Origin of the sequence: Paenibacillus sp. AK121 (genome assembly GCF_019042715.1) — a bacterium.
GTDB lineage: Bacteria > Bacillota > Bacilli > Paenibacillales > Paenibacillaceae > Paenibacillus > Paenibacillus polymyxa_C.
The window spans coordinates 1-40,651 of sequence record NZ_JAHPJM010000022.1 but is presented as its reverse complement, the minus strand read 5'-3'; the positions used below and the strand labels follow the sequence as shown (position 1 = coordinate 40,651).

Below are 40,651 nucleotides of genomic sequence, written 5' to 3'. Positions count from 1 at the left end.
TGGAGAGACCCAGGAATACCCGAGGATGGCTGGGATTTCATCGTTTGGAGCAGGAGGCGCCAATGCCCATGTCATCATTGAAGAGTACGTTCCGGAAGAGAAGGCGCCCATCCGTGTGACAGCTCACAACCCCGTTATTATTGTGTTGTCGGCCAAAAATGAGGAACGACTGAAACAGCAGGTCGAGAGATTACTGTCCGTGATCGGGAAAGGAGAGGTCACAGAAAGCAATCTGGCTGATGCAGCCTACACGCTCCAGGTAGGACGTGAAGCGATGGAAGAACGCTTGGCGGTAATTGCTGAATCGATGCCAGCACTGGTGGAAAAGCTGGAAGGATTTCTAGAAGGCCACGATGGGATATCCGAGCTGTACCGAGGACAGGTCAAGCGAAATAAAGAGGCACTGTCCGCACTGCTAGAAGATGAAGATATGGAAAAAATGATCGCTGCTTGGATTGGAAAACGGAAATACGCGAAGATTGTAGATCTTTGGGTAAAGGGACTGGCGATGGATTGGAGCATGCTTTATGGAGATGTCAAGCCGCAGAGAATGAGTCTGCCAGCCTATCCTTTTGCAAAGGAGCGGTATTGGATCACGGATATTAAAACCAAGCAGGCTTCCATTGAATCTACCAAATCTGTACAGCCAACGAATATATTTATCGATCAAAAAGCATCTACGGTAGCGGCAAATATTTCGCAAATGAATGGAAAAGAAAGCGACGATCCAAATTCCGAAGCTATTCCTTCGTATATCCAGAATATTCAGAGCCACATTTCCACCAGTGTCAAAATGAAGAAGATGCCAGATATTTCTTATCTAGCGGCTGAATACGAAAGAATTCCTTCGACTATGGTCGACAACCAAGCTTACTCGGAACAGGATGGGGCGACGCGAGGGACTAATCGGATGAGGAGGCTTACAGATGAAGGAAATGAATGATGTCTTATGCAAATTGCTATGGGGGTATTTGCAGTTGATGGGATTATGCCCTTATGCACATATGAACAAGAAAGCTATGATTGATGATTTTAAAACTAAAACAGCATTGCTGAGTTTGTACGATCGCTGGCTTGAAGAAAGCATAGAGGTATTGGCACGGAATCATTATTTTTATCGTAAAGGAGACTCTTATAGCGTAACGGATACCGCTTCGGTTGATGTGCAGGCTGTATGGAAGGAATGGGAATTGAAGAAAAGTGAATGGCTGAAAAATCCGGATCTCTCGGCCTGGGTTGTACTCGTAGAATCAACATTGCGTAAGTTGCCGGAAATTTTGACCGGAAACATACCTGCCACCGACATTGTTTTTCCTCAGTCCTCCATGAAGCTGGTGGAAGGCATATATAAAAATAGCCCTGCAGCAGATTACTTTAATGAAGTGCTGGGGGATATTGTGGTTTCCTACTTGAATGAACGGCTTAAGCATGACCCGACAGGGGCGATTCGAATCATTGAAATTGGTGCAGGCACCGGAGGAACCAGCGCTATGCTCTTCCATAAGCTTCGACCTTATCAGGAACATATTCATGAATACTGCTATACCGATAAATCCAGAGCATTTTTATTGCATGCACAAAAAGAGTATGGCCCGCAAAATCCTTACCTGACTTATAAAATTTTTAATGTGGAAGAGTCGGCTGTGGGACAAGATATCGAAACGGGCGGTTATGATATTGCGATTGCCACCAATGTCCTGCACGCCACGAGGAACATTCGGCATACGTTAGGCAATGTCAAAGCAGCGCTGCGAAAAAACGGCCTGATTCTTATCAATGAAATTAGTGGAAACTCGCTGTTAAACCACTTAACCTTTGGCTTGTTGGAGGGATGGTGGCTTTATAATGACCCTGAACTGCGTATTCCGGGCTCCCCCGGTTTATACCCTGAACGTTGGCAGGAGGTATTGGAAAACGAGGGATTCCGGTCCGTCTTTTTCCCTGCTCAGGAAGCGCATGAAGTAGGCCAACAAATTATTGTGGCTGAAAGTGATGGTATGCTTCGGCATCAACAGGAGCTTGAACATGACAAGCTTCCATTGAAACAGCGTGACACAGGGATTCAACCAGCTACTGATGTAACCGATGAAATGGCTGAAGAGCATGTCAGGGAGCTTATTGTAGAGAAGTTGGCAGAGGCCTTGAATGTGGACTTTTCAATGATTGATGTCCATGAGTCATTCGCAGATTATGGCTTGGACTCTATTCTTGGCGTCAACTTTGTACAGGATGTCAATCAGGGACTGGGCATTCATTTGCAGACTACAGACATCTTTGATTACAGTTCGGTAAAACAACTGACGGTATACATTTTAAGCCAATTTGGCGATACCGTTTTACAGGCCTTGGGACACAATGCTGATTCAATAGAGGATAGAAAAGATGCAAGCCGTGAAATCCAAGCGATTGAGGATAAGGATAAAGATTATGTGTTTAATCCGGTTCAAACGGCACGTGCATCCATTGAGCCAGAGGGACCTAAACAGGAGAATAAAGGGAAGGATTTAGCGCAAAGAGAGCCGATTGCGATTATTGGAATGAGCGGGCGATTTGCCGGGTCTGACAATGTAGATGAGCTTTGGAATCACCTTAAGAATGGCGACGATTTAGTAAAAGAGGTGACTCGGTGGGATCTTTCGAAATATCAGGAAAAAAATGCGAGCTACTGCAATTATGGAAGCTTTTTGGAGGATATTGATAAGTTCGATCCGCTTTTTTTCAATATTTCCGGACTGGAAGCGACTTACATGGACCCACAACAGCGGTTGTTTCTCGAGGAAGCATGGCATGCTCTAGAGGATGCGGGCTATGCGGGTACAGGGATGGATGGACGTCGGTGCGGAGTTTATGTAGGCTGTGCCGAAGGAGACTACCAGCGATTGCTGGGTGAAGACCTGCCTCCGCAAGCACTATGGGGCCATATGGGTTCCGTGATTCCCGCCAGAATCTCCTACTACTTGAATCTTCACGGACCAGCTATAGCTGTAGATACAGCTTGTTCCAGTTCGTTAGTTGCTGCCCATCTTGCTTGCCAAAGCTTATGGTCTGGGGAAACGGATATGGCTTTAGCTGGCGGGGTGTATATTCATACTACCCCTCGCTGTTATTTATATGGTGACAGGGCAGGCATGTTATCTCACACAGGGCACTGTTATACCTTTGATGACAGGGCAGACGGAATGGTTCCGGGTGAAGCCGTTGGCGCGGTTGTGCTCAAACGGCTTGACGAAGCAGTTGCCGATGGTGACCACATCTATGGGGTGATTTTAGGTTCAGCGATTAATCAGGACGGCACCACGAATGGACTTACTGCACCAAGCCAGAAGTCTCAGGAGCGACTGGAGCAATATGTGTACGATACTTTTCATATTCATCCAGAGCAAATCCAATTGGTGGAAGCGCATGGGACAGGTACCAAATTGGGAGATCCGATTGAATATCAGGCATTGACGCGAACATTTAGAAAGTATACGGACAAGAAGGAATATTGCGCGATCGGGTCCATTAAAACGAATATCGGTCATACGCAAATTGCAGCAGGAATTACAGGAGTAATTAAGCTGTTATTGTCATTAAAACATGAGCAGATTCCGCCTTCACTTCATTTCCAATCAGGCAATTCCAATATTCAGTTTGCGGATAGCCCTTTTTATGTCAATACGCAACTGCAGAATTGGTTGATTGAGCCTGAAGCCAGACGTTGTGCTGCGGTTAGCTCCTTTGGTGCCAGTGGAACTAATGCCCACATGGTCATCGAAGAGGCTCCACATACAAAACGAAGACATTCCGAAAAGCCGGCTTATTTCATTCCGCTGTCCGCCCGGACTTCACAACAATTACGCCGCCAGGTGGAGCAACTGATTGCATATTGCGAACAGGAGCCTGAGGCAGACTGCGGTAACATGAGCTATACATTATTGCTTGGGAGAAAGCACTGCAATCATCGGCTTGCATGTGTTGCCCGCAATCAAGGTGAGCTTGTCATATCCCTTAAAAGGTGGCTGGAAAAAGGCAGTTCTCCTCAAGTTTATTATTCTGAACTACACGAAAAAGACCAACGCATTCAATCGTCCTTGAAAAGATATGGAAATGAATGTATCCAAAACTGTCAAAGTGCAGGTGATGCCCGCGAGTATTTGGAGTTTTTAACTACGATTGCGGATTTATATGTTCAGGGATATCCGTTAGACTTTGAGCGTTTGTTTTCAAATGAACAGTACTCCAGAATTCCGCTACCGACTTATCCTTTTGCAAAAGAGCGGTATTGGGCGCCTGGGAATGAAGCTCAAATGGCTAAGAGCATAGGTATAGAAAGTGAAATCGAATTAACGATTTCTAGAGCAGAGGAAAAGCCAGTGGCTACAGCTAGCCATACCCTGCTGCTGGAGCCAGTTTGGAAGGAGCAGAATGTACCGCCGGAGGTCGAAGCCCCTGCTTATGACCGCCGTATCATCTTGCTGTGCGAGTCGGACGAGACTTTGCCTGAACAGCTTGAAGCGAGAGTGAACGGAGCGGCGCAGGTCTTGGCCTTCTCGTCCGGGAAAAGCCGGGTGGATGAGCGGTTTCAGGCCTATGCAGTTCAGACCTTTGAGAGCATCCAAAGCATTCTCAAAGACAAGCCTTCGGGAAGGGTGCTGGTTCAGCTTGTCGTGACGGCGGCTGGAGAAGGGCAGCTCTTTTCGGGACTTTCGGGTCTGCTGAAGACCGCCCGGCTGGAAAATCCGAAACTCATCGGCCAATTGATCGAAGTGGAACAGGGAGAATCTGAGGAAAGCCTGGGGGCGAAGCTGGAGGAAAACAGCCGCAGTCCGGTGGATGGATGGATTCGCTATGAAGGCGGTCAACGGAAAACCGCTTGCTGGAGCAGGTTCGAGCCATCTCGGCCGGATGAGAAGTTGCCATGGAAAGACGGTGGCGTTTATCTTATTACCGGCGGCTTTGGCGGTCTGGGGCTGCTTGTTGCAGAAGAGCTGGTGCGGCATACCCGAGCAGCGACTGTGATCCTGACAGGCCGGTCGTCGCTGGATGGAAACAAGCAGACGAGGCTAAAGGAGCTGGAGTCCTTAGGGGCCAGAGTGGTGTATAAGCAGGGGGATATCACCGACAGGAACACGGTGACTGGCTTGCTGGAAAGCATCCAGGAGGAATTTGGGCGTGTCCACGGGATTATTCACTGTGCAGGGGTGATTCACGATAACTTCATTCTCAAGAAAAGCAGGGAAGAATTTATCGAGGTGCTTGGACCGAAGGTCCAAGGGCTAATCCATCTGGATGAGGCAAGCAGCGGTCAGGATCTGGACTTCTTCGTGCTCTTTTCCTCCATCTCGGGTAGCCTGGGCAATGCGGGACAGGCCGATTATGCCACCGCCAACGCCTTTATGGACGCGTATGCGGCATACCGAAATACCCTGGTGGAAGCCAAGCAACGACGGGGCCGGACGCTATCCATCCGCTGGCCGCTGTGGAAAGAGGGTGGGATGCGGATCGATGCGGACACGGAAAAGCTCATGAGACAGAACATGGGCGTTACGACCCTACAAACCGAGTCGGGCATTGAGGCGTTGTACCAATGCCTGTCCTCAAGCAAAGAGCAGGTGATGGTCCTAGAAGGAGAGCCTGAAAAAATCGAGACCTATCTGGCGAAATCCATTCCGCATATCAGTATCCGTGCGATACAGGCATCTGCGCCGAAGCTGGATGCGGCCTTACTTTACGATAAAACTTTGCATCATCTCAAGGCGCTGTTGGGAGAGGTGACCCGGCTGAGCGTTGGTAGCATCGAAGCTCATGAACCGCTAGAGCGCTATGGCATTGATTCCATTATGATTACCCAACTGAATGCCAAGCTGGCAGGATCTTTTGGCGAGCTGTCCAAGACGCTGTTTTATGAGTACCAGACCTTGCGTGCCCTGGCAGAACATTTAGTGGCGGAATACGCACCGGAGTGCATGCAGTGGGTCGGAATGAGTCCAGACATGCAGCTGGTGGAGGAAACGACTGCGGCAACCCGGTGTGCCGAAGAAGAAAGCGCGTCAGTTGCGGAACAAACGATTGCGGAAGAGGCGACAGCGAAGCTTACCCGAAGCTACGTGAAGCCGGTTCGAAGCTATGTGCAGTCTGGCGCAGAGGAAACACGTGAGCCGATCGCCATCATTGGTATGGCAGGCAAGTATCCAGGTTCGAAGGACATGAACGAATATTGGGAAAATCTCAAAGCAGGGAAGGATTGTATCGGCGAAATCCCGCAGGAACGCTGGTCGCTGGAAGGATTCTTTCAGCCTGATAAAGAGGAAGCAGCTGCGCATGGCAAAAGTTACAGCAAGTGGGGCGGTTTTATCGAAGGCTTTGCGGAATTCGATCCACTGTTTTTTAATATTGCACCGCGGGAAGCACTCAGTATGGACCCTCAGGAAAGGCTGTTCATTGAAGCCTGCTGGGAAGCGATGGAGGATGCAGGCTACACCAGAGAACAGCTTGCAGTAAGACATAACAGCCGGGTAGGTGTATTTGCGGGAATTACCAAAACAGGATTTGATCTGTACGGTCTTGATCTATGGAGAAAGGGAGCGCAAATATTCCCTCACACTTCCTTTAGCTCGGTAGCCAACCGAATTTCGTACCTGTTCAATTTGCAGGGACCAAGCATGCCGGTGGATACGATGTGTTCGTCTTCGTTGACCGCGATTCATGAAGCGTGTGAGCATCTATACCGCGGAGAATGCGAGCTGGCCATGGCAGGAGGAGTGAACCTGTATTTGCATCCGCTGAGCTATGTCGGACTTTGCGCGAACCAGATGCTGTCCATAGATGGACAGTGCAAGAGCTTCGGAAAGGGAGGCAACGGCTTTGTCCCAGGAGAAGGCGTGGGGGTCGTGCTATTGAAGCCGCTGTCCAAGGCGATAGCAGATGGAGACCCGATCCATGCGCTCATCCGGGGAACGAGCATCAACCATGGGGGCAAGACCAACGGGTATACAGTGCCTAACCCGACTGCTCAAGGGGAGTTGATCCGATCAGCACTGGAACGAGCCGGGGTACATGCCCGGACCATCAGCTATATTGAAGCTCACGGAACCGGTACAGAACTGGGAGATCCTATTGAAGTAACCGGTCTGACCCAGGCTTTCAGGAAGGATACGGCAGACAAAGGATTTTGCGCCATGGGCTCTGTGAAGTCCAACATCGGACATTTGGAGGCGGCAGCGGGCATCGCAGGGATTGGGAAAATTGTCCTGCAGATGAAAAACCGGACGCTGGTTCCCAGCCTGAACGCCCAGGAACTGAATCCGAACATTCCTTTTGAGCAGACGCCGTTTGTTGTCCAGCAGGAGCTAGAGGAATGGAAGCGGCCTGTGGTTGAACTCGATGGAGAGACCCAGGAATACCCGAGGATGGCTGGGATTTCATCGTTTGGAGCAGGAGGCGCCAATGCCCATGTCATCATTGAAGAGTACGTTCCGGAAGAGAAGGCACCCATCCGTGTGACAGCTCACAACCCCGTTATTATTGTGTTGTCGGCCAAAAATGAGGAACGACTGAAACAGCAGGTCGAGAGATTACTGTCCGTGATCGGGAAAGGAGAGGTCACAGAAAGCAATCTGGCTGATGCAGCCTACACGCTCCAGGTAGGACGTGAAGCGATGGAAGAACGCCTGGCGGTAATTGCCGAATCGATGCCAGTACTGGTGGAAAAGCTGGAAGGATTTCTAGAAGGCCACGAGGGGATATCCGAGCTGTACCGAGGACAGGTCAAGCGAAATAAAGAGGCACTGTCCGCACTGATAGAAGATGAAGATATGGAAAAAACGATCACTGCCTGGATCGGGAAACGGAAATATGCGAAGATTGTGGATCTTTGGGTGAAGGGACTGGCGATGGACTGGAGCATGCTTTATGGAGATGCCAAGCCGCAGAGAATAAGCTTGCCAGCCTATCCTTTTGCAAAGGAGCGGTATTGGATCACGGATATTACGATCCCATCTGTAGAAAGAATCCCTAGTGAATCTCAAGAAAAAGCAGTTCATGTTCAATCTCAAGTGATGGAGCCTGCACCTCCTGAAGCTTTAATGCTATCCGGTTTTTCCAGTAGTTCTGAAAAACCAAGCGGGATTTCCTTACGGAATTTGTCGGACAGTCAGCCGCAGCTTAGTAAGTCTGCCAACCAGCAGGGGTCTCCGATTATTTTAACTTCTCCGGAAGGGGTAATGCCTACATCAGAAAAGGACAAAAAGACGGAAGAACAGACGCCTGTGGCTCCTGCCCTATCCATATCGTCAGAAATATTGCAGGAGGAGCTGACAACAAGTCTGGCGCAAGCTTTATATATAGATCGGGATGAGATCGATGAGGATAAAAACTTTGTTGATCTTGGATTGGATTCCATTATAGGCGTAGAGTGGATTCGAAACATTAATAAACACTACCACACATCCATAACAGCGACAAAAGTCTACGATTATCCGACCATACGGGAGTTTAGCAAATTTTTAGAAAAGGAATTGGGCGATCGTGTGGCCGAATTAATCATGCCGTCTTCTGCTGCGTCTATTCCAGATCAGGCACCTGCGAAGCATTTACCGCCGCTCGTATCATTTGAAATGAATAAGCAGGCAGAGACTTCACTTCAGATCCATTTGATGCCGATATCGCCTGAAAAGCAGCCGCAATTCGGCACAACTCCGTCTGGTGTCTCTACAGGGGAATTACAGGAAGAACTGACGGCAAGCCTAGCTGAAGCCTTATACATGGAACAGAGCGAGATTGAGGCAGATAGAAACTTTATAGACATCGGATTGGATTCCATTATAGGCGTAGAATGGATTCGAAATATGAATAAGCGCTACGGCACATCCATTGCAGCTACCAAGGTCTACGATTATCCGACTATTCTGCAATTTACCGAGTTTTTGGCACAAGAAATCAATAAGCATGGGGGTAAGAAAAGCTTCGTTCAGCAGCCCTTGGACACAGTCACAGGCACGGACAAACCTATAGCAGAAGTCCATTTGCCGCGAACAGACCCGATCCAATGCTCTCCAGCGCAGTTGCCTAAAGCGGAAACGGTGCCATTGCGTCGGGTAAAAGCAGAAGAGGAATCAGTGTCAGCAACTTCGGAGAATCAAGATGCAATTGCAATTGTCGGGATTTCGGGAAGATATCCTGGTGCCGAAGATGTACAGCAATATTGGAAAAATCTCGCTCAAGGCCAAAACTCCATTGTTGAAATCCCGAAGAACCGCTGGGACGTAGACTCGTTGTATGATCCGCGTCCGGCACAAGAGGGGAAAGTAAATTGCAAGTGGCTGGGTGCCCTGGAGGATATAGAATATTTTGACCCGTTATTTTTTAATATATCTCCTACCGAGGCGGAAGGGATGGACCCGCAGCAGCGCATCTTTTTGCAAGAAGCCTATAAAGCCTTTGAGGATGCAGGTTATAGCGGCTCGCAGTTGGGAAATAAAAAATGCGGCGTTTATCTTGGCATTTTAAATAATGAGTATAGTATGATGCGCTACAAGAATGAAGCACAGTTCAGCAATACTACCGGGAATAGCAACGCTATTGCAGCGGCTCGTATTTCCTATTTTCTTAATCTGAAAGGACCTGCCATATCTGTGGATACGGCATGCTCCTCATCGCTGGTGGCTACTCACCTTGCTTGCCAGGCTTTATCAAATAAAGAGATTGAAATGGCGCTGGTCGGCGGTGTGTCCTTATACCTGACCCCAGAATCCTATATAGGTATGTCTGCATCGGGAATGTTATCACCAGATGGTCAGTGTAAGACATTTGACAACAGTGCCAACGGCTTTGTTCCAGGCGAAGGAGCAGGGGGGCTGGTTCTGAAGCGGCTAAAGGATGCGGAAGCTGACCGGGATCACATCTATGGGGTTATTATCGGAACTGGGATCAATCAGGATGGAAAAACCAACGGAATTACCGCGCCAAGCGCAAACAGCCAAATAGAGCTTGAGCAGGAGATATACAATAAGTATCAGATTGAACCCGAAAGTATTAGCTATGTTGAAATGCATGGGACAGGCACTAAGCTGGGCGATCCTATTGAATTGGAGGCTTTATCCACAGCTTTCAAAGAAAAAACAGATCAGAAGAAGTTCTGTGCCATAGGCTCGGTAAAGAGTAATATCGGGCATACTTCGGCAGCAGCAGGCGTAGCAAGCATACAAAAAGTGCTATTATGCATGAAGCATAAGAAACTGGTACCGACACTGAATTTCAAGAACCCGAATGAACATTTTGATTTTGATGATTCTCCATTTTATGTAAATACACAATTGAAGGACTGGGAACCTTCTCGCGGGAACAAAAGACGTGCCGCAGTGAGCTCTTTTGGTTTTAGCGGTACCAATGCCCATCTTATTATTGAAGAATATCGTCCTGAGGTTGGAAAATTACCAGCAGACGACGAACCGCATAGTCCCGTTCTTTTCGTATTGTCTGCCAAAAATGAGAAGCAATTAGTAACCTATGCCGAAAACATGAGAAACTTTATTGCATATCAGCCAAATCTTAATTTGGCTGATATGGGGTATACGCTACAGGTGAGCCGTGAGCCGCTGAACCATCGTCTGGCTTTTGTGGCAGATTCAAAAGAGAATCTGCTAAAAACGCTGGATGGATTGATTCATCATCAACTGCCAGCTGGAGTCCTGACGGCTCAGGTGAAAAAGGGCAAAGAAGGGATCGGGCTCTTTGAGGCAGATGAAGATGCCAAATCCTTGCTTGAAACCTGGATCAAGAAGAGAAAATTAGAAAAAATTGCGGAGCTGTGGGTACAGGGTCTAACGATGGATTGGAACAAGCTGTATGGGGACATCAAGCCTCGCCGGATTAGTCTACCCACCTATCCTTTTGCAAAAGAACGGTGCTGGGCGCCCGAGCTAGACAATAAGGCAGGCAAAGGCACGACTTCTGTCATTGCGGCTGCACTTCATCCTTTGCTGCACCAAAACACCTCCGATTTTTCGGAACAGCGGTTCAGCTCGACTTTTACAGGTCAGGAGTTTTTCCTGAAGGATCATGTAGTAAATGGTCGCAAGGTGCTGTCTGGGGCTGCATCCCTTGAAATGGCGCGGGCGGCAGTGGAGCAGTCACTAGGGACGGATGAGGGCCACCTGGTCGGAATGTGCCTTAAAAATGTGGTTTGGGCACGGCCTATTACCCTAGAGGATGGCCCAATACAGTTGCATATCGGGCTTTTCCAGAATGAAGATCAAGAGATTTCATATGAGATTTATGGAAATAACGGAGCCGGTGATACAGAGCTTATGATATATAGCTACGGCAATGCGGTACGGAGATCGGCGGTGGAGGTTCCTGCATTGAATATAAAAGATTTGCAGGATACATGCAGCAGAAGCTTTTATCCGACAGCATTGTATGGCGTTTTCAGAGATTTGGGGATTGATTACGGTCCCGGGCATCAGGGGATTGAGATGGTATATGCGGGAGAAGGTCAGGTGCTGGCGAAGCTATCATTGCCCTCCTCAGTCTCTGACACTCAAAGCCAATTTGTCTTGCATCCAAGCATGATCGATTCCGCTTTGCAGGCATCCATAGGCTTGACGCTGGGCTCTGGCGAGACTAAGCCCGCTCTGCCGTATGCCATTCAGGAAGTTGAAATTATAAAAAATTGCAGCTCCACCATGTGGGCGCTGATTCGATACAGTGCAGACGGTAAAGCGGGAGATAAGGCACAGAAACTAGATATTGACCTGAGCGACGAAACCGGAGAGATCTGCGTGAGAATAAAGGGTTATTCATCAAGAATTTTGGATATAGAGTCTATTTCCATAGACGCGCAGTCCAATTCCGGTACCTTGATGCTTGAACCTGTGTGGAAAGAGCAGGGAGTTACCATAGAGGGTGATTTACCTGTGTATGATCGCCATGTCGTGATCCTTTGCCAGCCGTCCGGGATTTCCTGTGAACAAGTAGAAGCTCAAATAAGCGGCGCACAATGTATATTATTGAAACCTGATCAAAACAGAATCGGGGAACAGTTCCAGCGTTACGCCGTTCAGGTACTTGAGCTGATGCAAAGAATTTTTAGCGAAAAAAACCATGGCAAGGTGTTAATCCAGATTGTCACTAACGACCAGGAGGAGCAGCAGCTTGTATCAGGGCTCTCGGGTCTTTTAAAAACCTCCAGAATAGAACATCCAAAACTGGTGGGACAGTTGATAGAACTTGAACAGGATGAGGCCCCGAGTGCAATCATAGATATTTTAAAAGAAAACAGCTGGAGTCCTGAAGACATCCAGATCCGGTATGGGAAAGGCAAACGGTGGATTTACAGTTGGAACGAGGTTCCGTTTTCTCCGGAAATGGCAGACATCCCGTGGAAGGAGAACGGAGTATACCTCATTACCGGTGGTGTTGGTGGCTTGGGACTTATTTTTGCCAAAGAGATTGTAAATAAAGTTCATAATGTTGCGTTGATTTTAACGGGGCGTTCCGCGCTGGATGAGGGCAAGCGGGCAGAGATAAAGAAATTGGAGTCATTAGGAGCACGAATAGCATATAAGCAGGCCGATGTGTCCCAGGAGCAGGCGGTGGCTGATTTAATTCGGGAAATTGAGGCAGAATTCGGAAGCTTGAATGGCATCATTCACAGTGCAGGGGTAATTCGTGACAACCGTATACTCAAAAAAAATAGCAGGGAAATGCTGGAGGTTCTCGCTCCCAAAGTATTAGGGGTAGTGAACTTGGATCAGGCGAGCAAGAACCTGCCTCTTGACTTCTTCATTCTGTTTTCGTCGGTAGCCGGAGGACTGGGCAATCAGGGACAGGCGGACTATTCTACCGCTAATGCCTTTATGGATGCTTACGCCAGATACCGGAACGCTTTGACAGGATCGCAACAGCGCCAGGGCCAAACGATATCTATCAATTGGCCACTATGGAAAGAAGGCGGGATGCATATTGATGAGGAGACGGAGAAGCTGGTAAAACAGCACACAGGCATGGGCAGTATTTCAACTTCTTCCGGCATTCAGGCCTTGTACCGTGCCATGCTTACGGGTGCTGATCAGGTTATGGTGATGGAAGGCAATCTCGAAAAAATGAAAAGAACAGTAGGTTTAATAGCAATTCCGGAAACCAGACAGCTTGAAAAGGTAGCGGGTGCTTCAGCAACTATTTCAGCAATTTCTACTGAAAGTAATGCCGCACCGGACCTGCTGGACAAGGTGCAGATCGCCATGATGCAGGCGGTATCGAAATTGCTGAAAGTCAAACTTGAAGATATTGATGCCTATGTCGAACTGAGTGAGTATGGCTTTGATTCCATCTTGCTCACGCAATTTGCCAACAACATCAATCACTTGTACCGACTTGAGCTGACACCTGCCGTATTCTTTGAATACACTACACTTCATGACTTCTGCAGGTATTTAGTGGACGAATATGCTACCTTGCTTGGTGAGCAGTTTGTCGTCCAGATCCGGACTGAGCCTGCTGTGCAGAATGAAGAGGAGGATAAGGAAGACTGCATCCGCAGTAGACGCCAGCGTTTTCGATTTGCAAACAATAATGTGCTAGCTATGCCGCAACAGACCCAGGCGGGTTCTGAACCTATTGCAATTGTAGGCATAAGCGGTGTCTTTCCCATGGCCCGGGATGTAGATGAGTTTTGGAAAAATCTTGAGGAAGGCAGGGATTGTATCACTGAAATACCTGAGGATCGCTGGGATTGGAAGGCATATTACGGTGACCCTGCGGATGAGAGCAATAAAACAAACATCAAGTGGGGCGGGTTTATTGACGGGATATATGAGTTTGACCCTTTATTTTTTGGAATTTCACCGAGGGAAGCCGCACTCATGGACCCGCAGCAGCGCCTATTGATGACTTATATTTGGAAGGCGATTGAAGATGCTGGGATTCAGGCAGCAGGGCTATCTGGAACCCGTACAGGCATCTTTACAGGAACCGCAAATAGCGGCTATAGCGGAATGATCTATCAGGGAAATGTGGGTGTCGAGGCATACTCCTCCAGTGGAATGGCGCCGTCGGTGGGACCCAATCGTATGAGCTATTTCCTTAATATTCATGGTCCGAGCGAGCCTGTCGAAACAGCTTGCTCCAGTTCACTGGTGGCCATTCACCGGGCAGTAAAGGCTATAGAAGATGGAAGCTGCGAAATGGCAATTGCAGGTGGTGTCAATGTAATTATCACACCTGAGCTTCATATCAGCTTCAATAAAGCAGGGATGCTGTGTGAGGATGGCCGATGCAAAACCTTCTCTGATCAAGCCAACGGTTACGTGCGCGGTGAAGGGGCGGGCATGCTTTTCCTGAAAAAGCTGAAGGATGCAGAAAAGGCTGGAGACCATATTTACGGCATAATTCGGGGCACAGCCGTTAATCACGGAGGCCGGGCGAATTCTCTGACAGCCCCCAATCCGAGGGCACAGGCGGATTTGCTGGTAAATGCATATACAAAGGCCGGTATCGACCCAAGGACAGTCTCTTACATTGAGGCCCATGGAACAGGCACCGAATTAGGCGATCCAATTGAAATTAACGGATTGAAAGCAGCCTTTAAAGAGCTTTATGAGACTATAAAGGGACCCGGGATCAATGAACCCCATTGTGGCTTAGGTTCAGTGAAGACCAATATCGGACATCTGGAATTGGCTGCTGGGATCGCCGGTGTCATCAAAGTGCTGCTTCAGTTGAAGCATAAAAAACTTGTTAAAAGCCTTTATTGCGATGCAATGAATCCCTATATCAAACTTGAAGACAGTCCATTCTATATCGTTCAGGAGACGAGGGAATGGAAGCAGCAGCAAGATGCTTCTGGGAAAAATATTCCTCGGAGAGCGGGGGTCAGCTCTTTTGGATTCGGCGGTGTCAATGCCCATTTGATCATCGAGGAGTATGTTTCGGAAAATCAGAAGAAAGAGCCGGTTACCTTCGCTACCCAAAAGCCAGCTATTGTTGTGCTGTCAGCCAAGACTGAAGCACAGCTGCAAGATCAGGCACGGCAATTGCGGGCTGCAATCCGGGTGCGCCAGTTCACAGACAGCAGTCTGGGAGATATAGCGTATACCCTGCAGGCGGGACGCGAAGCGATGGAAGAACGTTTGGCCTTCACTGTAGTTTCTCTCTCCGAGCTTGAGGAGAAGCTAAAGGGATTTGTGGAAGGCCGAGAAGGTATCCATAGCTTATATGTTGGGCAGGCAAAACGCTATAGAGAAGAAAATAGAGACCGGGAAACACAAAAGGGTGCGGCCGAGACGATTGAGGCGTTAGTTAGTGAAAGCGACTATGCCCAAATCGCACGCCTTTGGGTAAAAGGCGCGGTTTTTGACTGGGACGTGCTGTACGGAAAGAATAAGCCGAACCGTATTAGCCTGCCTACCTATCCTTTTGCCAGGGAACGTTATTGCATAATCGATACCAATAACCTGAGCGGAGCAAACAATGTTGGGCCGAAGCAGGAGACGTCAGCGATCATTCATCCTTTGCTTCAGCAAAATACGTCCGATATTTATGGACTTCAGTTCAGCTCCACATTTACGGGAAGAGAATTTTTCCTCACTGATCATGTGATCAAGGGACAGAAGCTTTTGCCTGGAGTGGCCTACCTTGAAATGGCGCGAGCGGCAGTAGAGGAAGTCGCTACATCTCCGGAAGAAAGTCGGATTTGTGTTCGTCTAAAAGATGTATTATGGCTCCGGCCTGTGGTAGCTGAGGAGCGGCCGATTGCTATAAATATCGGGCTTTATCCGCAAGATGGCGGAGAAATTGCCTATGAAATCTACAGCAAGTCTGAATCAGTGGACACGGAGCTAGTTGTGCATAGCGAAGGCAGCGTAGCGATTGTTCCGTTGGCCGAGATTCCTGTCATAGATATTGAAGCCTTGCTGGAGCAGTGCAATCTAGGTACCTATTCATCCCAGCAGTGTTATGAGGCGTTTGCAGCGATGCAGGTTTCCTATGGGCCGGGATATCAAGGAATTGAAAAGATATATACCGGCGTGGGTCAGGCACTTGCCAAGTTGTCCTTGCCTTCTTCTGTTTACCAGACCATGGGACAGTTTGTGATGCACCCTAGCTTGATGGATTCCGCTTTGCAGGCGTCCATAGGCCTGATTATGGGCACAGGCGGAGACCTCATGTCTGACGGTAAAGCTTCTATAAAGCCAGCTTTACCATTTGCATTGGAAGAGCTTGAGGTGTTTAGCGGCTCCACATCAGAGATGTGGGCTTGGGTCCGTTATCGTGAAGGCAGCAGACAGGATGGTCCAGTGCAAAAGCTCGATATTGATTTGTGCGATGTGCAGGGGAATGTTTGTGTAAGCATGAAGGGCTTCTCATCACGAATTGCAGAAGGAGGAACTAGGGGATCAGGGGAATCAGATGAATTGACGATACCTGAGACTTTGATGCTTGAGCCTGTATGGGAAGAACAAGCGCCTGCCCCGAGAGGAACAGCACCTAATTATCAGCAGCATCTGGTAATTCTATGTGAACCAGCACCTATTTCCGGGGAAATGATTGAATCACAAATGAACGGGGTGCATTGTCTCATCTTGCAATCCGAAGAGGAAAGCATGGATGCACGGTTTAGAACTTATGCAGCTCAGGTGTTTGAGCAAATTCAACATGTGCTTAAAACCCACTCCAAACACAAAACATTGATTCAGCTTGTCATTCCGGTACAGGATCACAGGCAGGTATACTCGGGACTTTACGGACTCTTACAAACAGCGCGGCTTGAGAATCCCGGACTGGTGGGCCAACTGATCGAAGTGGATGTGGAGGAAGCTGCAGCAGGTATTATAAATATCCTGCAAGAAAATAGCCGCAACTCCATGGATACACATATCCGCTATCAGTGGGGCAGACGATATGCAGCCGCATGGACGGAAATCCAATCCTCGTGGGAAGCGGGCCGTATTCCGTGGAAGGACTCAGGGGTATATTTGATTACCGGAGGAACAGGTAGTCTTGGTTTGATTCTGGCTGAAGAAATGGCACGACAGACCAAAGATGCCCTTTTAATTCTCGTTGGACGATCTGTGCTTCGCGGTCACACCAAAGCAAGGATTGAGGAAATAGAGGCTCTAGGAGCAAGAGTCGTATTTCGACAGGCCGATGTCGCCGATAAAAGAGCGGTTGAGGATTTGATCCGGGATATTCAGGAAGAGTTTGGGAAGCTGGACGGAATTGTTCACGGCGCCGGGGTGACCAGCGATAATTTCATTATAAAAAAAACAGGGGAGGAATTGCAGAAAGTATTGGCGCCAAAAGTTACAGGATTGATGAATTTGGATCAGGCCTGCAAGGATCTTCCGCTGGACTTTTTTGTCCTGTATTCATCTGTTGCCGGCAGCCTTGGGAATATAGGACAGGCTGACTATGCTGCTGCCAATGCCTTTATGGATGCCTATGCCAGATATCGCAATACGCTTGTAGAACAGAAGCAACGTCAGGGGCAGACGCTTTCTATCAACTGGCCGCTGTGGAAAGAAGGCGGAATGCGTATTGATAGAGAAACGGAACAAATCATGGAGGAAATGGGGATGTTTGCTATGGAGACCGATACAGGAATGAGGGCTTTGTACCAAAGTCTGGCTTCCGGAAAAGATCAAGTCATGGTATTGGAAGGGCGTGCCAATCAGCTCAGAGAAACGCTCTTGCAGCAGCCATCCCTGAATCAGGCTGAAGATGCCTCCTCTATGATTATGGAGAGCAGAAAGGAGTCAGGAATCGGACAAGATTTTCTTGCCGAAAAAGCGGCAAATTATTTAAAGCAACTGCTTGCTGCATCGATCAGACTGCCGGCAAGGCAAATTGAAGTCGATGCCCCTATGGAGAAGTATGGAATTGACTCTATTATGATCAGACAGCTGACACGTGAACTGGAGAAAACATTCGGAACACTACCCAAAACGTTGTTTTTTGAATACCAAAGTATCCGGGAGCTGACCCAATATTTTCTTGAAGTTCACCAGAAGCAGCTGATTCAACTGCTTGGAATGGAGGAAGAGGTTAACGCCGTCCAAGCGTTTACGTCTTCTACTGTGAAGGATAGCCCAGGAAGGCCACTTTCCAGTAGCCGAAGAGAAGCTCGTGAAATGCCGGCTCAGACACAATTACTGGATCAGAAAAAATTCCAACCGCAGCCGGAAACAGTAGGCGGTACGGGGGATATTGCCATTATCGGCTTGTCGGGCATGTATCCTGAGGCGGAGAATGTTGGGGAATTCTGGAACAATCTGCGCAATGGAAAGGACTGCATTACGGAAATTCCCAAAGAGCGTTGGGATCACAGCATACACTTTGACGAGGAAGCGGACAAATCCGGGAAAGCTTACAGCAAGTGGGGAGGCTTTATCAAAGGCGTGGATCAATTTGATCCGAAGTTTTTCAACATCTCTCCTAGAGAAGCAGAAATCATCGATCCACAGGAGCGCTTGTTCCTAAAATGCGTCTATGAAACGATCGAGGATGCAGGCTATACACGAGAAGGGCTTGGTTTGGAAAGGAATGTAGGCGTTTTTGTCGGAGTTATGTATGAAGAATACCAGCTTTATGGGGCGCAGGAGCAGGCTAGAGGCAAAATGATTGCCGTACCAGGGAATCCGGCCTCCATTGCAAACCGAGTTTCTTATTTCTGTAATTTCCACGGGCCAAGCATGGCCGTGGATACGATGTGCTCATCCTCATTGACGACCATTCATCTAGCCTGCCAGAGCTTACAGCAAGATGAGTGTGAGCTTGCCATTGCTGGCGGTGTCAATGTCTCCATTCATCCGAACAAATACCTGATGCTTGGGCAGGGAAGATTCGTATCAAGCAAGGGTCGGTGCGAAAGCTTCGGAGAAGGCGGAGATGGGTATGTGCCGGGTGAAGGCGTAGGGGCCGTATTGCTCAAACCGCTGACCAAAGCAATTGCAGACGGCGATCACATATACGGGGTCATCAAGGGAACCGCTGTGAATCACGGCGGGAAGACCAATGGCTTTTCAGTTCCGAACCCCAAGGCGCAGGCCAGTGTGATTGGGAGGGTATTTAAGAAAGCCGGAATAAACCCCAGAACAATCAGTTACATTGAAGCACACGGCACGGGGACATCTTTAGGTGATCCTATTGAAATCGCTGGATTGCAAAAGGTTTTCCGGGAATATACGGAAGACACGCAGTTCTGCGCCATTGGATCGGCAAAATCTAATATAGGGCATTGTGAGAGTGCGGCAGGGATTGCTGGAGTGACTAAGGTGCTCCTTCAGCTCAAATACGGACAAATCGCACCTTCGCTGCATTCAAACATACTCAACCCGAACATCGACTTTCGCAATAGCCCTTTTATAGTTCAGCAGGAGCTTGAAGAGTGGAAAAGACCGATCGTCACTATAAATGGAAAGACCGTTGAATACCCGAGAATTGCAGGTATTTCTTCTTTCGGCGCCGGAGGCTCCAACGCACATGTGCTTATTGAGGAATACATCCCTAAGGTGCAGGAGACTAGACAAGCTGCCGTGATATTGCAAAACCCGGCCATGGTCGTGCTGTCGGCCAAAAATCAAGAGCGTTTGTACGAGCAGGTACAAAGATTGCTTTCTGCACTCAGAGCACCGGAATACGCAGAAGCCAGTTTGGAGGATATAGCATTTACCCTTCAGGTAGGACGGGAAGCTATGGAAGAACGGTTAGCAGTCTTAGCTAAGTCTACGAGGGAGCTTGAAGGAAAGCTGGAGGGCTTCCTGGCGGGGAATGAGGATATCGACGGACTCTATTCGGGTCAGGTAAAGAAAAATAAAGATATTCTGACTGTTCTTGAAGCAGACGAGGACATGGAACAGTTGGTGGATATCTGGATAAGCAAGGGCAAGTATACAAAGCTGGCAGAGCTTTGGGTTCAGGGCTTGTTATTCGATTGGAACAGGCTTTATGGAAAGGCCAGACCTCGTCGGATAAGTCTGCCAACCTATCCATTTGCTCAGGAGAGCTATTGGATCTCTACGTTCGGAAGCCAGTCCAAGGAGACCAAGATGGAACCTCTTGAAGTTGATATCCCGGCACAAAAGCCTGTTTTCAGTCCTCCTGCTGTCGATGATAATGTGCAGGTACAGACATTGGCAAAAGTACCTGAAAAACCGCAGGGTATTTTGCTGCGCTCAGTTTCTGACATCGAGAAGGTAGCCGATACACCGAAAAAGGCAGCCAAGCCCGCAGAAGTGAAGCCGGCTCCGCCGCAACCTAAACCTATCATTTCCTCACCGCAACTGGCTGTCAAGGATGAGGTCAAGCGATCTGCTAATGGGCCTGCGGCTATACGGGTTGATGCCTTGGAGAAGGAACTAATTGAAAGTCTTGCAAAATCCTTGAGTATGGACGAAAAGGACATCGGCCGGGACGATAAATTTATCGACATGGGACTGGATTCTATTATAGGCGTAGAGTGGGTACAGGACGTGAACAAACGGTTTGGAACTTCTATTTCAGCAACCAGAGTGTATGACTATCCTAACATTAAAGAATTTTCCAGATATTTAGCAAAGGAATTAAGCAAATCGGCGGAAGCCTCAAATCAAGTGCCAGTAGAGTCAACTTCTACGCAGCCCATGCAAGCGTTGATCCAGAAGGTGCTGCAAGGTGAATTAAATGTTGAGCAGGCCGATCAGTTGTTCAAGCAGTTACACTCGTAAATTGCCGACACGATATTAGTCCTATTTCATACAGCTAGGAGGGCATTTTTATGGATCCAAAAGATATTTTTCGTGCGGTACAAACAGGGGAAATAAATTCTGAAGATGCCGAAAAACAATTGCTCCAATTTATGAGCGGGCTCTCGGATGAATCTTTGGAAGAATCATTGGCAGCTCGATCAGAGGAATCATCATTAGAGGAATTGTCTCTTTCGCTACAGCCATTGGACAGTTTTCACGGACCGGAAAAGGAGAGCAATGGCGAAACGGAAGTGCCGCCTGTGGTTCAACTGCAGGAATTTGAGCATGGCATTGTCCTGTTAACAATGAAGGATACAGTGCACAAAAATACATTTTCCAATGAACTGATTATAGGCCTGAATCAGGCGTTCGAAACGGTGCAGGCTAACGAAAATTATAAAGTTGTGATTCTGACGGGGTACGACACCTACTTTGCCACAGGAGGTACACAGGAGGGACTGCTGGCAATTCATGAGGGAAAGGCGAAATATAGCGATACCAATGTTTACAAGATTGCACTGGATTGCAAGCTACCGGTCATTGCCGCTATGCAGGGACATGGGATTGGTGCAGGCTGGTGCATGGGGATGTTTTGCGATTTTATCGTGATGAGTAGAGAAAGCATCTACACCACTAATTTTATGAAATACGGCTTCACTCCTGGTGCGGGCTCAACTCTCATTTTTCCTGAAAAATTCGGAGTTAGCATGGCGCAGGAAATTTTATTCACAGGTACTAGATATAGCGGTTCAGAACTGGAGTCCAAAGGGACTCCTTTTCCTGTTCTGCCGAGAAACGAAGTGGTACCGTACGCTATGCAGCTGGCAAGAAAATTGTCCGAATCGCCAAGAGAATCATTGATTGAGCTGAAAAACCATATGGCTCAGCCGATAAGAGAAAAGCTGGCGGCGACGATTGAAAAAGAAATAAAAATGCAGGACAAAACGTTTGTGAATCAGCAAGAGGTCAAGGAACGGATTCAAACGGCCTACGGACAGCAGTCGAATAGCGATGATACGCACAAACCGCTCAAGCAGGCTGATCTGAAAAAAAACGTGTCCCGTATACCGCATGGTCAGGAGAAGGATTCGATCGCAATTATTGGCATGGCGGGGCAGTTCCCCAAATCCAAAACATTGACTGAATTCTGGGATAACCTGGCTCAAGGCAGGGATTGTATATCGGAAATTCCTTCAACACGCTGGTCCATTGATGATTATTATGATACTGATCCCAAGGTTGAGGGGAAAACCTATAGCAAGTGGATGGGTGTGCTAGAGGATATAGATCGATTTGACCCGTTGTTCTTTAATATATCTCCTGCGGAAGCAGAGATGATGGACCCTCAACAGCGTCTATTTCTGGAAAGTAGCTGGAAATGCATTGAAGATGCAGGTTTAAATCCTGCCTCACTGTCGGGGAGCCGTTGCGGTGTTTTTGTAGGTTGTGCAGCTAGTGATTATGGAAGGTCCATGAGCGGACAGGGGTTGAACGCGCAGGTTCTTATGGGAGGAGCGCCTTCCATTTTATCGGCCCGGATTTCGTATTTACTGAATTTGAAGGGCCCTTCTCTGGCGATTGATACCGCATGCTCTTCCTCTCTGGTAGCTATTGCTGAAGCTTGCAACAGCCTTGTTTTAGAAACAAGCGATCTTGCTTTGGCGGGCGGAGTAATGATTATGGCAGGACCGGGGATGCATGTTATGACCAGCAAAGCAGGAATGTTGTCCAAGGATGGACGATGCTTTACTTTTGATGCCCGTGCAAACGGTTTTGTCCCCGGAGAAGGGGTTGGCGTTGTTTTATTAAAACGGCTCTCTGATGCAATCAGGGACAAGGACTCCATCCATGGGGTTATCCGAGGCTGGGGAATGAATCAGGATGGGAAAACCAACGGCATCACCGCTCCAAGTGTAAATTCACAGATTTCGCTCGAAAGAGAGGTTTACCAACGGTTTAATATTAATCCTGAAACCATCTCTCTGGTAGAGGCCCATGGGACAGGCACCAAGCTGGGCGATCCTATCGAAGTGGAAGGACTTACCGAATCTTTCCGATCCTATACGAGCAAAAAGGGCTATTGCGCGCTGGGATCGCTGAAAAGCAATATGGGACATATGCTGACTGCGGCCGGAGTGGCCGGGGTAATGAAAGTACTCCTGGCTATGAAACACCAGCAATTGCCGCCAACGATCAATTTTGAAGCCTTAAATGAACATATTTCTTTGGAGGAAAGCCCGTTTTACATTAACACCGGGCTACAAAAGTGGGAGTCCAAACCGGGGACACCCCGGCGTGCAAGCGTAAGTGCTTTTGGGTTTAGCGGCACTAACGCACATATGGTTATTGAAGAATATGTGCCTGTAGCCTCTGAGATGAAGCTGGACCCAGTCGATCAAGACAACCCAGTGCTATTTGTACTGTCTGCCAAAAGCGAACAAGCCTTGAAAGCCTATGCAGCTGACATGATGGACTTTGTTAAATTGCACGAAAATGCTAATTTGTCGGACCTGACTTATACCCTTCAAGTGGGCAGAGATGCCATGAACTGGCGCCTCGCGTTTTTGACAGATTCAAGAGGAAATCTGATCGATGAGCTGGAGCATTTTGTGAATGGAAACTCATCGGATAAGGTGTTAACCGGACAGGTAGACGATGCTAGAGACGGAATTGAACTTTTTGATTCTGACGAAGACACCGGGACCCTCGTTCGGACCTGGCTTCAGAATAGAAGACTTGATAAGGTGGCCAAATTATGGGCCAATGGCGCAAGTATTGAATGGGATGCACTTTATGGAGAAATTAGGCCTCAGCGAATCAGTCTACCGACCTATCCTTTCGAGAGGGAACGCTATTGGTTGTCTGAGACAGACATGGGGCAGGAGAATATAAACCCGGCTATGGCCGCCCAAATCCACCCTTTGCTGCATCAAAATACTTCCGATCTCTCTGGGCAGCGCTACGACTCCACCTTTACAGGCCGGGAATTTTTCCTAGCGGATCACCGAATCCTAGGCCAACCGACATTACCCGGGGTGGCTTACCTTGAAATGGTGCGAGCGGCCGTAGAAGAAGCAGCGGGGGATGTTATGGAGGGTGAGACTCATATACAGCTGAAAAATGTAGTATGGGCTCAGCCCATCGTTGTAGCTAACAAACCAGTCAGGGTGCACACCAGCCTATATCCTCAGGAAGATGGAGCGATTGCGTTTGAAATATATAGCAGAGTGGGAGAAGACGCCGAAGGTATTATACACAGCCAGGGGATAGCTGTGTTGGAGAGAAGCGGTGAGTCGCAGTATCTGGACCTGAATGTCTTACAGGCAGAATGTATTCGCAGTTCACTATCTTCAAGCCAATGCTATGAAGCTTTCAGAACCATGGGAATAGACTATGGCCCGGGACATCGGGGAATAGAGACCATCTTTCAGGGAAAGGATTACGTGCTGGCAAAGCTGTCCCTTCCATCCAATGTATCTCATACCCAAAGTGAATTTGTATTGCATCCGGCTTTGATGGATTCAGCCTTGCAGGCCACAATCGGCTTGGTGATGGATCGGGAAGAACATGTGCCTGAGGGCAAGCTCTCAGTACCCTTTGCCTTGCACGAACTGAAAATATTCGAAAAATGCACTTCTGTGATGTGGGCCCGGATTTCCAGACAAGCGAATGAGGAGACACTAAATGGATTGAGCATGGTACATATCGATCTCTGTGACGAGACCGGAAAGATTTGTGTGCAGCTCAAAGGGCTCTCATCCAGAGAGCTGGAAGAAGGAGTAGGGCAAGCAGACTTCGTTGAGCATGTGGGCACACTCATGCTGGAGCCGGTCTGGGAGGAGAAGGCAGTCCCCGCAGGAGAGAACGCGTTCGACGATATACGGCACATTGTGATCCTGTGCGAATTTGAAGGTATCGCCGGGGAGGATATTGCAGCTCGCATGGACGGTACTCGCTGCATTGTTTTACAGTCCTCAAGTACTGACTTGGATGCGCGGTTTGAAGACTACACTATTCAGATATTTGAAGAATTGCAAACTATGATGCTGGACATACACAAACCAAAAACTTTGCTGCAAATTGCAGTCCCTGCCCGAAATGATCAACAGGTCTATTCCGGGTTCTTTGCCATGCTGCAAACCGCCCAAAAAGAAAACCCGAGTATCATGGGTCAACTGCTAGAGCTTGATGCCAAAGATGGCCCTGAGGGGATTATTGCAAAATTACAAGAGAACCGATACAGCCAGTACAGCGAACGGATACGATATCATGGCGACAAGAGACAGGCTTTAAAGTGGCAAGAAATTGAAACCTTGTGTGAAGATCCAGTCCGGCCATGGAAAGATGGAGGGACCTATCTCATCACTGGCGGTCTAGGCGGTCTGGGACTGATTTTTGCCAGAGACATCGTGTGCAATGTGAAAAACTCCACCGTCGTACTGGCAGGACGATCACCTCTGTCAGCGGATAAACAGTCCTTGTTAAGTGAATTGGAAGCGCGGGAAGGTCATATAGAGTACAGACAGGTGGACGTGGGTCAAAAGGAAGCGGTCACCGAGTTAATTAATGGCATCGTCGAGCAATTTGGCGGTCTTAACGGTATTTTGCACACAGCAGGAGTGATACGGGACAACTTCATCATCAAAAAGACGATAGAAGAAGTTAGAGAAGTGCTGACTCCCAAAGTCTCAGGGTTGATCCATCTGGATCAGGCCAGCAGAGCCCTGCCTCTCGATTTCTTTATCCTGTTTTCTTCCGGCGCCGGAAGTCTTGGTAATGTAGGACAGATTGATTACTCTGCTGCCAATGGTTTTATGGATGCTTATGCTTCTTATCGAAATGCCTTGGTGGCAGGCAAGCAGCGCCATGGGCACACGCTGTCGATCAACTGGCCGTTGTGGAAAGACGGGGGCATGCATGTCGATGGGGAAACGGAAAAGACGATGCAAGGTCTGGGCATGATTGCCATGGAAACAGAGAATGGAATAAAGGCTTTGTATCAAGGCTTATCTTCCGGTAAAAGCCAGGTCATGGTTATCGAAGGGTATCCTCAAACGATTAAGGCGGCCCTGCTCGGACAGCCTTCAGGAACAGAAATTTCAGACCGTTCCGGATTGGAAGACGGGGAAGCCGCGGTTATCGGCGAGGAATGGCTAAGAGGAAAAGCTGAAGACTATTTGAAAACATTGCTTTCGGCTGTAATCAAGCTGCCAGCTAAAAGTATAAATGTAAACGCGCCTATGGACAGGTATGGGATTGATTCCATATTGGTCATGCAGCTCACGAATGAATTGGAAAAAACGTTTGGCTCACTGCCGAAGACATTATTTTTTGAATACCATAATCTCCGCTCATTAACTGGCTATTTCTTGGAATCGCATCGCGGCCGGCTGGTAGACGTTTTAAAAGCGCAGGAGAAGAATATGGCTCCTCACAAAGTAGCGAACGAACCTGCAAAAGCAGCAATAGAGCCTTTGGTTTCGTTAGCTGCGGGTCGCAAACGTACATGGCCTCTCCCGACAGGTACGCAGCCCCGTCAGGAAAAGAAGGGCTTGGACATTGCCATTATCGGGGTATCGGGAAGATATCCGGGAGCAGCAGGTATCGACGAGTTCTGGAAAAATCTAAGGGATGGGAAGGATTCCATCACTGAGATTCCCAAGGAGCGTTGGGACCACAGCCTGTACTTTAATGAAACTAAAGGTAAGCCCGGGAAAACCTACAGCAAGTGGGGAGGGTTTATCGACGGAGTGGACTGGTTTGACCCGTTGTTTTTCAACATTTCGCCAAGAGAAGCGGAAACGATGGACCCTCAGGAGCGCCTATTCCTAGAATGCGTATATGAAACCATGGAGGATGCGGGCTATACGCGAGAAACTCTTTGTGCAGACCGGGGACTTGGCGGCATGGAAGGCAATGTTGGCGTTTATGTCGGAGTGATGTATCACGAATATCAGCTTTATGGAGCCCAGGAACAAGCCAAAGGGAATATGCTCGGGCTTCTCGGGAATGCTTCGGCGGTTGCCAACCGTGTATCGTATTTTTGTAATTTTCATGGACCAAGTATCGCTGTGGATACCATGTGCTCTTCGTCACTGACAGCAATCCATATGGCTTGTCACGGGTTGCAGCATGGAGAATGTGAACTGGCGGTTGCAGGGGGAGTTAACGTTTCTGTCCATCCCAACAAATATCTACTACTCGGACAGGGAAGCTTTGCATCAAGCAATGGGCGGTGTGAAAGCTTCGGACAGGGTGACGGATATGTGCCAGGAGAAGGAGTCGGGGCTTTGCTGCTCAAGCCGCTGGCCAAAGCTATAGCAGATGGAGACCGGGTATATGGCGTCATAAAAGGTACTGCAGTGAATCACGGAGGTAAGACCAATGGATATACCGTACCCAACCCCAACGCACAGGCTAGCGTGATTGGGCAGGCCATTCAGGAGGCGGGAATCAACCCTAGAACCATTAGCTATATAGAGGCGCATGGGACAGGAACTCCTCTGGGTGATCCGATTGAAATTGCGGGCTTACAAAAGGTGTTCCGGGAATATACCAGAGACAAGCAGTTCTGTTCAATCGGGTCTGCCAAGTCTAATATCGGACATTGTGAGAGCGCAGCTGGTATTGCCGCGGTGACAAAGGTGCTGTTGCAGTTGAAAAATAAACAATTGGTGCCTTCGCTGCATTCAAGCAAGTTAAATCCCAATATCGATTTTAGTGATAGCCCTTTTAAAGTTCAGCAGGAATTAGAGGAATGGAAAAGACCTGTCGTATCCATCGATGGAGAAATCAGGGAATACCCAAGGCTGGCAGGAGTTTCGGCCTTCGGGGCAGGTGGATCTAACGCGCATGTGGTAATCGAAGAATACATTCCAGCAGAGACTGCTCAGCTGCAAGCTGCTCCTGCGTCGCTTAATCCTGCCATGATTGTGCTATCGGCCAAGAACAAGGAAAGACTGAACGAGCAAGGCCAAAGATTGCTATCTGCCATCAGAGAGCTGAATGACCCGCGTATAGGTCTCGCAGATATCGCCTACACGTTGCAGATCGGACGAGAAGCGATGGAAGAACGGCTTGCGATCATTGCCACCTCCATCCAAGAGCTGGATTGGAAATTGGAAAGCTTCCTGCTTAAAAAGGAAGGTATAGAAGAGCTGTATAGAGGACAGGTAAAGCGCAACAAAGGAGTATTGGTCACTCAGGAAATCGATGAGGATATGGCTAAAATGGTGGGTGCATGGGTGAGCAAAGGTAAATATGGAAAACTCGCCGAGCTTTGGGTGACGGGATTGCTGTTGGACTGGAACAGGCTTTATGGGGAAGTGAAGCCTCGCAGGATTAGTTTGCCAACCTATCCTTTTGCCAGAGAAAGCTATTGGGTGCCCGTAAACCAGGTAAAGATCGATGGCATGACAGCCGCTCTCGGTCAGTCTACATTTTTGTCACCTTTACTGCATCACAACACTTCAAACTTCTTGAAGCAGCGGTTCAGCTCAACGTTTACAGGCGAGGAGTTTTTCCTCAGGGATCATACGGTAAAAGGCCAACGGGTTCTACCAGGTGTCGCTTATCTTGAGATGGTGCGGGCGGCTGTGGAACGCTCTATAGGAGATGAGGACAACTGCGCAACAGGAATCCGGTTGAAAAATGTAAACTGGATTCGGCCAATTGTGGTGGAAGATCGGCCATTCTCAGTACACACCGGACTATTCTTGGAAGACGCCGGAAAAATCAGCTTTGAAATGTATAGTGAGCAAGAAGGAAGCAATATCGGACATACCGTGCACAGCCAGGGAAATGCGGTGCAGTTTAACGTGGAACAAAAGCTAGTGCTTAACCTTGAAGCATTACAGGCAGAATTTGATCCACACGGATTTGAGGGGGCGCGCTGCTACGATATCTTCCAAAAAATCGGGATGGATTACGGCCCATCCTTCAAATGTGTGGAGAAAGTGTACACACGTCCGGGCAAGGTACTGGTCAAGCTGGCACTGCCCTCCATGCTCTCTGATTCGGCTGACAGCTTTGTTCTTCACCCTAGCTTAATGGATGCGGCCTTGCATGCATCGATCGGATTAATCATGGGGCAAGATGGAGGGCTGCCGGACAGCACGGTACTAAATACCCCTTCTATGCCATTCGCTCTTCAAGAGGTCGAAATCCATGGGGGATGCACCCAGAATATGTGGTCGTTGATTCAATACAGCGAGGGCAGTAAGAAAGAGGACAAGGTACAGAAGCTCAATATCGACTTATGTGATGAGGAAGGGAACGTTTGTGTCAGAATAACGGGACTATCCACCCGGGCGCTGGACGGAGATATCCGCACTGAGCATGCACAAGGTGTAGTCGCAGGAGATCATGCCGCCGATCCGCTTGTAGGAGCCGTTATGCTCATCCCCAAATGGGACCCGGTTGCGCTTAAAAAAGATACAGCTTTCCCATCGTCGATAGACCGGATGGTCATTGCAGGTGGTACAGACAAAGATAGACAGGCTATCCGGGAATACTATCCGAAGGCGCATTTTTTGGAGCTACAGGCGCAGGATTCCATAGAAACGGTTGCCTCAAAGGTCGAAGAATATGGAGCAGTTGACCATATTTTGTGGATTGCACCTACTATTTCTGTCGAATCTGTCACTGCTGAATCCTTAATTGAGGAACAGGAGCCAGGAGTCTTGCTCTTCTTTAGAATGGTCAAGGCGCTGCTCCTGCTGGGGTATGGAACGAAAAAACTAGGCTGGACAACTATAACCACCCAGGCTCAGTCGATCGATCAGGATGATACAGTCCACCCGGCCCACGCAAGTTTCCATGGGTTGGTAGGCACGATGGCCAAAGAATATCCGAACTGGAAGGTTCGTATTATAGACCTGCAATCCGACTATGACTGGCCGTTATCCGAACTATTTACGCTTCCTTCAGACCGTCAGGGACGGATGTGGGTTTTCAGAGGCGGGCAGTGGTATCGCCAGCAGCTGATTCCGTTTAAACAGACTCCAGGCTCAAACGGACAGACGCTGTACAAAACCGGAGGCGTCTATGTGGTTATCGGTGGTGCAGGCAACATCGGAGTGGCATGGAGCAAGTATATGGCTTCGACCTATCAGGCCCAGATGGTGTGGATAGGCAGAAGGCCAAAGGATGCATCCATCCAGGCTAAATTGGACGAATTTAAAGGCCACGGGCCTGTTCCATGCTATATTACGGCAGATGCAGCAGATGAAAGGTCGCTGCAGGGAGCATATGAGGAGATAAAGCAGCGTTACTCCAAGATCAACGGCGTAGTCCACTCTGCCATTGCCTTTTTGGAGAAGGGATTGGAAGACTTGACGGAGGAAGGGCTCCGGTCCGGGCTTTCAGCAAAGGTCGATGTCAGTGTACGCATGGCTCAGGTCTTCCAAAATGAACCGCTGGATTTCGTGTTGTTTTTCTCTTCCATTATTGCCTATGTAAAAAACCCGGGACAAAGCAGCTATGCTGCCGGATGTACCTTTAAGGATGCGTTTGCGCGGCGGCTCTCACAGGAATGGCGTTGTCCGGTGAAAGTCATGAACTGGGGATACTGGGGGAACGACGAGAACAATGCTTCCCAAGACAGGCAGCAAGAGGTGGAAAATTACTCAAGACTAGCGCAGATCGGTGTTGGACTTATTGAGCCTCAAGAGGGGATGGAAGCACTTGAGACGTTGCTTGCTTCCCCGCTGAATCAAGTAGGGCTGATGAAAACAACAAAACATCTAGATTTGGAAGGGACTAATCCGGCGGAAGCCATTGACCTGTACCCGCACAACACGGATTCCGATCTTCGGGATATACAAGAAAGTATTGCTGCTATGATCAAATCAAAAGTCCAGTTTGCCGAGGACTATGCGGCAGAGGATGCTGGCAGCCTGCAGGAAAGGGAATTGGAACACCTATTGTGCAAACTAATGCAGGGGCAACTTTTGTCTATGGGGCTGTCAGGGACAGATCGTCAGTCTGTCGACGAGTTTAGACATAAGCATGGGCTGTCTGAGCTGTATGGCAAATGGCTAGGAGAGAGCGTAAAGATTTTGGCACGGATGAATGATGCCCTTACAGGTGGAAATGATTCCAGCTCGACTTATAGAGAGGATGTCTGGCAGGAATGGGAAGAGCACAAGCATACATGGCTGAAATATCCGCAGATGCGAGCAAGGGTACATTTGGCTGAAACAACGCTGCGAGCTTTACCTGAAATTATTACCGGCAAATGTCCTGCCACGGAAATCATGTTCCCCAATTCCTCTATGGAGCTGGTGGAAGGAATTTATAAAAACAGTCTGGTCGCCGACTATTTTAATGAAGTTCTTTCCGATACGATTGCCGCCTATGTTCAGCAGAGAATTATGAACAACTCCGCTGCAGAAATCAGAATTCTTGAAATTGGAGCAGGCACTGGAGGAACCAGTAGCACCGTATTTCTCAAATTACGGCCATATTGCAAACACATTCAGGAATATTGTTATACCGATATTTCGAAGGCCTTTTTGATGCACGCAGAAAAAGAGTATGGGCCAGACAATCCGTATCTCAGTTATCGAATATTTAATGTGGAAGAACCTATTGCTGGACAAGGTATTGATGCGGGTAAATATGATATTGTCATTGCTGCCAATGTACTTCATACGGGAAAAGATATTCGCCAGGCATTGCGTAATGCGAAAGCGGTTTTGAAAAGCAACGGCCTGCTTCTGTTAAATGAACTCATGGGCAGCAGTGTGTTTACCCATCTTACCTTCGGATTGCTGGATGGCTGGTGGGCTTATGAGGATTCGGAATTGCGTATTCCCGGCTGCCCTGGGCTGTATCCTCACGTATGGAAAAGCGTATTGGCCAAAGAAGGCTTTCACACAGCGTTCTTCCCAGCGCAGGAGGCGCATGATTGGGGCCAGCAGATCGTTGCAGCCCAAAGCGATGGCTTGGTTCGGCAAAAGCGACAGCCAAAGCAGAAAACCATATTGATAGAGGATAGGACTGTTGAAGCAGGATCAATGAAACAATCAGCTCAGCCCAAAAGAGAGGCAGTACAGGCAGAATCTGAAAATGTGCTGCGCAGCAAAAGTACGGCCTACTTTAAAAATTTACTTGGCGAAACACTAAAAATGGAACCGGGAAGCATCGACTCTACGGTTGCCCTGGAAGAGTACGGGATCGACTCGATATTGGTTGTGCAAATCACCAATGTTTTGCGTGAGGTCATCGAGGATTTTGCCAGCACCCTGTTTTTTGAGTACAACACCATAGATGATCTGGTAGCGTACCTGCTTCAAACGCAAAGGGATTCGTTGAAGAAGCTGGTAGGTATGAAGGAGACAGAGATGAGCGAAGAAACTTCCAGAGTGGAAGAGGTACCTGCCCCACAGGTAATCGATATGGCCCCAATGAGCTTTGTACGGGAAGGACGCTTCCTTAAGCCGTCTGTCAGCAAAGGTGAGAAGCCGAAGGAGCACTCCTCTAATATCAGAGATGTTGCGATTGTGGGCTTGTCAGGGCGCTATCCAGGAGCTCGTAATGTAGAGGAATATTGGAACAACCTAAAAGAGGGCAAAAACTGCATCACTGAAATTCCGAAAGACCGTTGGGATTGGAAGACCTACTTTGACGAAGAAAAAGGAAAACGAGGCACCATTTATACGAAATCAGGCGGCTTTATCGATGGAATTGATTTATTTGATCCGCTATTTTTCAAGATTTCTCCTGCAGAAGCTGAAACTATGGACCCGCAAGAACGGCTCTTTCTGGAAGCCGCATATGCAAGTATTGAGGATGCCGGATATACCCCTGCCAATCTTTGTGAGAGTCGAAAAGTGGGCGTATTTGCGGGCGTAATGAATGGGAATTACGGTTTGGGACCTCAATACAATTCTATTTCCAATCGGATATCCTATCATTTGGATTTCCAAGGTCCAAGTATGACTATCGATACCGCTTGTTCTTCCTCATTGACGGCGATCCATCTAGCTTTGGAAAGTCTGTATAGCGGTATCAGCGAGTGCGCTATTGTCGGAGGGGTCAATTTGATCGTAGACCCAATCCACTATATCAAGCTGTCAGCAATGACGATGCTTTCCAAAAGTGGAGAATGTAAGTCGTTTGGAGACCAAGCGGATGGATTCGTTGATGGGGAGGGCGTCGGCGCTATCGTGTTAAAGCCGCTGGAGAAGGCCATTGCAGACGGTGATCATATTTATGGTGTCATCAAAGGGAGCATGCTCAATGCTTCAGGTAAAACCAGTGGTTATACAGTGCCTAGCCCTCAAGCTCAATCTCAACTGATCGAGGCGGCACTCCGGCGTTCGAATGTTGATGCAAGAACCATCAGTTATATTGAAGCCCATGGAACCGGCACGGCTTTGGGAGATCCTATTGAAATTGCAGGATTGACCAGGGCTTTTGAGAAATTCACACAAGACAAGCAGTTCTGCGCCATAGGGTCGGTCAAATCCAATATTGGTCACACCGAGAGCGCAGCAGGCATTGCAGGGGTAACTAAAATATTGCTGCAGCTTAAGCATCGCCAGTTAGTACCATCCTTACATTCTAGGAAGTTGAATCCTGAAATTCATTTCACCAATACTCCTTTTGTCGTTCAGCAGAGCCTAGAAGAATGGAAGAGACCGGTAATTACAACGGATGGAATCACTGAAGAGTATCCGAGACGGGCTGGAATATCGTCTTTCGGTGCAGGAGGGGCCAACGCTCATATCGTGATTGAAGAGTATATTCCCGAGGTCCAGGAGCCATCAGGAATAGAATCTGCTTCTCAGGGACCTGCCATGATCGTGCTATCAGCCAAGAGTGAGGAGCAGCTTAAGGAAAAAGGACGACAATTGCTTGAGGCTCTTCAGGGTCAGTTATCCTCTGCTAGCATATTGGATATTGCCTATACGCTCCAGGTGGGACGCGAACCGATGGAGGAGCGTCTAGCCATGCTTGTGGATTCAGTCAAAGATCTTGAGGAGAAATTAAAGGAATTTGTGGCCGGACGCCACCACATGCTCAACCTGTATAGAGGCCAGGTGAAGCGCAACAAAGAAGCGTTGTCCATTTTTACGGGGGACGAAGACCTGCAGCAACTGATTGAACATTGGATTTCCAAAAGGAAATATACAAAGCTTCTGGAGCTGTGGGCCAAAGGGCTAAATTTGGATTGGAACAAACTTTATACTGGCAAGGTACCTCGCCGTATCAGCTTGCCAACCTATCCATTTGCAAAAGAGCATTACTGGACTTCTGAAAGCAAGGATCAATTAAAAGCCCATGCATTACTGCCGCAAAATGAAAGCAATGTAGATTTTGATGATCAATTGTGTGGCAGACTCTTGGATGAAATGATGAACGATGCCATGTCTGTTGATGAGGCTGCCAACGAAATCTTCAATATATTCACACGTAAATGAGAAGTTTCTACATGCTGGGAGGCAATCGAAGATGAAGGACTTTTTTCAAAATATTCTGGGCGAGGTAAAAAGCGGACGGATGCAGAAAGAGGAGGCTATTTTCAGAATACGCCAAGTTCAAGCTCAAATGGCTTCACACGGTACCCTGCAAAGCAAAGCAGGGGCCGAGGCGGGGGCCCTGGCGAATACAGGAATTCTTATGCTTGAGCCTTCATGGAAAGAGCAAGCTGCACTCCAAAAAGCGACTCTCCCTGAATTTAGCCAACATCTGGTGGTGCTTTGCGAACTCGATCATATCTCGGAGCGAAGCATTGAAGCGCTCTTAAAAGGAACCCGATGCATCAAGCTCCATGCCGGTCAAACCGGCATGGATGAACGGTTTCAGGGCTATGCTCTTCAACTGCTTGCGGAAGTGCAAATGATTCTCAAAGAGAATCTGAGGGGCAACGTGCTGGTACAGATTGCTGCTTCCTCCCAAATCGGACAGCAGCTCTTTGCTGGGCTTTTGGGATTGCTGCAAACAGCCGAAAAGGAAAACCCAAGAATCGCAGGGCAATTCGTTGAATTGGAAGCTACAGGTTTGGAAGAGATCGTTGAGAAATTAAAAGAGAACAGCCAATACCCCAAAGACAAAAGGATACGGTATGAGAACGGTAAACGTCTGGTTCTCAGCTGGAATGAAATGAAAGCCCCTGAAACTCCGGGAAGAGTGCCCTGGAAGGATCGGGGGATTTATTTGATTACGGGCGGTGCAGGAGGCTTAGGACTTGCTTTTGCGAGAGATATCGCCCGGCGAGTCCAAGAAGCAACGCTAGTCCTGGTAGGGCGTTCAATATTTGACGAAGGCAAGCAGGCCATATTGGAGGAATTGAAAGCACTGGGAGCCCGCGTAGAGTACAGACGAGCGGACGTATCCCGAAAGGAAGAGGTCTCGCAACTGATCCTAAAGATCCAAGAGGAGCATGGGGGGATTGATGGCATCCTCCATAGTGCAGGGGTGATACAGGATCGTTTTATCATTCATAAGACGCAGGAAGAGTTCAAGGAAGTAATGGCTCCCAAAGTAGCCGGATTGGTCAACCTGGATCAGGCGACGAAGGAGCTAGACCTTGATTTCTTCATTTTCTTCTCATCCATCGCAGGGATTATGGGCAATCCTGGTCAGGCCGATTATGCCGCAGCAAATGCGTTTATGGATGCCTATGCCTTATATCGAAACAGCCTCGTCTCTTCCAAGGAACGCAAAGGGCAGACGCTGTCTGTCAATTGGCCGCTCTGGAAGGATGGAGGAATGCATGCGGATGCCGAAACGGAGATGGCTTGGCAAAGTATTGGCATGGTGGCCATGCAAACTGCAAACGGCGTCAAGGCTTTATATGATAGCCTAGCCTCTGGCCAGAAGCAGGTACTGGTGATAGAAGGGGATTTGCCCAGATTGCGGAAGCATCTATTGGAGCATCAGCCACAGGAAAAATTATATGTTGAAGAGACAGCTTCTTCACCGATAAATCCTGAGCTGCTTCTGGAAAAAACCTTGCACCAGCTTAAAGTATTGTTTGGAGAAGTGACTAAGCTGAGCATTGAAAAGATTGATGTCAGTGAGCCTTTGGAGAGCTACGGCATAGACTCCATCATGATTACAAGGCTCAACCAAAAGCTTCAAGGAGTTTTTGGTGAAATCTCGATGACCCTGTTTTTTGAATATCAGACGTTGGAAGCGGTAGCGGAATATTTTATTGCTGACTACTATGAGGAATGCGTACGGTGGACAGGACTTGGAAGACCGCTAAAGCCGGAAGAAAACTTCGTCCCCGCATCTTTGCATACTGATAGCGAATTATCATTGCCGACTCTACCAAAGGAAGAAAACCATCATGTCAGTAGGACAGTTATAGACACAGGCAGGGTAAAACACGAACAAATAGCCATTATTGGCATGAGCGGACGATTTCCACAAGCGAAAAATATGGAGGAATACTGGAGCAATTTACAACAGGGCAAAGATTGTATTACAGAAATCCCCGCAGATCGCTGGAAGAGGGAAGGATTTTACTCTCCTAACATAAAGGAAGCTGTGGAGAAGGGCAAAAGCTATAGCAAATCTGGGGGATTTGTGGAGGATTTTGCAGATTTTGATCCTCTTTTCTTCAATATATCTCCTCGGGAAGCTATGAGTATGGACCCTCAGGAGCGGATATTCCTGGAAGAATGCTGGAAGGCCCTCGAGGATGCTGGATACAGCAGAGATCAGCTTGCAGCGCAATATAATGGGCGAATTGGCGTCTTTGCAGGCATTACCGCAACAGGCTTCAATTTATACGGACCCAAGCTGTGGGAGCAAGGCAAACCAATCTTTCCTCGCACATCCTTCAGTTCGGTAGCAAATCGAATATCGTATCTCTTGAATCTGAAGGGACCTAGCTTTTCGGTCGATACCATGTGCTCATCGTCATTAACTGCAATCCATGAGGCCTGTGAGCATATCCATAACGGAGAATGCGAGATTGCCATTGCAGGAGGAGTCAACTTATATCTTCATCCTTCCAACTATGTTTTTCTAAGCACAATGCGAATGCTATCGCCAGAGGGACGGTGCAAGAGCTTTGGTGAAGGAGGAAATGGATTTGTCCCTGGTGAAGGTGCGGGTGTTGTGCTGCTCAAACCTTTATCTCGTGCCATTGCCGATAAGGACCATATTTATGCGGTTATTCGCGCAACTAGTATCAATCATGGCGGAAAAACAAACGGGTATACCGTGCCTAATCCGGTAGCACAGGCAGAATTGATCCGAGAAACCTTGGATAAAGCAGGCGTCAATGCTCGAACAGTCAGTTATATTGAAGCTCACGGTACAGGGACAGAACTCGGTGATCCTATTGAAATTACCGGACTTACCCAGGCTTTCAAGAAGGATACACAGGATACAGGGTTCTGTGCGATTGGCTCGGTAAAATCAAACATAGGCCATTTAGAGGCGGCCGCAGGGATTGCGGGAATCGCTAAAATTATTCTGCAAATGAAAAACCGAAAAATTGTCCCAAGCCTGCATGCCAAAGAATTGAACCCCAATATAAACTTTGCCAAAACGCCATTTACAGTTCAGCAGGGACTTGCTGAATGGAAACGTCCGATTTTGGTGAAAAACGGCGAGCAACGGGAATACCCTAGAATTGCAGGCATATCTTCCTTCGGAGCCGGAGGGTCTAATGCCCATATCGTTCTAGAAGAATACATTCCGGCAGAACAGGCTGTCTCTACTCCGCAAAAGCCGGTTGTCATTATATTGTCGGCCAAAAGTGATGAAGCATTGAAAGAGCAGGCTGTTCAGTTGACTGCTGCAATTGATAAAAATGTCTTCTCAGATAACGACCTGGTGAATGCGGCTTACACTTTGCAAATGGGGCGTGAGGCAATGGATGAGCGCCTTGCCGTGGTCGTTCAGTCAGTGGAGGAACTTAGGAACAAACTGCGGGAATTCAATGGGGGAAGACCGGATATTGCACAGCTTTATCGGGGACAGGCCAAGCGGGACAAAGAGAACTTGGATGTAGTTAAGCAGGAAGAAGCGCTGGATGAATCCTTTGATGTCTGGAATCTAGCAGAGAAATACGGCAGGCTTTCGGAATTGTGGGTCAAGGGTGTGTACGTTGACTGGACCAAACTTTACAGTGATGCCCAGCCTTTCCGCATCAGTTTACCCACATATCCCTTTGCTAGGGAACGCTACTGGATATCAGTAGATGAAGAAAAGCCAGCTGGTGTCGCTCCAGCATATCTGCACCCTTTGCTGCATCACAACACCTCCGTTCTTTCTGAGCAAAGATTTAGCTCAACCTTTAACGGTCAGGAGTTTTATCTGAATAGCTCCGGCGTTGACGGAAGACTTGTCCTGTCAGATGGAGCATGTCTTGAAATGGCACGGGCAGCGGTTGAACAGTCGTTAACAGTACAGGAGAAGGGTCAGGCAGGCATCACACTCACAGACATGGTATGGACACATGCTCCTGTCATAGGAGATCGGCCGGAAATACATATAGGACTCTTTCCGGGAGATCAAGGTGGAATTGATTTTAAGATTTACAGCACACGAACCGAAGCAGGCGATCCTGTCATATACAGCGAGGGAAGTGCCGAGCTGGAGGCTCTAAGTAGAACGGAAACATTAGATATTCAGGCTTTGCAGATGGAGTGCATTGATCATATTTCACATGGGGGGGACGATGAAGCACTGCGGACGATTGAAGTTAACTACGGTTCGGAATTCCAGTCCGCTGAGCAAGTTTATATAGGTCAGGACTTGGTACTGGCCAAGCTATCACTGCCTTCCGGTATTACAAATACTGAAGGCCTATTTGTTGTGCATCCCTTCATAACAAGTGCTGCCCTGCAAATGCCCTTATACCTGCTTTCAAATAATGAAAATATTATGCGGTTCACCGGCATTGACTCTCGGAAAAAAATACTGCCGACTGCGATAGATAGGCTTCAAATATTTCAGGAGTGTCCGAGCGACATGTGGGCGTTGGTACGGCATGAAAGAGGAAACCAGATTGATCATAGGGCGCACAAGTATGACATTGATTTGTGCGACGAGGCAGGCAGGATCTGTGTGCGCATAAAAGGGGTCTCCTACAAGGAAGCGGAGAATTGTGAGCAACCGCTCGGTGCAATGATGCTGCAGCCATTCTGGAAAGAACAGGCGGTTGGGGAGGAAACCATAGCAACCGACTACGAACGACATGTGGTCATACTTTGTGAGACAGATGCCATAGCTGCGTTACATGTCGAGGCTTCCTTGACAGGCGTGGAATGTATCACCCTACAAGCCCGCATGGAGGAGGTCGACCGACGCTTTGAAACATATGCCGTTCAGGTCTTTGAGAAAATACAAGGTATCCTGATTAACAAGCCTAAAGGCAAAGTGTTGGTACAAATTGTAATGATGTCTGGAAATGAAAAGCTACTTTTCTCCGGGCTGTGCGGCTTACTCAAAACAGCTCATAAGGAGAATCCAAAGTTCTATGGGCAACTGATTGAAGTAGGGGAAATAGAGAAAAATGAAAGACTCATTGAAATATTAAGATCGAGCAGTCGGCGTCCAGAGGACAGCCGCATCCGGTTTGTAGAAGGCAAACGTTGGATTCCTGCCTGGAACAAGGTCGAAATGCCGTCGATACCACAAATTCCATGGAAAGATCATGGAGTTTATCTGGTTACTGGAGGTGCCAAAGGCCTGGGTCTTATTTTTGCCAAAGAAATTGCGCGTCAGACCAAGGATGCAACTCTGATTCTGACGGGGCGTTCCATGCTGGACGAGGACAAGCTGGCCCCATTGGAAGAATTGAAGGCTTTGGGCGCCAAGGTGGAATATAGACAGGTGGATGTTACGCAGAAGGAAGCGGTGGTTGGCCTGATTGAGGACATCCAAACGGCATACGGCGGAATTAATGGCATTCTGCACAGTGCTGGAATTATCAAAGATAACTATATCATCAAAAAGACGAGCGCAGAATTTAGGGAAGTACTGGCGCCAAAGGTGGCCGGCCTAGCCCATTTGGATCAGGCCAGTAAGGACATGCCCCTAGACTTCTTTATCCTTTTTTCATCAGCTGCGGGAGTGGGCGGAAATGCGGGTCAGTCTGACTATGCTACCGCGAATGCGTTCATGGATGCATATGCTTGGTATCGTAATACCTTGGTATCCTCATGGGAGCGTATGGGCAAAACGCTGTCGATCAATTGGCCGCTATGGAAAGAAGGCGGAATGCGGCCTGACCAGGAGACGGAGAAGGCCTTACAGAATGTAGGTATGTTTGCGATGAGGACAGAGACTGGTATTAGTGCGTTGTATCAAAGTATAGCCTGCATATCGAATCAAGCGATGGTGGTAGAAGGAGACATTGAGCTGATCAGCAGAATGATGATTATGGAAGGACAGCTTGAAGAAAGCGGAGAAGCAGCCCGAGATCAGAGACTCGGATCAGAGGACGACAACGTTCTTTTCTCAGCAAATAAGGTAGTGTCCGTCCAAGATGAACATCTGCTGCGTGAAAAGACAACCAATTACTTAAAGACTTTGCTGTCTTCGTCAATCGAACTGCCTGCATATCGAATTGAAGAGGATACGCCGTTGGAAAATTACGGGGTGGATTCTATTAAGTCCATGGAACTGACCGACCAGTTGGAGAAGACGTTCGATCAGGTGTCGAAGACGATATTTTTTGAATATCCGAATATTCGGAGCTTAACCGAGTATTTTTTGGAATCTCATCGAGACGAATTAATCGCTCTGTTTGGTCTGGAGCAGGCAGTAACTGTAGGTGTAAAAGCCGCCACCGCCACGGCAGCAATGGGTACAGAACTTCGACCAGGAGAAGAACAGCTGCGTGATCAGGTGACAAGTTATCTAAAAGGCTTGCTATCTTCATCTACCGGACTGCCGGAACAACGCATTGAAGAGGATAAAAACCTGGAAAACTATGGAGTTGACTCCATAAAGTCTATGGAAATAACCGATCA

Annotated in this window: 4 protein-coding genes; all 4 read left to right on the top strand. The window is 48.2% G+C overall.

The features are described from left to right. The coding region (locus KSP24_RS24070; RefSeq protein WP_216976997.1) for a KS-MAT linker domain-containing protein at positions 1-943 on the top strand (943 nt) is incomplete at its 5' end. Beyond that, on the top strand, positions 927-20,684 hold the full coding sequence (locus KSP24_RS24065) for an SDR family NAD(P)-dependent oxidoreductase (RefSeq protein ID WP_216976995.1): 19,758 nt from the start codon (positions 927-929) through the stop codon (positions 20,682-20,684). The genes KSP24_RS24070 and KSP24_RS24065, both read left to right, overlap by 17 nt. A 50-nt stretch (positions 20,685-20,734) precedes the next feature. Continuing rightward, positions 20,735-34,132, top strand: a complete 13,398-nt coding sequence (locus KSP24_RS24060; RefSeq protein WP_216976993.1) for an SDR family NAD(P)-dependent oxidoreductase — start codon at positions 20,735-20,737, stop codon at positions 34,130-34,132. A 31-nt stretch (positions 34,133-34,163) separates the two neighbouring features. Continuing rightward, positions 34,164-40,651, top strand: a 6,488-nt coding sequence (locus KSP24_RS24055; RefSeq protein ID WP_216976991.1) for an SDR family NAD(P)-dependent oxidoreductase, incomplete at its 3' end; no start/stop codon positions are given.

Bases quoted from the DNA above. Each gene is read 5' to 3' on its own strand.
- KSP24_RS24065 (WP_216976995.1), top strand. From the start codon at position 927: ATGAAGGAAATGAATGATGTCTTATGCAAATTGCTATGGGGGTATTTG.
- KSP24_RS24060 (WP_216976993.1), top strand. From the start codon at position 20,735: ATGGATCCAAAAGATATTTTTCGTGCGGTACAAACAGGGGAAATAAAT.